Source organism: Fusobacterium sp. IOR10 (genome assembly GCF_010367435.1).
GTDB lineage: Bacteria > Fusobacteriota > Fusobacteriia > Fusobacteriales > Fusobacteriaceae > Fusobacterium_B.
Genome location: NZ_WJWY01000008.1, coordinates 1 through 57,671 on the forward strand (window position 1 = coordinate 1; position 57,671 = coordinate 57,671).

At 27.5% G+C, this 57,671-nt stretch carries 53 protein-coding genes (1 of these 53 running past the window's edge); 9 read left to right on the top strand and 44 right to left on the bottom strand.

Translation table 11 applies throughout. The annotated features are described in order from the left end of the window. The 36 genes from GIL12_RS03225 to GIL12_RS03400 all read right to left on the bottom strand — a co-directional run. A partial coding sequence (locus tag GIL12_RS03225) for a UTP--glucose-1-phosphate uridylyltransferase (protein WP_163468921.1) occupies window positions 1–634 on the bottom strand: 634 nt, incomplete at its 3' end. Window positions 635–651: 17 nt separating this feature from the next. Then, window positions 652–1,677: a dTDP-glucose 4,6-dehydratase gene (rfbB, locus tag GIL12_RS03230; protein ID WP_163468922.1), complete on the bottom strand. Its 1,026-nt coding sequence runs from the start codon at window positions 1,675–1,677 to the stop codon at window positions 652–654. Between the two features lie 13 nt (window positions 1,678–1,690). Continuing rightward, window positions 1,691–2,563 (bottom strand): glucose-1-phosphate thymidylyltransferase RfbA, encoded by an 873-nt coding sequence (gene rfbA, locus GIL12_RS03235; RefSeq protein WP_163468923.1) that lies wholly within the window; start codon window positions 2,561–2,563, stop codon window positions 1,691–1,693. A gap of 60 nt (window positions 2,564–2,623) precedes the next feature. Beyond that, complete coding sequence (locus GIL12_RS03240) at window positions 2,624–3,721, bottom strand: DegT/DnrJ/EryC1/StrS aminotransferase family protein (RefSeq protein ID WP_239056047.1); 1,098 nt, start codon at window positions 3,719–3,721, stop codon at window positions 2,624–2,626. A gap of 25 nt (window positions 3,722–3,746) precedes the next feature. Beyond that, the gene (locus GIL12_RS03245) at window positions 3,747–4,304 is read right to left on the bottom strand and encodes a GNAT family N-acetyltransferase (protein ID WP_203522500.1); all 558 of its coding nucleotides are present in this window, start codon (window positions 4,302–4,304) and stop codon (window positions 3,747–3,749) included. Between the two features lie 16 nt (window positions 4,305–4,320). Continuing rightward, window positions 4,321–5,274 (bottom strand): DegT/DnrJ/EryC1/StrS aminotransferase family protein, encoded by a 954-nt coding sequence (locus GIL12_RS03250; protein ID WP_163468924.1) that lies wholly within the window; start codon window positions 5,272–5,274, stop codon window positions 4,321–4,323. A 9-nt stretch (window positions 5,275–5,283) separates the two neighbouring features. Beyond that, window positions 5,284–6,483 (bottom strand): acetyl-CoA carboxylase biotin carboxylase subunit family protein, encoded by a 1,200-nt coding sequence (locus GIL12_RS03255; protein WP_163468925.1) that lies wholly within the window; start codon window positions 6,481–6,483, stop codon window positions 5,284–5,286. A gap of 44 nt (window positions 6,484–6,527) precedes the next feature. Beyond that, window positions 6,528–7,955 carry a lipopolysaccharide biosynthesis protein gene (locus GIL12_RS03260; protein ID WP_163468926.1) on the bottom strand — a complete coding sequence of 476 codons (1,428 nt, stop codon included), beginning with the start codon at window positions 7,953–7,955 and terminating at the stop codon, window positions 6,528–6,530. Beyond that, window positions 7,945–9,252 carry a glycosyltransferase gene (locus tag GIL12_RS03265; RefSeq protein ID WP_163468927.1) on the bottom strand — a complete coding sequence of 436 codons (1,308 nt, stop codon included), beginning with the start codon at window positions 9,250–9,252 and terminating at the stop codon, window positions 7,945–7,947. Before GIL12_RS03265 ends, GIL12_RS03260 begins: the two co-directional genes overlap by 11 nt. A 62-nt stretch (window positions 9,253–9,314) precedes the next feature. Beyond that, window positions 9,315–10,271 carry an EpsG family protein gene (locus GIL12_RS03270; RefSeq protein ID WP_163468928.1) on the bottom strand — a complete coding sequence of 319 codons (957 nt, stop codon included), beginning with the start codon at window positions 10,269–10,271 and terminating at the stop codon, window positions 9,315–9,317. A gap of 357 nt (window positions 10,272–10,628) precedes the next feature. Continuing rightward, window positions 10,629–11,558 carry an ATP-grasp fold amidoligase family protein gene (locus GIL12_RS03275; RefSeq protein WP_163468929.1) on the bottom strand — a complete coding sequence of 310 codons (930 nt, stop codon included), beginning with the start codon at window positions 11,556–11,558 and terminating at the stop codon, window positions 10,629–10,631. A gap of 414 nt (window positions 11,559–11,972) precedes the next feature. Further along, window positions 11,973–13,094 carry a glycosyltransferase gene (locus GIL12_RS03280; RefSeq protein WP_163468930.1) on the bottom strand — a complete coding sequence of 374 codons (1,122 nt, stop codon included), beginning with the start codon at window positions 13,092–13,094 and terminating at the stop codon, window positions 11,973–11,975. Between the two features lie 13 nt (window positions 13,095–13,107). After that, window positions 13,108–14,112, bottom strand: a complete 1,005-nt coding sequence (locus tag GIL12_RS03285; protein ID WP_163468931.1) for a GDP-mannose 4,6-dehydratase — start codon at window positions 14,110–14,112, stop codon at window positions 13,108–13,110. A gap of 8 nt (window positions 14,113–14,120) precedes the next feature. Next, the gene (locus tag GIL12_RS03290; protein ID WP_163468932.1) at window positions 14,121–15,431 is read right to left on the bottom strand and encodes a UDP-glucose/GDP-mannose dehydrogenase family protein; all 1,311 of its coding nucleotides are present in this window, start codon (window positions 15,429–15,431) and stop codon (window positions 14,121–14,123) included. 19 nt (window positions 15,432–15,450) lie between these two features. After that, a complete protein-coding gene (locus tag GIL12_RS03295) occupies window positions 15,451–16,551 on the bottom strand; it encodes a glycosyltransferase family 4 protein (RefSeq protein ID WP_163468933.1) in 1,101 nt (366 codons plus the stop codon). Next, window positions 16,548–17,435: an NAD-dependent epimerase/dehydratase family protein gene (locus GIL12_RS03300; RefSeq protein ID WP_163468934.1), complete on the bottom strand. Its 888-nt coding sequence runs from the start codon at window positions 17,433–17,435 to the stop codon at window positions 16,548–16,550. Before GIL12_RS03300 ends, GIL12_RS03295 begins: the two co-directional genes overlap by 4 nt. Beyond that, window positions 17,435–18,115 (bottom strand): sugar transferase, encoded by a 681-nt coding sequence (locus tag GIL12_RS03305; protein ID WP_163468935.1) that lies wholly within the window; start codon window positions 18,113–18,115, stop codon window positions 17,435–17,437. Before GIL12_RS03305 ends, GIL12_RS03300 begins: the two co-directional genes overlap by 1 nt. A 10-nt stretch (window positions 18,116–18,125) precedes the next feature. Then, a complete protein-coding gene (locus GIL12_RS03310; RefSeq protein WP_163468936.1) occupies window positions 18,126–19,943 on the bottom strand; it encodes a nucleoside-diphosphate sugar epimerase/dehydratase in 1,818 nt (605 codons plus the stop codon). 103 nt (window positions 19,944–20,046) lie between these two features. Further along, complete coding sequence (locus GIL12_RS03315; RefSeq protein ID WP_163468937.1) at window positions 20,047–20,361, bottom strand: hypothetical protein; 315 nt, start codon at window positions 20,359–20,361, stop codon at window positions 20,047–20,049. Between the two features lie 19 nt (window positions 20,362–20,380). Further along, complete coding sequence (locus GIL12_RS03320; RefSeq protein ID WP_163468938.1) at window positions 20,381–21,160, bottom strand: hypothetical protein; 780 nt, start codon at window positions 21,158–21,160, stop codon at window positions 20,381–20,383. A gap of 1 nt (window position 21,161) precedes the next feature. Further along, window positions 21,162–22,070 (bottom strand): ABC transporter permease, encoded by a 909-nt coding sequence (locus GIL12_RS03325; RefSeq protein ID WP_163468939.1) that lies wholly within the window; start codon window positions 22,068–22,070, stop codon window positions 21,162–21,164. A 170-nt stretch (window positions 22,071–22,240) separates the two neighbouring features. Further along, window positions 22,241–23,524 (bottom strand): efflux RND transporter periplasmic adaptor subunit, encoded by a 1,284-nt coding sequence (locus tag GIL12_RS03330; RefSeq protein WP_163468940.1) that lies wholly within the window; start codon window positions 23,522–23,524, stop codon window positions 22,241–22,243. Window positions 23,525–23,537: 13 nt separating this feature from the next. Then, window positions 23,538–24,800, bottom strand: a complete 1,263-nt coding sequence (locus tag GIL12_RS03335) for a TolC family protein (RefSeq protein WP_163468941.1) — start codon at window positions 24,798–24,800, stop codon at window positions 23,538–23,540. Further along, window positions 24,694–25,512: a tyrosine-protein phosphatase gene (locus tag GIL12_RS03340; RefSeq protein WP_163468942.1), complete on the bottom strand. Its 819-nt coding sequence runs from the start codon at window positions 25,510–25,512 to the stop codon at window positions 24,694–24,696. The genes GIL12_RS03335 and GIL12_RS03340 overlap by 107 nt, the downstream gene beginning before the upstream one ends. Then, a complete protein-coding gene (locus GIL12_RS03345) occupies window positions 25,509–26,336 on the bottom strand; it encodes a CpsD/CapB family tyrosine-protein kinase (protein WP_163468943.1) in 828 nt (275 codons plus the stop codon). Before GIL12_RS03345 ends, GIL12_RS03340 begins: the two co-directional genes overlap by 4 nt. Further along, window positions 26,336–27,151 (bottom strand): YveK family protein, encoded by an 816-nt coding sequence (locus tag GIL12_RS03350; RefSeq protein ID WP_163468944.1) that lies wholly within the window; start codon window positions 27,149–27,151, stop codon window positions 26,336–26,338. Before GIL12_RS03350 ends, GIL12_RS03345 begins: the two co-directional genes overlap by 1 nt. 261 nt (window positions 27,152–27,412) lie before the next feature. Beyond that, window positions 27,413–28,813, bottom strand: coding sequence for a hypothetical protein (locus GIL12_RS03355; RefSeq protein ID WP_163468945.1), 1,401 nt, complete (start codon window positions 28,811–28,813; stop codon window positions 27,413–27,415). Window positions 28,814–29,086: 273 nt separating this feature from the next. After that, entirely contained in the window at window positions 29,087–29,776 is a 690-nt protein-coding gene (locus GIL12_RS03360; protein WP_163468946.1) for a hypothetical protein, read from the bottom strand. 134 nt (window positions 29,777–29,910) lie between these two features. Next, window positions 29,911–30,969, bottom strand: a complete 1,059-nt coding sequence (locus tag GIL12_RS03365; protein WP_163468947.1) for an O-antigen ligase — start codon at window positions 30,967–30,969, stop codon at window positions 29,911–29,913. After that, window positions 30,966–32,054: a glycosyltransferase gene (locus GIL12_RS03370; RefSeq protein ID WP_163468948.1), complete on the bottom strand. Its 1,089-nt coding sequence runs from the start codon at window positions 32,052–32,054 to the stop codon at window positions 30,966–30,968. The genes GIL12_RS03365 and GIL12_RS03370 overlap by 4 nt, the downstream gene beginning before the upstream one ends. Window positions 32,055–32,064: 10 nt before the next feature. Then, window positions 32,065–32,697, bottom strand: a complete 633-nt coding sequence (locus tag GIL12_RS03375) for an acyltransferase (RefSeq protein WP_203522502.1) — start codon at window positions 32,695–32,697, stop codon at window positions 32,065–32,067. A gap of 33 nt (window positions 32,698–32,730) precedes the next feature. Then, on the bottom strand, window positions 32,731–33,912 hold the full coding sequence (locus GIL12_RS03380; protein WP_163468949.1) for a glycosyltransferase family 4 protein: 1,182 nt from the start codon (window positions 33,910–33,912) through the stop codon (window positions 32,731–32,733). Between the two features lie 88 nt (window positions 33,913–34,000). Further along, window positions 34,001–34,867: a glycosyltransferase gene (locus tag GIL12_RS03385; protein WP_163468950.1), complete on the bottom strand. Its 867-nt coding sequence runs from the start codon at window positions 34,865–34,867 to the stop codon at window positions 34,001–34,003. Further along, entirely contained in the window at window positions 34,867–35,949 is a 1,083-nt protein-coding gene (locus tag GIL12_RS03390; protein ID WP_163468951.1) for a glycosyltransferase family 9 protein, read from the bottom strand. Before GIL12_RS03390 ends, GIL12_RS03385 begins: the two co-directional genes overlap by 1 nt. Continuing rightward, a complete protein-coding gene (locus tag GIL12_RS03395) occupies window positions 35,930–36,637 on the bottom strand; it encodes a lipopolysaccharide core heptose(II) kinase RfaY (RefSeq protein ID WP_163468952.1) in 708 nt (235 codons plus the stop codon). The genes GIL12_RS03390 and GIL12_RS03395 overlap by 20 nt, the downstream gene beginning before the upstream one ends. 16 nt (window positions 36,638–36,653) lie before the next feature. Continuing rightward, complete coding sequence (locus GIL12_RS03400; protein ID WP_163468953.1) at window positions 36,654–37,244, bottom strand: hypothetical protein; 591 nt, start codon at window positions 37,242–37,244, stop codon at window positions 36,654–36,656. Between the two features lie 124 nt (window positions 37,245–37,368). Between GIL12_RS03400 and GIL12_RS03405 the strand changes: the two genes are divergently transcribed. From GIL12_RS03405 to GIL12_RS03420, 4 genes are all read left to right on the top strand, one after another. Further along, window positions 37,369–38,397, top strand: coding sequence for a glycosyltransferase family 9 protein (locus tag GIL12_RS03405; RefSeq protein ID WP_163468954.1), 1,029 nt, complete (start codon window positions 37,369–37,371; stop codon window positions 38,395–38,397). A gap of 100 nt (window positions 38,398–38,497) precedes the next feature. Beyond that, window positions 38,498–39,148: an outer membrane beta-barrel protein gene (locus GIL12_RS03410; protein WP_163468955.1), complete on the top strand. Its 651-nt coding sequence runs from the start codon at window positions 38,498–38,500 to the stop codon at window positions 39,146–39,148. Window positions 39,149–39,301: 153 nt separating this feature from the next. Then, window positions 39,302–40,204 (top strand): class I SAM-dependent methyltransferase, encoded by a 903-nt coding sequence (locus GIL12_RS03415; RefSeq protein ID WP_163468956.1) that lies wholly within the window; start codon window positions 39,302–39,304, stop codon window positions 40,202–40,204. Beyond that, window positions 40,194–41,141, top strand: coding sequence for a DUF1848 domain-containing protein (locus tag GIL12_RS03420; RefSeq protein WP_163468957.1), 948 nt, complete (start codon window positions 40,194–40,196; stop codon window positions 41,139–41,141). Before GIL12_RS03415 ends, GIL12_RS03420 begins: the two co-directional genes overlap by 11 nt. Here the strand turns inward: GIL12_RS03420 and GIL12_RS03425 are convergent. Next, the gene (locus GIL12_RS03425; RefSeq protein WP_163468958.1) at window positions 41,133–41,852 is read right to left on the bottom strand and encodes an RIO1 family regulatory kinase/ATPase; all 720 of its coding nucleotides are present in this window, start codon (window positions 41,850–41,852) and stop codon (window positions 41,133–41,135) included. The genes GIL12_RS03420 and GIL12_RS03425 overlap by 9 nt on opposite strands. A 177-nt stretch (window positions 41,853–42,029) precedes the next feature. On the opposite strand from GIL12_RS03425, the gene GIL12_RS03430 reads away from it, so the two are divergent. The 4 genes from GIL12_RS03430 (at window position 42,030) to GIL12_RS03445 (ending at window position 45,944) form a co-directional block, all read left to right on the top strand. Further along, on the top strand, window positions 42,030–42,761 hold the full coding sequence (locus GIL12_RS03430) for a DeoR/GlpR family DNA-binding transcription regulator (protein ID WP_163468959.1): 732 nt from the start codon (window positions 42,030–42,032) through the stop codon (window positions 42,759–42,761). An 11-nt stretch (window positions 42,762–42,772) separates the two neighbouring features. Then, window positions 42,773–43,684, top strand: a complete 912-nt coding sequence (pfkB, locus tag GIL12_RS03435) for a 1-phosphofructokinase (RefSeq protein WP_163468960.1) — start codon at window positions 42,773–42,775, stop codon at window positions 43,682–43,684. Window positions 43,685–43,709: 25 nt separating this feature from the next. Continuing rightward, window positions 43,710–45,551: a fructose-specific PTS transporter subunit EIIC gene (locus GIL12_RS03440; protein ID WP_163468961.1), complete on the top strand. Its 1,842-nt coding sequence runs from the start codon at window positions 43,710–43,712 to the stop codon at window positions 45,549–45,551. Between the two features lie 120 nt (window positions 45,552–45,671). Continuing rightward, window positions 45,672–45,944 (top strand): metal-sensing transcriptional repressor, encoded by a 273-nt coding sequence (locus tag GIL12_RS03445; RefSeq protein ID WP_163468962.1) that lies wholly within the window; start codon window positions 45,672–45,674, stop codon window positions 45,942–45,944. A gap of 37 nt (window positions 45,945–45,981) precedes the next feature. Here GIL12_RS03445 and GIL12_RS03450 read toward each other — a convergent pair whose 3' ends face one another. Together GIL12_RS03450 and GIL12_RS03455 are read right to left on the bottom strand one after the other, a co-directional pair. Continuing rightward, window positions 45,982–47,703 carry an ABC transporter ATP-binding protein gene (locus tag GIL12_RS03450; RefSeq protein WP_163468963.1) on the bottom strand — a complete coding sequence of 574 codons (1,722 nt, stop codon included), beginning with the start codon at window positions 47,701–47,703 and terminating at the stop codon, window positions 45,982–45,984. Then, entirely contained in the window at window positions 47,687–49,444 is a 1,758-nt protein-coding gene (locus GIL12_RS03455) for an ABC transporter ATP-binding protein (protein ID WP_163468964.1), read from the bottom strand. The genes GIL12_RS03450 and GIL12_RS03455 overlap by 17 nt, the downstream gene beginning before the upstream one ends. A gap of 160 nt (window positions 49,445–49,604) precedes the next feature. Between GIL12_RS03455 and GIL12_RS03460 the strand changes: the two genes are divergently transcribed. Then, window positions 49,605–50,567 (top strand): AraC family transcriptional regulator, encoded by a 963-nt coding sequence (locus tag GIL12_RS03460; protein WP_163468965.1) that lies wholly within the window; start codon window positions 49,605–49,607, stop codon window positions 50,565–50,567. Window positions 50,568–50,634: 67 nt separating this feature from the next. Here the strand turns inward: GIL12_RS03460 and GIL12_RS03465 are convergent, their stop codons facing one another. The 5 genes from GIL12_RS03465 to GIL12_RS03485 all read right to left on the bottom strand — a co-directional run. Further along, a complete protein-coding gene (locus tag GIL12_RS03465; RefSeq protein WP_163468966.1) occupies window positions 50,635–51,885 on the bottom strand; it encodes a hypothetical protein in 1,251 nt (416 codons plus the stop codon). Window positions 51,886–51,900: 15 nt separating this feature from the next. Next, window positions 51,901–52,971 carry a YibE/F family protein gene (locus GIL12_RS03470; protein ID WP_163468967.1) on the bottom strand — a complete coding sequence of 357 codons (1,071 nt, stop codon included), beginning with the start codon at window positions 52,969–52,971 and terminating at the stop codon, window positions 51,901–51,903. A gap of 215 nt (window positions 52,972–53,186) precedes the next feature. Then, complete coding sequence (locus tag GIL12_RS03475; protein ID WP_163468968.1) at window positions 53,187–53,843, bottom strand: outer membrane beta-barrel protein; 657 nt, start codon at window positions 53,841–53,843, stop codon at window positions 53,187–53,189. 93 nt (window positions 53,844–53,936) lie between these two features. Next, the gene (locus GIL12_RS03480) at window positions 53,937–55,922 is read right to left on the bottom strand and encodes a glycoside hydrolase family 13 protein (protein WP_163468969.1); all 1,986 of its coding nucleotides are present in this window, start codon (window positions 55,920–55,922) and stop codon (window positions 53,937–53,939) included. 8 nt (window positions 55,923–55,930) lie between these two features. Next, on the bottom strand, window positions 55,931–57,671 hold the 3' portion of the coding sequence (locus tag GIL12_RS03485) for a glycogen/starch/alpha-glucan phosphorylase (RefSeq protein ID WP_163468970.1). It continues 695 nt past the right edge of the window; only the last 1,741 of its 2,436 coding nucleotides appear in the window; its start codon lies off the right edge, out of view; the stop codon is at window positions 55,931–55,933.

Sequence of the window (57,671 nt, forward strand, 5' to 3'; positions counted from 1 at the left end):
TTAGAAGATATCTTCCTAGGCACGCTAGTGTTGATGGAGCTTCTTTTATACTTGGTTTCTCTATGAAATTTTCCACTGCAACTGTTTTTTCATCTAAGGTTACACCTGGTTTTACTATTCCATATTTGCATACATCTTTTTCATTAACATTTTGTACTCCTAGTACACTTGCTCCATATTTTTCATATGTTTCTATTAATTGAGAAGTTGCTGTTTTCCCCTCTGTATGAACTATATCATCACCTAGAGCTATTATAAATGGATCATTTCCTATAAATGGTTTTGCCTTTAATATTGCATGGCCTAACCCAAGAGGATGAGTTTGCCTAACATAAAATATATTAGCTAAATTTGATAAATATCTAACTTTTTCAAGTAATTTATACTTTCCTTGTTCCTTTAAAGTTTCTTCTAATTCAAAGGAATAATCAAAATGATCTTCTATTGAATTTTTATTTCTTCCTGTTATTATTACTATGTCTGTTATTCCTGATTTCACTAACTCTTCAACTATATATTGAAGGGATGGCTTATCAACTATCACAAGCATCTCTTTAGGTTGAGCTTTTGTTGCTGGTAGTACTCTTGTCCCTAGCCCTGCTGCAGGTATAACTGCTTTAGTTACCTTCCTCATTTCTCCCTCCTAAATCATTACTTATTTTTCTTTTCATACATTTTTTTATAATAATTTTTATACTCTCCATTGATAATGTTTTCCCACCAAGAAGTGTTGTCTAAATACCATTTAATTGTCTTTTTTATTCCTTCATTAAATGAAGTTTCAGGTTCCCAGTTTAATTCATTTTTTATCTTTGTAGGATCAATTGCATATCTCATATCGTGACCTGGTCTGTCTGTTACATATTTTATTAAATCTTCTGATTTTCCAAGTTCTTTTAAAATTGTTTTAACAACTTCCAAATTAGTTTTTTCATTGTGTCCACCAATATTATAAACTTCTCCAATTTTTCCATTATGTATTATCTTATCTATTCCTATACAGTGATCTTGAACATAAAGCCAATCCCTTACATTTTCTCCCTTTCCATATACAGGTAAATCTTTATCATTTAATGCATTTGCAATTATCAATGGTATTAATTTTTCTGGAAAATGATAAGGACCATAATTATTAGAACATCTTGAAATTGTTACTGGAACTTTAAATGTTCTATAATATGATTGCACTAATAAATCAGCTGAAGCCTTTGAAGCAGAGTATGGACTTGAAGTATGGATTGGTGTTTCCTCTGTAAAAAATAAATCAGTTCTATCCAAGGGTAAATCCCCATAAACTTCATCTGTCGAAACTTGATGATATCTCTTTATTCCATATTTTTTACAAGCATCTAGTAAAACCCCTGTTCCTAAAACATTAGTTTTTAAAAATATTTCAGGATCTTCTATGGATCTATCCACATGACTTTCTGCAGCGAAATTAACTATAATATCTGGTTTTTCTTCCTGAAAAAGATTATAAATAAAAGATCTATCTGCAATATCTCCTTGTATAAACTTAAAATTATTATTTGACATAACAGACTCTAAAGTAGCTAGATTTCCAGCGTAAGTTAATTTATCTAAGCATATTATTTTATAGTTATTATATTTTTTCAACATATAGTGGACAAAATTCCCACCTATGAATCCAGCTCCACCTGTTACAATTATTTTCATAAATTACTCTCCTTTAAATTTTTCCATTAGCAACTTTTAAAAGATATTGTCCATAATTAGATTTTCCATATATTTTAGCAGCACTTAATAGTCTTTCTTTATTTATCCACCCATTAGCATAGGCTATTTCCTCTAGTGAAGCAATTTGAACATCTTGCCTAGTTTCTATTACCTTTATGAATTCTGATGCCTCAGATAATGAATCAACAGTTCCAGTATCTAACCAAGCATAACCTCTTCCAAGAGTAACTACATTTAAAGACCCATCTTCCAAATACATTTTATTTAAATCTGTAATTTCAAGTTCTCCCCTTTTTGATGGTTTAACTTTTTTAGCAAATTCAACAACTCTATTATCATAAAAATATAGCCCTGTAACACAATAATTAGATTTAGGATTTTCAGGTTTTTCCTCTATGGATATAGCCTTTCCATTTCCATCCATTTCAACTATTCCAAATCTTTCAGGATCAGGTACATAATATCCGAAAATAGTAGCCCCATTTTTATTAGAAACTGCGCTAGCTAACTTTCCTCTTAAATTTGCACCATAGAATATATTGTCACCTAAGATTAAAGCACAAGAATCATTTCCTATAAATTCCTCTCCAATTATAAAAGCTTGAGCAAGACCATCAGGACTAGGTTGTTCTTTGTAACTTAAATTTATCCCGTACTTGCTTCCATCACCAAGTAATCTTCTAAAGTTTGGTAAATCATCTGGTGTTGAAATTATTAATATATCTTTTATTCCTGCAAACATAAGAATTGAAAGTGGATAAAAAATCATTGGTTTATCGTATACAGGTAGAAGCTGTTTAGAAGTTACCATTGTTAATGGATAAAGTCTTGTTCCAGATCCCCCTGCAAGTATTATTCCTTTCATAACTTCCTCCCATATAAAAATAGCCTTTATACTTTTATGCATGTATAAAAGCTATTTTGTTTATTTTAAAATAATATCACATATTTTATCTACTGTTTCCAAATCTAAATCTGCATAAAGAGGTAATGTTAAAACTCTTTCTGATATATGTTTTGCCACTGGTGTGTCATTAGATGAATATTTATCTTGATAACATTTAAAATCATTTATAAGGGGATAGAAATATTTTCTTGGTATTATATTTTTTTCTTGTAATAATTGAAACATTTCATCTCTATTATATTTATAACCATCAAAAACTACAGGAAAATATGCATAATTTGATTTCACACCGTCTTGAATAGGGGATAATTTTATGCCTTTTCTACTTCCTAATCTTTCCCTATATTTTTCTACAACTTTTTTTCTTCTTAATATTTCATCATCCACATGTCTTAAATTACAAATTCCCATTGCAGCTTGAAATTCATTCATCTTGGCATTTCCCCCAATGTATTCAACTGTTTCTGGTCCTGTAATACCAAAATTTTTGATATCATTTAGAATTTTATTTAGTTTTTCATCTTTATATGTTACTGCTCCACCTTCTATAGTGTTAAATACCTTTGTAGCATGGAAACTAAACATTGATGCATCACCAAAGTCTCCAATACCAACACCATTTATTTCCTCTCCAAATGTATGAGCTGCGTCATATATAACTTTTAAATTATGTTTTTTAGCAATTTTTTCTATTTCATATACATTACAAACATTTCCATATACATGAACTGGAACTATTGCACATGTTTTATCAGTTATTAAATTTTCTATTTTAGAGGCATCCATTGTGTAATCATCTTTATTAATATCACAAAACACAGGAGTAAGACCACATCTAGCAATTGCATGAGTAGTTGAAGCAAATGTGAAAGGAGTTGTTATAACTTCCCCTTGTAATTTCATAGCTTTTAATATACATTCAAGGGCTAAGTGACCATTTGTAAATAATTTTATCTCAGAAACTTTTAAATATTCTTTTAATTCTTTTTCTAAAGTTTTATGTTTAATCCCCATATTTGTAAGCCAATGAGAATCCCATATATCTTTTATTTCTCTACAATATTCTTCATAATTAGGCATTGATGAACGAGTAACCAATATTTGTTTATTTTCCACTATAATCCTCCTTAAAAATATTATTCTAATCTTTCCAATAATTGTTTTTTTCTATTAATTTTTTATAATCACTTTTCAAAATTCCACCTATTAATAAATTATGATATTTCCCATTTTTAAAAATACAATTTCTTTTCTTTCCCTCTATTACGACACCTGTTTTAATTGCTAGTTTTTGAGAAACAATATTTTCCTCTAATATAAAAATATCTAATCTATTTAATTGAAGTTCTTCAAAAGCATATTTAGTTAAAGTCATTATCGCATCTGTGCCAAATCCTTTTCCTCTTATTTTTTCTTTTGCCAATTTAATTCCTCTTGTTGCTTTTCTATTTTTCCAATCAATATTAGATAAATTAGCTTGTCCTATAACTTCTCCAAATTTGTCTTCAATTATGAATCTTAAATTATTTTGATTTTGAATATTATTCTCATACCATTTTTCTTGCTGATATTTAGAAACTGGAAAAGCCCACCCAACAACTAAATTTTCCATTTCAGAGTCATTTAGCATTGTTCTCATAAATTCTAAATCTTCTTTTTCTATGGCTCTAAGAGTTACTAATTTCCCTTCTATATTCATTATTTCATCTCCCTTATTATCCTAAATATTTTTTTATATTTTCTATAATAAATTTCATATCTTCAGCTGTATATCTTTGATCACAAGGTATCGGTAAAATATTTTTACTATACTTATATTCTATTGTGCCCTTCTTATTTTCCTCTAATACATTTGGCCAAAGAGTTGGAACATATATTTTATATTTTAATAATCTTTCTCTTATTTCTTCTCCATTTTCTAAATACAGTGGATAAGAAAAAGCCACTTCTGGGATTTTTATATTTAATTTATTTGATTCTTTTAAAAAACTATGCAAATATTTGAAATTTTCATTTCTAATTTCAGCTATTTTTTCATAATCAATTGCTCCTAAAATATTAGAAGTTAATTTTGACATATACTTCATAGGTTCATCTATAAAACTCTTATCATTAGTCTTAAATTCCTTATAATAATCTGATGCTTCCCCCTCGTAACGACCTAACAAATGTTTGAATCTATCCTTTGATAAATCACTTTCTAATTCTATATTTAATTTTTTATCTATTGAGGCGTAAGCTCCATCAGGAACACCAAAAAATTTTCTGCAACTATAAATTGTATCAACATTCTGTACTGGTTTCTGAAAAAAAGCTTGTGTATTATCAATTACAATATTTTTATATTTTATTTTTAATTCTTTTATTTTTTCATTTTTTAATTGTCCAAAACAATTAACAATTAAAATAGCTTCATTTTTTTCTAAAGTTTTACTGAAAATTGGTAAAAAATCTTTTCTAATATTAAAATATTCAAATTCAATATTTTCTCTTTTCAAGACATTAATAACTGAATCACAAATATATTTAGGAATAAAAACTTTTTTTATATTTTTAGCTTTCAATACATAAATTAAAGCATTTCTTCCTGTATTTAAAGAAACCAAATCTTTATGATATTCGTTTTTTATCAAATTTTCAAATTGAAAATATCCACCTATTTCTTTCATAAAACACTCCTACATTAAGTCTATTTTAATTAAATTATTTATATTGTTTAATTTAATTTTCATTTCTTCTAAACTTTCAAATTTAAAAAATACTATTCCTAAAGCTTTATTTGCACTATTAAAGTATTCTATATTATCCTCTTTTTGTTTATAAAGAACTTTTTTTATAATATTTGATTTTAAGGAATCATCAAATATTATTTCATTTAAAATCCCATTTTTGGAGCTATGAATATTATGAGTTGCATTGAAACTATCTTTTGAACTCTTATTTTCTAAATTTATGTTATAATTTCCCATTGCACACTCTATTGTTAATAAAACCATATCTACATCACAAATTATTTTTAGTAAATCTGGAATCATATTCCCACCATTTCTTGGTCCTACTTCTATTAAATATAAATCATCATCTTTGTCAAACATCATTTCTAAATTAAAACCACCAAAATTTATATTTAACAATTTTATAAGTCTATTAATTGTGACTTCTATTTTTTCTTTTTGACTTTCTGATATCATTAAAGGATAGCTTTTTCCTACAGGAACTAACGGGTTAACACTAGTATCCCTATGACAATTTAATAACCCCCAAAATTTAACTTCTCCATCTATCACAAAACAATCTCCACCTATTATAAAATCATGAGATTTTTCTATAAATTCTTCAATTATAACTTTCCTATTTCTAGATACTTTTAAAGAATTATTAAATATTTTTTCAAAATTTTTATCAGAATTTAGTTTCACAACTCCTTTACTTCCTGAAGAATCAACTGGCTTTATCATCACTGGAAATTTAAACTTTTCTAAGCTTTCTTTAGCTTCTTTAAAATTATTGAAATTTTTAGCTAATGGACAATTAAAATTATTCTCTGCTAAAAAATTTCTAAACTTATCTTTGTAGGCTAATATTTCAACAGATTTATATGGATTTGTTGGTAAATTTAATTTTTCTGCTACATATGCTGCTGTTGGAGCTGCTGGATCTGAGGCATAGGCAACTATTCCATTTATTTTTTCTTTTTTAGCTACCTTTAATATTGATTCTTTATCAGTAGTACTAACGCAATAAAATTTATCTGCATGATATTGCCCTGGATTATCTTCTAAATAATCACAAAGTACTGTGAAATAACCTTGCTTTTTAGCACACTCTATTGCTGGAATTTGTTGAGTTGAACCTCCTAATAATAATATCTTTTTCATAAAAACCTCTCTTTATTTTTTATTTAAGACTTCTTTAATTGTATTTAATAAATATTTAATAAATATTTATAACATTCTAATTTAAAAATTATTGATAATAACACATAAGAAATTCCACCAAAAATTACTTGAATTACTATTAATGAGAAATTTCCTTTAACTATATAACTTAAAAAATATATTAATCCTCCCATTATTAAAGAAATCAATAATGATGGTAAAATGTCAAAGATTTGTTCTTTATAAGCATAATTTAAAAGTTTTTTATTGGGATAAGAATTTATAAATGTTGAAATAATTCCACTTAAAAGCATACCTAAAGCAACTGCATATACTCCATATTTAACTGATATTATCAATATTGTAACACCCATTATTTTCTTTATTATTTCTAATTTTAAAAATATATCACTTCTTCCAAGTGCATTAATTGCTTGTAAATTAGCTGTATGTATTGGCCACAGAGAATAAGAAGCACAGAAAACCCATACAAAAGGAACACATGGTAACCACTTCTCAGTTAATAAAAGTATTACCAAAGGTTTTGATATTACTGCAAGTCCTATCATCATAGGAAATATTATAAAGGAACTTGTAACTATTGCTCTTCTCATTATTTGTTTAACTCTAATTTTATCATCTTGTTCTGCTGACATTGCAGGAAGTAATACAGAAGTTATTGATCCATTGATATTAGTTACTATTATTTGTGGAAATTGGTTTCCTCTATTGTAATATCCCAGTGTTGATGGGCTATATATTTTTCCTATGATCAAACTTCTTAAATTTTTATATAAGGTGTCTAGCAAAGCTGAAGCTAATAGTTTCCCACCGTAAGAAAATAACACTCTAATTCGTTTAAAAGAAAAACAACATTTAGGTCTCCACTTAACTGTTCCCCACAATATTATTGTGATCAACAACTGATTTATAAGTTGTTGATAAACTAAAGCCCAAACTCCATAACCTTTATAGGCCATCACAATTCCAATAACTCCAGATATTACCACTGCGCCTAAACTACTTTTAAATAACTTTTTAAATTGCATTTTTCTTGCTACAATAGCATTTTGAATAGAAGTTACTGCTCCTATAAATAAAGTTAAAGAAAGAACTCTAAGAATCAATATCAATTCTTTTATTTCGTAAAAATCAGCAACTACAGGGGCTATAAAAAATAAAACTGTATATAATATTAATGCTACAAACATACTTAAATAAAATACAGATGAATAATCATCTTCAGTTATATCTTTCCCCTGAATCAAAGCTGTATTAAATCCACTTTGAACAAAAACTCTAGCTAATGCTATAAATATAGTTATCAGAGCTATAATTCCATAATCATTTGGAGTTAGTAATCTCGCTAAAAATATTTGTAATATAAATTGAACTCCTTGAGTTCCTCCTCTTTCCATAAATTTCCAAATAAGAGAAGATAATATTTGTGATTTTCCTATTTTATTTTCCATTCACAATTTTTCCTTTTAATTTTTTTAATTTTATATACAAATCAGGACAATAACTTTTAAATAGATAAAGAATATGCAATCTATTTGTTTTATAAATATCTAAAATAAATAGATATTTATTTATGTTATTAAAATTTACAATACTTTTTGAAATATTATTATTCTTAAATATTCTTTCACTTTCATAGATAGGATTTTTAGGAATAAATGAACTATACGATTTTTTAGAATATAAAATATATTCTTTTTCACTTAAATTAAAAGCATATTCTAAATATTTTTCAATGGGTTCCCCTGTAATATTTGATGTAGTTAAAAATTTTGATTCAGGTAAAAACCCATACCCTTCACAATTGTAAGAATAATGTCTTACAGGTATGGAAATAACACCATTTCTAGAAGCATCCCTTATACTCCCTGCCACTCCAACATAAATATATGTATTTCTAAAAAAATTATGTAATTCATCATAGCTAACTTTATTTAATAAAATTATATCTTTTTTAATATTAAAAGGTAACCCCGCTATTTTAGCTTTCAATAATTCTTTCCCACCACCATATCCAATTATTGTTAGTTTTAACTGCTTATATTTTTCTTTTAACAAACAAAAACTATTAATCAAACCAAAAATATATGCTTTATGAGGAAATTCAAAACGAGTTATTGATAATATATTATATTTATTATTTTTATATCTTTGCTTTGCATCTTTTTCAGAAAAAAATAAACCTGTCTCGAATGAGCTACGTTCATCATAAATTTTTCCCTTCATTTGAGAAAAAATATTATAATGATTAGTCAAACCTTCAAAATGAGATTTATTACCATAAAAAATATTGTTATTTTTATCCATATTATAATAAATTTCTTTTGTTTTATCTTTTATTTTTTTTCTTAAAATTTTAGGAAAATTTTCTTCAAAAAATAAATTTTTACCCTTAAAATGAGCTACCCAAAAAAAAGTATTAAATTCTAAATAATTATATTTTTTTTTAATCATTTCTAAATGTAAAAAATCATAAAAAGAAAAAGAAAAAGCTACTATTTTTTCACCAGCAGAAAATTTTAATTTTAAATTTTTTACCCAATTTTTTTTATAACCTTCCATTAAAATAATTTCTACATAACCATCTAACAAATCTTTTTCAAATCCTTTATCTATAATCAATTCTCTATTCTTACATATCCAAATAATTCGTATATTATCTTTTTTTAATAATCTTATTAATTTTATTAAATATTTTTGAATCCCACCTAAATTAAAATCTCCATAAATAAATAAAAATGTTTTCATTTTTTCTCCTATTCTATACAATATTTAACATACTAATCTGTAAATTTTTAAACTGCCCCTTTCTAACTATCAAAATAAAATTTATATGGAACTATATATCCCAAATTTCTATCTAATAATATATAAAAATAATAACTAGTTAATAAACAAACAACTATTATTACTATAAATCTTGAATTTTTTTCTTTAATTTTATAAATAATATTTGGAATAAAAACTATTAATCCTATAGAAAAATAACTTACTACTCTACTAAATAAAGCAAACTTTAAAGATATAATTTGTAAAATTACTGCAATGTTTATCATATGATAAAACATATAATTCTTATCTTTTTTTATTTCCAATTTTTCTAAAAAATATCCTACAAAAAGAACTGTCGCAAGCATAATTAACATTCCTTTCCCATTACCACTTCTTAAATTTTCAGAATATCTTATTTCATATTTATTTGAATAATGAAATAATAAATTTAATAATTTATTAGAAAACAAATAAATTAAACAACTACTTAAAAAACTGTAGAAGATATATATATAATTTATTTTAAAAGGATAAATTATATATATAATTATAAAAAATACAGCTGTCGTATGTATTGAAACCGCAACAAAATAGAAAAGTAAAAATTTTTTTATTTCTCTATCTCTTATATAGCCAAATGTATTTATAAGTATTGATATTGCTATAAGTTGTCTTAATATATTAAAAATGCTAGTGAAATTTCCTAGACTTAAAAATAAAAACAAACTAAGCCAAGGTATATTTGAGTTCTTATAAATAAATTTTATTATTGAAAATAATATTATGAAACTAGTTACAACTAAAAAATATCGTTCGTTGTCACTTATTAACCCAACTATTTTATTAAAAATCGCAAATCCTCTTTCAATCGTTAACTTGTTAGAAAGTAAATCTATAAAACTTGTTTTACTAAATAACTTAAAATAATTTACATACCTTATTGTATCTGCTCCCAAGTAAACAGATCTTAATGATAAAACTAAAAAAAACATCATAAATATAACCCTTTTTTGAATCAATTTATTTTTAATAAAGAAACATAAAAAAATAAATATTAACATTGCAAAATAAATCTCCATATTTTCCCTTTCTTATTAAAATAATTAAATAAATCTCTATTTAATAAATGTCCCCTTACATGAATTTAAAGTTTTCATATTTAGATAATTTATAAAGTCTTGCATGCTTTAAATTGACACCATAATGTTCTGTATAAGACTGGTATAATCTATGCTAATTATAAAGAATCTTCTTTGTTTAATTCTCTTTCCAAAGTTCATTTATTTCTTTCTTTTTTTTCTTTTTCAATTTAATTTTTTCAATACATTTGATTTCACTTTTTCAAAGAATAATTATTTTCTCTTATTTATTATTTTTTTATCTAATTCAAACCAACTTCCTAATAATTCATCATATTTATGAGGTTCAAATTTTTCTAATCCACTAAAATGGCAAAATGTCAACTCTCCAAAATAAACTTTTCCTTTTATATCATAAAAATCTACTCTTACATGAGAAAAATCTTCTGATAATTTTTCAGCTAACTGTTTCATTTTTTCAAAAGAGGAAGGCTTTTCTAATATTATATTAGAATTTGAATAGTGCTGTTTTAAATCAATTTTTTTAAAATCCATATCATAAAAATCAAATTTTGTATTTGTACTTCTATCCAAAGCAACAAACATAATTTTAGCTTTTCCATTGAAACAAAATATTTTATAATCTTTAATATTATCTTCTAAAAATTCCTCTACTACAATTTTTCTAGAAATATTACTATACGAATTTTCTAGAGATAGTATCCCATAATCTAATCTCAATTGATTATTTAATTCTTTTATTATTTCTTTTTTATTTGCTTTTAATTTATCCTTTACTATCTGAACTGGACCGCTATTATGATTAGCTTTAGCTACAAATTGATTTGGCAATTTATCCCACTGCTCTTCTTTTAATTTATCTGTAACTAATAAAAGTGGTATTAAATATTCTTCTCCTATTTTATTCTTTATATATTCTCTTACTCTATATTTATCTGCACATATAGAATATAGTGGATTTTTATCGTATAGCTTTCTAAATTGAATTTTTTCATTAAAAGTTTTTGGTTCTTTATTAAAGTCTATTTCACAACCAACTCTTTCTTTAAACTTTTTTTGAATATATTTTTCTTTAGCTTTATCTGAATTTAAAAGTATTTTAAAACAAACTTCTTGAATCTTTTTAAATAAATAATACAATTTTAAATTTTCACATATAAATTTCTTCAAGCTATTTTTCATTACTTTCTCCTTACATAATGAAGATACAAAATCTTCATATACTTATTTTTGTTATATTATATAATTTACTAAAGTACTTTAGATTATTCCTTTCTCCTATAGCTAGTTTTATTAGTGATAACCTAAATAGCACAAATTTAATACTCTTTATTTTGTTATTTTCTCAAATTTTCAAATAAGTAAAAGTATTGCATAAAGCTTTAATCTACCTGGTTTTATGAAATTAATATATCCAATTATCTTGTAGTAATTCCTTTTTAGGAGTCTCAAGCACTAAGAAAAACTAATAAAATTGATACTAAATTTACAACCACATTACTTTTCAATTCTAAAAAATCCCAAGCGACACCTGCAACTAGAAACCGTTATAGATTAATAGGACAGCACAATAAATTAAAAGTATCTATTTCCAGATTAGAAACAATTTTGATCCCATATTTTAACTATATTTTCTTTAGAATAATATCTTATTCTCTTCAAACTTTTGTCTTTATATTCTTTATATTTTTTTTCATTTTCTAACAATTCTATATTTTTTTCCATTTCTTTTTCTAATATCTTTATGTCTTTATAATTTTCTATTAATATCCCATATTTCCCTTTATCCAACAATTCTGATGGTCCAGACTTACAATTGCTTGATATTACTGGCAAGCCACAAGCCATAGCTTCAGCTAAAGCATTAGGAAATCCTTCATAAAAAGAAGGAAATAAATATACATGTGATTTTGCTAAAAATTTAAATGGATTCTCTTGAAATCCTAATAAAAAAACTTCATTTTCTAGATTTAATCTTTTAATTTGAATCTCTAATTCTTTTCTTAAATTTCCTTCTCCTAAAATTACCAAATTATATTCATTTCTATTTTTAAGTTTTGAAAAAGCATTTATTAAATGCTTTTGTCCTTTTTGATAGATTAATCTTCCTGAATTTATAATGACTTGTTTTTTAAATATCCTTTTATATTTTTCTTCTAAAGATTCACTTGACAATTCTTTTATTTTTTCTAAATCATAAAAATTTGGAATAGATATTGTTTTTTCTTTATTTGAACTATAATTTTCAATTAAGTCTTTTTTACATTCTTTTGATACCGCTATAATCTTATCTGCTTTTTTATAAAAATTAACTATTATAAATTTATAAATTCTTCCTTTAAATCCTTTATACGCATCTGAAATATAATTTCTAACTGATAAAAAACATTTCTCATTTTTTTTAGTTAATAAATTATAGAAATTTGGAATATCCAAAAAACTAATTACAATATCAAAATTATTTTCTTTTTTTATTTTCATTAATTTAAAAAATGCCAAAATTAAATTTATTATTTTAAAAATTCCATTATTTTTTTTAAAGCTATTTAATTTTAATAATTCCCCTTCAAAAGGATAACTTATTTTTTCTCCATCAAAAAGAATTAGATATTTTTTATATTTTTTATTTTCTAAATTTAGCAATAAATTAGAAACAACTCTTTCTGCTCCACCGCCTGATAAAGTTATTATTAAAAAAGCTATTTTCTTTCTTTTCATATTTCCTCTTTCTTTACAATTTTCTATAGTATTTAACATACCAATCTGTAAATTTTTGTAGGCCTTCTTCTATACTTGTTTTAGGCTTGAATCCTATTTCAAGTTGTAATTTATCTGTTGATGCATAAGTTTTAGGTACATCTCCTGCCTTTATAGGCTCATATATTTTCTTGAATTCTATATCTTTATTTAATGATTTACTCAAGCATTTTTCTAAAGTTAATATGAATGTCATTAGTTTCTCTGGGTTATTATTTCCTATATTAAATACTCTATGCAGATTATCTTTATTTGGTCCTTTATCTATTAACTTTTCTATTCCTTCTACTATATCATCTACATATGTAAAATCCCTATAAAGATCGTTTTCAAAGTCACCATTATTATATATATGAATTTCTTCATTATTAAAGTATTTATCTGTAAAACCAAAGTAAGCCATATCAGGTCTTCCCATTGGACCATATACTGTAAAGAATCTAAGACCTGTTGCTGGTATCTTATATAGATGACTATAAGTATATGCCATTAATTCATTTGATTTCTTAGTAGCTGCATATAGTGATACTGGGTTATCCACAGAGTCACTTTCTTCAAAGGGAACTTTCTTGTTATTCCCATATACTGAACTAGATGAGGCATAAATTAAATGTTCAACTGGATAATATCTACAAGCTTCTAATACATTAAAAAATCCTTCCACATTACTTTTAATATATACATCTGGATTTTCTATTGAATATCTCACCCCTGCTTGAGCTGCAAGATTCACAACAATATTTGGTTTTTCAACTTTAAATATTTCAAGTATCTTTTCTTTATTTGAAATATCTTCTCGCGTAAATTTAAAGTTTTCATATTTTTTTAAAATACCCAGTCTTGCATGCTTTAAATTAACATCATAATAATCATTAATATTATCTATTCCTATTACAGTTTCACCCTTTTCTAATAATTTTTTTGATAGATAATATCCTATAAATCCAGCTGCACCTGTTATTAAATATTTTTTATTCATACCTACACCTATCTTCCTATTGAATAATATTCTATATTATTTTCTTTCATTTCTTCCACACTATATATATTTCTTCCATCATATACTAAAGGAGTTCTCATTAATTTAAAATCCTTTGCTTTTAAGTCTCTAATATCTTTCCATTCTGTAAATACAAAACATACATTTGCACCTTCTAGAGCTTTCTGTATACTATCAACGTATGTGATATTTCCATTTGATATTTTACCTTGTGGATATTTTTTATTAAAATTATCCTTTCCAACTGGATCATAAGCATAAATATCTGCTCCTGCTTCTAGTAATAAAGGTATATTTTCTAGGGATGGAGCTTCTCTTAAATCATCAGTTCCTGGTTTAAATGTAAGACCTAGTACTGCTACCTTTAGGTCGTTAAAAGTTATTAATCTCTTTGATGCCTTTTCAAATAGTTTTATTTTTTGTTTTTTATTTATAGCAACTGCAGCTTCAACTGTTTTTAATTCATAATTGTTTTGTTTTGCAAGATAAGCTAGAGCCTTTGTATCCTTTGGAAAACAAGATCCTCCAAAACCTATACCTGCATTTAAAAATCTTGCTCCTATTCGCTCATCATAACTCATTCCCTTAGCTACATCTTGAATATTAGCTCCAACAAGCTCGCATAAATTAGCAATGTCATTCATATATGATATTTTCAAAGCTAGGAAATCATTTGATGCATATTTTATCATTTCTGCTGATCTTCTATTTACAGAAACTATAGGAAGATTAAATGGTTTGTATATTCCCATTAACATATCCTCTGCCCATTTACTTTCTGTTCCTATTATTATTCTAGCTGCATACAAAGTATCTTTAACTGCACTACCTTGAGCTAGGAATTCAGGATTAGACGCAACTTCTACCCGTACATCATTAACTAGAAAATCATGTATAAATTGTTCAACCTTATCATTTGTTCCAATAGGCACTGTTGATTTTACAACAACTAAACAATCCTTTGTTATATTTTCAGCGATTTCCCTTGCAACTTCAGCAATATATGTAAGATTAGCTGCTCCATTTGGAAGTTCTGGTGTTCCTACACCTATGAATATTGCATCAGCTTCTGAATATGCTTTCGCAGCATTAGTAGTATAGTGTAATCTTCCTTCACTATAGTTCTTTTGCATAAGTTCCTCTAAGCCAGATTCATAAATTGGAGAAACTCCACTTTCCATTAATTTAACTTTTTCTTCATCAATATCTACACAAGTAACCATATGTCCTCTTTCAGCAAAACAAACCCCTGCCACAAGACCAACATATCCAGTTCCTGCCACTGCTATTTTGTACATAACTAACTCCTTGTATTTTTTATTTTATAGCTTCTAAATATTTATCAACTACTATATTTACATCAAATTCTTTTTCTACTTTCTTTCTTCCATTTTTTCCCAATTGCTTCCTTTCTTCAGTTGAAAGTTTTAAGAATTTCTCTATGTTTTCAACCATTCCCTGTACATCTTTAGGTTCTGATAAAAAACCATTATATTTATCTTGAACTATATCCTTACATCCTACATTATTTGTTGTAATTATAGGTTTCCCCATAGCTGCACTTTCTATTAAGGAACAAGGGACTCCCTCTCTATAATAGGAAGGAAAGATTATACAATCTGCATTTTTTATTTGTTCTGTTACATCCTTTGAAGTTCCAATATATTTTATATTACTTTCTTTTTCCCAATTTCCTAACTCATTTTTTGAAATATGTCCTGGTTCATCTTCATATACTTTTCCAAGTAATCTAAATTCAACATTTTCATATTTTTTAAAAACTTCCTTTGATATTTCATTTAATATTCTAACACCTTTATTTTCAGAAATTCTGCCAAGATACAAAAATACTATTTTATCATTTTTTTCTGTATTTTCCATAGGTTTAAATCTATTTAAATCAACACCTGATCCTGGTAATCTTCCACAAATATTTCTTTGAATTAAATTATTTTCTAGAAATAAATTCATGTCATCATCATTTTGAAAAAAAACTTTTTTAGGAAATTTAAATGCTATTTTATACAAGAATTTAACCATAGTGTTTACTAAACTTTTCCTACTAAATACATCTCCTAAACCTGTAACATTATTTATTGTAGGAATTCCTAATATTTTAGCTGCAATAGTTCCATAAATATTTGGCTTTATTGTATAATGAAATATATAATCTGGTTTTTCTTCTTTATATACTTTTATATAATTTAATAAAAGTTTCATATCATTAATTGGATTAGTCCCCCTTCTATCAATACTAGATTCTATAAATTTCCATCCATTTTTCTCTATATCCTTACTTGAGCTATCTTTTCCTGCTAAGCAAACTATATTGTATTTATTATCTGATAATGTTTTCATTAATTCATATCTGAAATTATATAAAACAAAAGAATTATTTGCATTTAATAAGATTTTCATCTTTTACCACCAATCATCCTTCTTATTCCCTCTTCATATCTTATTTTAGGAATATAATTTAATTTCTTTCTTGTTAGTTTATTTTCAAATTGCAAACTTCCATATAGTCTTACCATTATATTTGGTTTGATTTTTGTAAGTAGCCAGAAAAATGGTTGTATTAATTTTATGTTAATTCTTTTTTTGTTTATTCCCTTTTCTATACCTTCATATATTTCCTTTAATGAAATATTTTTTTCATCTAATGGTAAGAAAACACCTTCTTTTTCAGTATCTATTACAAGGGATGTTAAATACATTAAATTTTCTATATTAACTAAGCTTCTTCTATTTTTATCATAGTTAAATGGTAACATTGGTAATTTTTCTATTAGCTTTATAAGGCTTTGCATATTACCTTTAACACCCTGCCCGTATACCATAGGAGGCCTTATTACAGAAACTTTAAAATTAGTATCTTCTAAAATTCTAAGTATTTTCTCTGCTTCCCATTTACTTTCCCCATATGGATCATTTTTAGGATTACACTGGCTTTCTTCATTTAATACCATACTATGATTATGTAAATCTCCATCATAGCCATATACCTTTACAGTACTATAAAAAACAAAATGTTTAACTTTATTTTTCTTTGCATTTTCTGCAACTCTTTTAGTAAGATCTGTATTAACCTCAAAATATTTTTCCCTAGGAGCTCCATTCATTTGATGAACCAAAGCTGCCAAATGAAGAATTGTATCAACTCTCTCATAATTTAATTCCTCTGGAGAAGTTTTTAATAAATCTACCTGTATTATATTGTATTTATCTTCATATCTTTTTATAAAGTTACTTCCTATAAATCCTGAAGCTCCAGTTATCATAAGAGTTTTCTTTTTATCCATTAATATTCAACTCCTATCTTACCTACTATTTCATCCTTCTTTTTTAATAAATCTGTGTCCTTTACCACTTGTTCATTTTTTATTTTATTTAATATTTTTAAAAATGTTCCTATTATTAAGAATATATCATTCCAAAAATTTCTTGTTTGTACATAATAAAGATTTAAATCTATTTTATATGGCATTATCTGCTCTATATAAAATTTTTCCCTATCTTTTACTTGATCCATTAGATATTCCTCATCTGAAAATACTATACTAGCTGGGCTAGATATTCCACTTCTCACCTTAAATATCCCCTTATCCCTATCTGAATAATATTTAAGTCTTCTAGGTAACTCTGGTCTTGGACCTATAAAGGACATATCCCCCTTTAGTATATTAAAAAGTTGAGGTAGTTCGTCTATCTTTGTTTTTCTTACAAATCTTCCAATGGGAGTTATAGCCAAGCTGTTTCCACCTACTTGTATTCCCACACCATCTTTGTCAAAATCTGTTCTCATACTTCTAAATTTATATATTGTAAATTCTCTCAATCCCATAGTTAGTCTTTTTTGACTAAAAAGTATTGGTCCCTTTGATGTTAATTTAATAATAATTCCAACTACAACCATTAAAGGTAGGAAAAATATTATTCCTAAAAAAGAAACTATCACATCAAATATTCTTTTTAATAACATAATCTCCCCCTTAGTTATACTCAACTTCCCTGTATGTTGTTATCATCTCATGCATTACTTCTTTTACTTTATCTTTACTTTCTAATTTTATTACATCTCTAAATTTATCCAAATAATAGTCTATATCTATGCTATCATCTGTCATCTTTGTTATAAATATCTTATTATTTTCTGTTTTTATAGCAGCCTTTGTATCATAAAGTAGTTCCTCATATAGTTTTTCTCCTGGACGAAGACCTACTATTTCTATTCCAACCTTTGCATTTGATAGCTTTATCATATTCCTTGCTAGATCCATAATCTTTACAGATTTTCCCATGTCAAGGATGAATAACTCTCCCCCTGTACCAAGTCTTCCAGCTTCTATAACTAATCTACTTGCCTCTGGTATTGTCATAAAGTATCTTGTTATATCCCTATGTGTTACCCTTAGGTTCTTACCCTCTGCTATTAGAGATTTAAATATTGGAATAACTGATCCATTACTACCAAGTACATTTCCAAATCTTACTGCCATAAACTTTGTCTTACTTTCCTTATTCTTATTTTCAACTATTAGCTCACAGGCTCTTTTAGTAGCTCCCATAACATTAGTTGGATTAACTGCCTTATCTGTGGATATCATTACAAATTTATCAACACCACATTCATCAACAACATCAACTAAGTTTTTAGTTCCAAATACATTATTCTTTACAGCTTCCTCAGGGTTATGCTCCATTAAAGGCACATGTTTGTGAGCTGCTGCGTGAAATACAATATCTGGCATATATTTTTTAAATACTTCTCTTAATTTCTTTTTATCCCTAATACTACAAATCTCACTTGTTAAATCAATATTAGGATAATGCCTTTGTATTTCAAGTTCTAGTAAATACAATGAATTTTCATTAATATCTATGTTTATTAATTTTTTAGGATTATATTTTGCAATCTGTCTTGAAAGCTCTGAACCTATGCTTCCTCCACCACCTGTTATAATGATTGTTTTCCCACCTAAAAAATTATGTAATCCACTGTCATCAAAGGTCTGTTCTTCCCTTCCAAGCAAATCATATATATCAATATTTCTAACTTGATCTGTTAGAGATTCTCCATTTAATATATCTGAAACATATGGAAGTATCTTTATTTCAAGTCCTTCTACATTTTTTATTCTATTATATATGGAATTTATTTTCTCTGCATTCATTGAAGGGATAGCTAGTATAAAGGTTTTTATTTTTAATTCTGATATTATATCTATAGCTTCTTTTCTACTTCCAAAAACACGAACTCCATTTATTGACACTGATATTTTTTTAGGATCATCATCTAAAAATCCACATATTTTATATGGGAAATTTTGATTTAATCTACTTTCATGAAGTAGTGCAAGACCAGCTTCCCCAGCTCCGTATATTAAAGCCTTTCTTTTATTAGTGTTCTTTTTTGTCTTATTTGAATATCTTTCTTTTTTCTGAACTCTAAAGAAAAATCTTGCTAACAGTTGCATACTTGTTGAAAAAACAAAGAGCAAAAACACAAACTTGAAAATTAAATTATTTCCACATAATAAAAGAACCCCAGTAATAAAGGCTGAAATTATATTAATAAATACTAGGGTAAGCACATCCCTAGTATCTGTATAACTCCAGCTTACTGCGATTCCATTTTCTATTGATGATATAAAGAAGCAAATTACCAAATACATAAAAACTATTATTTTATTTTCACTATTAACATTATCATAAAGCACTAAACTTGTAAGTATCCCTGCAAAAATAATAATAAATACATCTAACAAAACTTTTATTATTGTTCTTTTATTTTTAAGTATTCTTCCCATAATACACTCCCCTTGTGTAAAATTACATTAGTTTTCTAATAGCTTTTACATTCTACTCCCTTGACATTCAGTTGTCAAGTATTTGGTAAGCTAAAGTATCTTTTTATTTTGCTCCGTAAGCTGTTGTAACTGTTCCGTCTACAACATCCATTGGAGGTTGCACTGTTGGATGTTCTTCTCCAACTACTGGTGCACTCTTATCTGGCATTAAAGCATCCACAAAGGAATCACCTAATCCTTGAGCTGCTGCTATACCAAGTTGTGAAACATCACTTTTTTTCAAAAAAAGTATTTGATGATCAGCTACCCTTTCAACTTTAACTTCATTTCCTACCATTCCTAAAATTATGTATTCTACCTTTTCTGCTCCAAAGGAAACACTTGCTAAAACTGCAAATATCATTATTATTTTTTTCATAAACTGCCTCCCATATTAATTACAATTTAAAACATACACAAACAGAACCTATAAAAGATATTTTATCTTCTTCTCTTTCCTTTGTTAAATCATAAACCCCTGCAGTTACTGAAAGCGGAAAATGAGGAAAAGGTACAAGTCCTACCCCTGCACTTACAATATCAGAAGAATAATCTGCTATTAAACTAACTTGTGGCATTATATATATTGCCCCTGAAACAAAGGGATATATTTTATCCTTTTTATCTCCTGTTTCATTTACCTTTGCAAAATTATTGTTTCCTGCTCCCACTGTAAATACCATTGGAGCTGTGTCATTTGGAAGTAATTTAGTTACTGCTAGATACATGCTAGGACTTGTATCATGATCTCCTCCATTGTCGTGCCATATATTAATATTATCCATCCCAACAGCAACACCTATTAACTGTTCTCTAAAATTATGACCTGCTGAAATATTTAAAGATCCTCTGTTAAAAGCTCCACCATCAACAGGATTAATACTTCCTATTCCAAGGGAAATAGTTCCCCCTATTTTATCACTGTCTCCATATCCCATCCCAACACTTAGTCCACCATCTGTATCATCCTTGTCTGTTATCCCAGAAAGCCCTATATAACCTCCACCAGCTCCTCCTGCCATACCAGAAGGTACATTTAAACTAAAACTTGGTATAGAGCATTCCTCTGCGAAATTACCACATTTACAAATTTCAAATTTTTTAGTTTCATCTCCAACACCTAGTGCCATTGTACTTAAAGCTGCTAAACCTATGATAATCTTTTGGTATCTTTTCATATTACTCCCCCTTCAAGATTTTAACTACACTTTCTTTATTTATTTGTCTAGTGGGATACACACCCATTATTATACCTATTCCTAAGGATAAGATTAAACTAACAGATATTTGAAAGAACCTAAATACAGGATGTATACCTATTAGTTTTCCAATTATCATGCTTCCTGTAATCCCTAGAACTATTCCTGCAAAACTGCCTATTATGGATATTGTTAAAGCTTCCAATATAAATACCATTATAATATTATTTATCTTCATTCCCATGGCCCTAAGTATTCCAATATGCTTGCTTCTTCCCCTTACATTGTTTCCTATTAGATTAAGTATTCCAAAGGCTCCAAGGGCAAGGGATACAAAGGCTATTAAACTTAGTGTTCTATTTACCATTACTTTTATTTTTTCAATTCTCTTGTATACTGCAGGGGTTTCAAGTAATTTTAAATTACTGTTTCCCCCTCTATATTTATTTAATTTTTTAATAAAGAAATTTGCATAATCATTTGGATTTTCCCCCTTGTAAAAGGAGATAATCATAGAATTATATTTGTAAATACCAAATAATTCTTGAAATTCCCTTTGGGACATTATTATTCTATTTCCCTTTTTCATTAGTTCAAAGGGATTTTTTTCTTCGTACATATCTTCAATTAAAAATCTTCTTTCATAGGAATTTACATTTAGCTTTATTATTTCACCTATATTTTTATCCTTGAACTGATTTTTATCAATTATAACTTCATTTTCATTTAAGTCCCTTAGACCTAAGGTTCTCAAAGCTTTTTTAGAATAGGCAATAAAGATAGTATTATCCTGTTCCACCCTTCCCTTTGGAAATACTGTATATTCCACAACAGGATAATTTTCAACCATATCCATGTCCCATTTAGATAGAGTATCTCCCCCTATCATTATTCTATTTCCCCCAAGGGATGATAGATTTTGTTCTATTACAATTTTTCCCCCTAGGGAAATTGATAAAGTTATAATTAAGGATGTAATCCCAAGTGTAACTGCTAAAAATGGAAATACTGCCTTTTTTTATTTCCCAGTATGAATTTTAAAGCTAACCAAAGTTCCATTTACTTCACAACCTTTACCTTTTCTCCCACTCTAACCTTAAAAGGATTTACTATAACTTCTGTTCCTATTGGCAAGTTTAAAACTTCATAGTTGTTTAAACTTCTAGCACCAATTTCAACTTCTGTTTTTTCTGCTAGTCCATCTTTAATTATATACACAAAGTATTTCCCATTTTCTTCTAAAACTGAGAAATTACTTATAACTGGTACATTGGATTTTTCCTTTTTAGATATTTCAACATCTGCTATAAAGCCAGGTTTTAAATCATTTTCCCCTGTTATTCCTATTTCAACTGACACTATTTTATTATTTCCCCTTTGGCTTTCCATAGCTGAAGATGAAACCTTATTTACATAACCTTCATAGGTATTTTTTTTCTTAGAATCTCTAGTTGTTATAACTGCCTTTTGTCCCTTTTCCAAAGTTTCTGCTTCATATGAAGGAACCTCTAACACAACTCTATTTTCTCCCTTAGTTGCAATTGCAAGAAGTCTTTCCCCTGGGGAAATAACACTACCTTCAACTACATCTATCTTTACTATAACACCTGAAATTGTTGATTTAAGAGGTTCCTTTAACTGTTCTTCCCTTAGGGTTAAAGTGTCCCTTTGTAATTTTAATTTTGATAGTTCTGATTTTATTTTAGCCTCGTCAATATTAAGCTGTCTTCTAAGACTCTCATAACTTACTGTCATTAAGTTATATTTTTGTTTGTTTAATTGTAATTTAGTTTTTAATTCATCATATTCCATCATTTTCCCACTTGCTTCTATTGAAGATACACCATCTTCAGCTAAAAGTTTTTCATAGGTTTTTGCTTGTTTTTCAATAACTGGCAATTTTTTGCTGTCATTTTTTATTAATTCCTCTAGGGATTTTATTTCTAATATTTTATTATCTAGCTCTAATTTCAATGTTCCTGAATTTAAATCAGCTATTCTAAGTTCTGCATTTTCAATGTCAAGGGCATTTATCTTCATTTGCTTTTCATTTTCAAATAAACTTTTCTTTGAGAAGAATAGTAGTTCAGTTCCCTCTTCTACCTCTTCTCCTTCCCTTGCAACTATTCTTTCCACAACTGCTGGAGCTTCTATATACAATGGAACTAACTCCCCTGGAATAACAGTTCCACTATATGTCCCTGCATCTGAAAGGGCTCCTATCTCAATTTTTTCAACCTTTACTTCCTTGGTGTTTATTGGGTCAACCCTTAAAAAAAGATATCCTGTAACTAAAACAATAACAGCAATCACTTCTATTTTTCTTCTATTTAAATTAAACATTTACATACCTGCCTTATTTATATATATTTTCAAATTCCATTGTAGCAATTACTAAATTTCTAACCATTTCATAATAATCTGCCTCTGCAGTTCTATAACTATTTACAGAATTTAAATAATCAAATGTAGTGATTAGCCCGTTTTCATATCTCATATTATCTATTTTTACATTTTCCTTTAAATAGGCGACTTCTTCCTTAGAAGCTAAAGTTCTTCCATAAAGAGCTTGAACCTTTCTCTCTCTACTTTCTGTTTCTAGTTCTATACCTTTCATATTGTCTTCATACTCTAGCTTTGCCTTTTCATATGCCCATCTTTTTTGGCTCACACTATCTAGTGTTGCACCCCATGCAAATGTCCAACTAAATCCAACTTGTAAATAGAATCTATCATCTGAGTCTCTTTTTTCAAGGTAGGCATCTCCACTTGAATCGTATAATTTATCTTGATACTGGAATGTAGGTTCAATATAGAATACAGGGTACATATCTGCCTTAGCTATTTTTAGATCGTACTGTGCAATTTCCACCTTTAGTTTTTCCTTTTCCCCTAAAGTTGTCATTTCTATTTCTTTTCCATATTTTTCTTGTATGTTAGTATTTCCTTCCATGAACTCTTTTAAATTAAAGTCCATATTTGAATACTCAGTGTCAAGGGGATAGTTTAGAATTTTACTAAGTTCTCCCATGGCAAGCTTTTCTTTTCTTATATTTTCTAGCTTTAAACTTTCATTTCTCTTTATATTAGCTTCAACTTTTAAAAGCTCTGATTTAGGAATAAGTTTTCCCCCTGTGAACAAAACCTCTAATCTTCTTCTTTGACTTTCCAAGGCCTGTATTGTTAAATCAGATATTTCAACTTGTCTTTTGTAGTTTAAAGCTTCAAAATATTTAGAAACTGCCATTTCTTCCACAGCATTTTTAACTAACACTTGATCATGTTCTGCCATGCTATAGTTAGCCTTTGCCTTTTTGTATGTATTTACATTTTTTCCCCCAACAAAAATTGGAATGTACGCTGTTACTTCATTTGCTCCAAAACCATAATCTTTAACAACTTCCCAGTCCTCTTCAGCTGAAAACTTTATTGGAGGTAGCATTAAGTTCTTTAAAGCCTTGTCCTTTGATTTCCTTTGAATATTTTTTTCCAAATCTTGGATCTTAATTTCATTATTTGCTGTTCTTGCCCTTTGAATTACATCTTCCACACTTAATTCCATTGGATAACTTTTTAAAAATAAAGCAAAGAACCCCATTAAAAGACAATATTTTTTCATTCTTACTAATCTCCCCCCTGGTTTTAAAATTAATATCTTCATTCATTATTATTTTTCTTGGATTTTCCTTAGTTAATTGAATAAATCTTTCTTCTCCAACTATTTTTTTTAATTTCTTCAAATATGTTGATACTTCATAGTCTCTGCTTCCAACCCTATGGGCATCTGTTGCAACAACATTAATATATCCATTTTTCAAAAGGAATCTAACCTTTTTACTCATGTGGCTAACTGTATTAAGGTTCATTTGAAACACAACTTTTTTATCTATTAGTTCCATAAACTCTTGAAATTTTATATATGGATATCTTTCCACATGGGCAAGTACTGGTATGTACCCCTTATATAATAATGAATCTATTATTTTTATGTAAGCTTTAAACACAAGGGGAAAGGAAAATTCAACTAATATGTATCTGCTGCTATTTATAGTGTTCACATTATTTAGTGCTCTGAAAATATCCCCTTTTAGATCTAACTCGTTTCCCTTGTATAAAGTAATTGGAAGTTTTCTTTTTAGAACTTCCCCTTGTAATATTTCAAAATTTTTATTATAATTTTCATTCTCAAATTTATGAATTTTATAGTGAGTTGAACATACTATTCCACTGTATCCTAAACCTATAGCCTTTTCAATGTGTTCTATGGATTCTTCTAAGTTTCTAGCTCCATCGTCCACAGCAAACAATATATGAGAATGAATATCTATCATTTTCTTCTTCCTTTCAAATCCCCTGTAATTTGTTTTTTATATTCTTTTTTAAATCTATGCACAAGTTTTTCAAATTTAGTCATTTTCTTATGCCTATGCTCTTGGCTAGTTCTTACAGTACCATCTTCATAATACTCCTTGTAGTATGAATAATAGTTATTGTAGTATCCATAATTTCCATAGGATAAACCTGACTTATCAACTTTATTTACAACAAATCCATAAATATTTGCATGGGCATTACCTAACATTTCCCTTGCAAATTCAAGCTCTTTTTTAGCAACTTGATCGTATCCTACTACAACTACAACTCCGTCAACAAATTTAGAAAGTAAAACTGAATCTGATGCCACTGCTATTGGTGGATTATCAAGAACTATTGTATTGTAGTGTGGGCTTAAAGAATCTAGAATTTCATCTATTTTATCACTTGAAAATAGTTCTGTAACCCCATCTGTTATATGTTTAGACGGTAGTATGTCCAAATTAGGAATTACATCCTTTAATATTACATCTTCAACTGATACTTTTCCCAAAATAACTGACTCTAAACCATTTTTAAATTTTACCCCAAAGCTTTCATGGGCTCTAGGTCTTCTTATATCGCAATCAATAAGTAGTGCTTTTTTCCCTGTGGAAGCAACACTTGCTGCATAGTTAGATGATAAAAAAGATTTTCCCTCATTTGGAATAACACTGGTAAATAGAATTTTTCTTCCTACTTCCTTTTCATTTAAGAAACTTAAATTTGTTCTTAAGGTTCTAAGGGCTTCTATTATTTCTAAATCCCCTTCTCCGTTAAATAGATTCTTTCTTTTTACCATTAGTTTTCACCATCCATTTTTTCATCTTCATCTTCATCTTTTTCTTTAGCTTTCTTTTTTTCTTTCTTTTTTTCTTTCTCATCCTTTAAAACAGGAATCATACCAATCATTGGAGCTCCCAATATTTTTTCTATATCTGTTGGTTTTCTAAGCTTTTTATGTACACTTTCAACTATAAATGCAAGGGCTAGTCCAACCATTCCCCCTAGAATAACAAAGGCTGCAAGTATAATTACTCTTTTTTTAGGTAGTGGATGAGTTGGCACTTCTGCTGGCTCTACAACTTTTACATTTCTAATGTTCATAACCTCAACAACCTTGTTCATAAATTCCTTTGCAAACTCATTTGTAACTGCTGCTGCAAGTTGTGGATCACTATTTTTATAGCTTAGTTTAATTATTTCTGTGTCTGAAACTGGAGATATTGATATTGCACTTGCTAAATTTTCTGAAGTAGTTTCCAAGTCGTACTTACTAATAACTCTTTTTAATATACTTCTACTTTTTGCAACTTCTGAGTAAGTTATAACTAACTTCTGGTTAAGAGAAATGTCACTGTTGTCTAGTCCTATATTTGACATGCCACTTGAAACCATAAGTGTAGTGTCCGCCTTGTAAATTGAAGGACGTGTTGCTGAAAATACAACACCTAATATAATTATAGGTATCATTGTTAAACCAATTAACTTCCACCTTCTAATCATTATGAAAATTAAATCCATTAAATCAATTTCATCCTCATTGAAAATTTCATGATTGTATCCTTGATTATACGAATAATCATTTCCCTGTTCATTACCATATGCTTTTTTCATAAAATTCTAGCTCCCCTTTGTGTTTTATATTAATAAATTATTAATACTATATGTCCCTTTTGTCCTGATTAAAAGTCTTTCGATTCTTTCAATTATTTTATTTTATCACAATTGGCTCAATTTTAATAGCTATCTTTTAAAATGAAATATATATATTATCAATATACTCGCAATATTCATAAACATATTCAACTATAATAAAAAAAGGTAAATTAACTGCCCCTTGAAGGAGCCATTATTTACCTTTTTTTATTTATATTTTTATATTGTTATTTTAACTGAATTTATATTATTTTTATTTTGTATGTTGTTTTTATTTTTTGCATCACTTTTATTTTCATAATACTGATCTTTCAATTCAGCTAGAAAAGCACTTCCTAAACCTAACATTGCTCCAAGAATTATACTAGCTAGAATTATAATTTTAGCTTTAGAATTACTAGTCACACTAGTTGGAGATATTACTCTTACACTATTTGCAAAGTATCTATTATAGTATTCTTGATTCATTACATTGATTTTTTCTGCTATTTTATTGTATTTATATATAACATTTTCTATATCCTTTGTTATTTTTTCCTTTACCACTATATTTTCATTGCTTAACTCAGATTTTTTTAATTCTTGTTCTTGTATTTCTATTTCCAATACCTTTGTATTTATAGCTGATTTTTCATAATTTTTTAATAATTTAGTGTAATACTCGTCCTCTGTGGAAATTTTCATCCCTGTTTCACTAAGGGAAGGTATTATCATTTTTTGATTATTTGGCTTATAATTTTCTAGCATATCTTTAAGAACTTTTGTTCTTACTATAGCTTTATTTTTTTCAAGTTTTAATTCTTTAATTTTATTATCTAATACTAATTTTCTTTCATTGATATTATTTGTAATATTACTCACATTTATACTAGAACTAATATTTTTCAAATCAACTTCTTCTATACTTTTTAACATTGCAGTTATATCCTCATATGCTAATCCTACATTTTTTGATACAAAATCTTTATCAGATAATCTTTTTACCATTTTTTTTGCCACATTTATATTTGTCCCAATAATCTTTACCCTATCTGAATAATCATAGGTAGTATAGTCTTCTATTTTTATACTAGGAGCTGTTTCATTTCCCTTGTATTTATAGTTGAAATATTTTATGCACTCACTAACTAAAGAAGTTAAAATTTCTGAATCAAGATCAGTATTATTTGTAAGTTTTAGAGTAATCTTATAATCCACTGGATTATAAACAAACTTTTGCCCTTTTTTTAAAGTATTCTCAGCTAAATTTGAAATATCATTTGGAACTATCCCATTTATTTTTATAGCTGACATAAATTCTGTTAAACTTATACCCTTTTCCTTTAAAATTGGATATTCATTATATACTTTCCTAACTACAACAGTGTTCTTAATATCCCTTGTTGTAAATTGACTTCCATCTATATTCAATCCCTTTGATATTCCATCATAATTATATCCTATTATGGAATTGACACTTTTCCCATTGTAATAGTTTATGCCCCCAACTATTATACCTATAAGAGATACAATAACTGTAATACTTATTACAAGTACCTTCCTTTTAAAAATTATTCCCATTATTTCTAGAAGATCTATTTCATCATCCATATTATCTCCTAATGATTCATATTGTTGCATAATCTTGTTTCCCCCTTAAATTTTGCTCTCGTATTTTTTCACATAAGTTTAACATCATTCTAACATAATTTGCACATATTGTCGACTAAAAAATAGGGTAATATTTTAAAGGAAACTTATTTAAATCATTTAATTTTCTCATTATTGTTGACTAAAAAACAAGGTAATTTCAAAAAAATATTTGTTCCATTTCATTTTATTTTATTCATTACTTTTCTATAGCTTTTAATAAAGAAATTCCTCCAGATAAACTGAAGGAATAAATGTTTTGTATTAATACTTATAAAGACTTAAATCTCCTGTTTTTATATCTTCCCATCCTAATTCTTTTTTTACTCTTTCCACTTGGCCTTTAAAAAACTGGAAAAATTCATCTTCGTGTTCTCCTTTTAAATAATCTTTTTCTAAGGATTCTAACATTTTAATTTTTAATCTTTTGCTTAATTTTTTACCTACTTTATAGGCATCTAAATCAATTAAAGTAACATCATCTCCGTTAATTAAGCACCCACCTAAATTATAGTCTGTTGAATATATATTATTTTTACACATTAAAATAAAATAATCAAAAAACTTCACAAAATATTTTTTATATTTTTTAAATTCTTTTTCATATTCTGCTAAACTTTTTCCGGCATAAGGTGTTACCACTATATATTTTCTATGAAAAAAAGTCTCTCTTTTTTCCATAGTTAAAATATCTTTTACAACATTTATATTTATTCTTTCTAAATTTTTAGCTATTTTTTTATAATGTGTACATGGATCATCTCTTAATCCTAAAATAATTAACTTTTTAGGCTTTCTATAGGGAATATATTTTTTTATATATAAAGTCGCCTCTTCCCCATTTATATTTACTTTTTCTCTAAATATTACTTTCCTATTTTTATAATTCTTAACAAGGTCATAATCTTCTTTTATTTCATCTTCAAAATATTTACTAACAACATCCTTTAACAAAATGTTCCTCCTTTTTCAATATTAAATTTTCTATTTATTATCTAGTAGACCTATTGTGAGTATTGTAAACAATAATTCATAAACTTTCTCAAAATAAAATACAGGTTCTGCTAGTCCATATAATAACATATATATTAATATCCCCATAGTAATAATATTTTTTTATCTCTATCTTTAAAATATTTTTTTAATAATTTAATAAATATAAATGCTATAAAAATTATGTATGCTAATAAATTTAATATTCCTTGGGTAGCAAAAGTTTCAATATATATATTGTGAAAACTAGATACCTTTTCAACCTTTGTTTCGATCAAATTTTTTCTATTATATTCTTTAAATCCTACCCCTGTCAATGGATTTTTTAAACCTAACTGTATTCCCTCTTTAAAAATTTCATATCTTGCATCTTTTTTTATTTTCTCAACACTTGAAATTGTTGAAAGCCTCTTAAATCCACTAATATGACTACTATATTTTACTAATCCAAAAGCTAAAGCCAAAACTAAAGAAAAATACAGCAATCCTTTTTTACCATATTTAATAATTAAAAGTACCCCTATAGTAAGAGGAATCATAAGCATTGCATTTCTAGATTTGGTAAAATAAACTAATACTAAAGTTATAACAGTGTATAAAGTATAACCTAATTTTAAATACCACTTTTTGTAAATAAATATAGAGATTAACCCTATAAAAAAATATATCCCTATTTCCCCAGCGTATATTGTTGTATAAGTTTTCCCTGAAATTCTATAATATGATAATTTTGAAGAATGTAAATATATATCCTGAAGTCCCCTATACAGACTTCCTAAGGAAAAAAAACTAATTAATGGAATAATATACTTAAAATATTTTTCTTTAATTTCCAAGTTTATTCCTAATAGTAAAAAGATCACTGAATATAACCCCATTCCCAAATACGATGTTATTCTATCTAAAGTTATCTCATTTAAGGAAAAACTCCACGTTAACAAAGAAAAATATAATAGTCCTGAAATATATAGTCCTTTATTTTCAATAATTTTTCTTCCCTTATCCTTATAAATAAAAAAAAGAGAGATTACCATCAAAGCTAGTGCAAAAATAAATTTAGTATCTCCCCCTCTTCTCATTAGAAAAAATATATACAAAAATCCACTTATCAATGTTAGTTTTTCTAAACTAATTTTTTCTTTTATTTTTATCATCTTATTGTCCTCTCTATTTCTTTTATTATTATTTTTCCCTCAAACCTTTCTAAAGATTTTTTTATTTTTTCATTGTCATAATTTTTTTTAGTAATTAAATATAATTTTTCCAATAATTTTTCCTTATTTCCCACTGGAAAAAGTTCTCCAACATCTCCATTTAATAATATTTCCCTAGGACCATATTCACAGTTAGATGAAATTACTTTTGTCCCAGCATAAAGAGCTTCAACTAGCACAAGACCAAAGCCTTCTCCTTTGCTAGATAAAATAAAAGCTTTAGCATTTTTCATATATTTAAAGGGATTCTTCTTTTCTCCTAAAAATATAACCCTTTGGGAAAGTTCCAATTTCATTACTAATTCTTCTAAACTTTTTTTATCCTTCCCATCCCCTATTATGTATAATTTTTCATCACCTTTATATTCACTATAACTTTTTATTAAAGTAGTTACATCCTTTTGACTTTCATCTAGTCTACAAACTGTTAGAAAATATTTCTCTTTTTTAAATTGTTCTTCAACTTCTTCTTTTAAAAATCTATCTAGTTTATTAAAATCAAACATATTATAGATCATAAATAATTCTTTGTTTTCCATCTCTTTCTTTACGGAAATTTCCTCATACATTGAATTTGTTATAACTATTACTTTATTATAATGGTTAATTTTTTTATCAATTTTTTTTCTCAAAACTAAATCCTTATAATTTGAATGAAGCCATACAATTTTTGATTTGTTTTTTTCTGTCTTTATATATTTGTAAAAATCTCCATCTAAAAAATCAATAACTGTATCCACTTCCTTTGAAAAAAGCTTATATCTTTTTCTTTTTAAAAGGGAAGATTTAAAAGTATTTATTAAATTTTTATTTAACTTGAAATTATCCTTTTCCTCTTTAGTTAATAGATAATGATAGGTTACCATATCTTTAATCTCATTAAAAAAATAACTGTCACTTTTTAATGTAGTTAATAAATATATCTTGTATTTTTTAGTTTTGTGTAAAGATTTAATTATATCAACAAATAATTTTTCTGCTCCGCCCATTTCTAAAGAATCTATACAAAATCCTATATTTTTCATATACTCTCCTTTATTTTTCAATTACAGAATCTCTGTTCCAATATATGCCTTTCCTTATCACTTTTGCTGGGCTACCAACTCCTATAGAATTTTCTTCTATTTCACCACTTACAATACTACTTGTTCCAATTACTGAATTTTTTCTTATTATGCTTCCTTTTAAAACCATTGTTCTTGAAGCTATCCAAACATGATCTTCTATTAAAATTTCATTTCCAAAATTTATTCTTTTACTTGTCTTTCTATCAAATATTTTATGAGAATCTGTATTTCTTATTTCCACATCATAAGAAATCATACAATCTTTCCCTATAATTATATCATATGGTTCCAAAGATACAATTTGTGTTTTAGCACATCCTGTTTTATCTCCTATATCTATAATGCTATTGTTATTATCCATAATAATTGTTAAATTATTTAAATTACAATTTTCTCCTATTATAACCTTATTATTTTTCCCATTAATCCAAATATTACTTTTATTTATTCTTGCTCCTTTTTTTAAAATTAATTGGTTATTTTCCCCTGAAATTTTGGCTTTTGTTCTTTTTATAACTCCCCTATCATCTATAATGTTTTTACCTTTTATTTTTACAAAGCTACTATTTAATAAATATTTCCATTGAATCTTATATTTCATTTTGAGACTCCTTTGATTCTCTTATTTTAATTTCTATATTTTATTTAATCTTTTTATTAGCTTAGAATATTTAAAATTTTCTTTATAATCATTTATATTATATTCATAATAATTTAACTGAATTTTATTATTAATTATATTTATTAATTTTTCTTCTAAGCTTTTTTCAGAACAGGCATCAAAAATTTCTCCAATACTTTCATTGTCTGTTATATCATTAGCAGCACAAGTATTTGATGTTAATATATAGCAATTAAAAGCCATAGCCTCAACCATAACTATTCCAAAGCTTTCCCATCTAGAGGGTAAAACAAATACTTTAGCTCTATTGTAATATTCATATAGTTTTTTCTTATCTAAAATAGCCCCAGTAAATATAACATTATCCTTTTTCTGAGGATTTTTTTTATAAAATTCTTCTATTTTCCCCTTAAAAGCATCTTCAATTGGTCCAACCAAATAAAATTTCCAATCTTTTAACTCTATATTTTCCAATACATTTAATAATAATTCAGTATTCTTCTCATTTGTTCCTAATCTTCCAACAGTTAAAAATATATTTTCCTTTTCTTTATAAGGTTTTACATTAAATTCTTTTTCTATATATACATCATCATACCCATTTGGAAGATACATGGTTTTTCCCTTTGTGGAAACTCCTGCATAGGAATCCTTCATATATTCAAATGCTTCTTTACTTTCATAACTGATTAAATTAGTTAATTCAACTAATTTTTTTCTTTTATTATATTCTGTTATTTGTCTCTTTTTCCTAAAATAAGATTTTAAACTACTAACCTTCATTTTTGTTTCATATACTTCATTTATATATATATCCAAATTAAAATCTCCTTTAACATAAATTTTTCCATTTGGATTAAATTTTTTGTAAAAAAAAGCATTCCAATAACTACATTTAGTTACATGAAATAGCATTAATACATCTATTTTTTTAGCATTTTTGAAAATATAAAAATAAAGAGGTGCTCTTTTAAAAAATATTACCCAAGGAGCAAAATTTTTTATTTTCTTAAACCATCTTTTTACTTTTACTATTTTTACTCCTCTAATTTCATCTGGAAGATCATTTTTTAAATTACAAGTTACAATTTCAGATTCCCAATTTAAAATTTCCTTTGCATAAATAGGAATCATTCCGTTATCTTTACCTATCCAGGAATATTCAAATTCTTCACATATATGCACAAACTTCATAAATGTTCCCCCTTCCCTAAACACTTCTTCTAAAAATCTTTCTAATGAGTATTTTTCTATAAAACTTCCTAACTATCTATGTTATACCTTAACGAACTCTTTTTAATATGTTAATTATTATATTGTCCTTATCTATACTATTAGTATAACCATATTTACAATAAAAATCTTTGTATTTAAAAATTTCTTTTTTCCTTTTATAATAGTACTCTTCATTTAAACTTTTTTTCTTTGTACTGTCCATATTATGATATAAATGTAATTGTATTAATTTAGTTTTAAATTCTCTTCCTATAACATTGACCATAGTTAACCTATTTCCAAAATCATCATCCTCATAACCCCAACCTTGATATTGTTCATCATATCCATTAACTTTTATATAATCTTCTTTATATATACAATAACTCATTCCTGCAAGTCTTATACCTCTTTTAGACAAATAAAATCTTTTTAAACGTCTGCTTTGTCTATCTTTTTTATACATCCATTCCATATCTGAAAGATATTTTCTATCTACAATATTTTCTATAGCTTTATATTTTATTTTTAAATCTATAGTTTCTAATATTTTCTCTTTTTCCTCTCTTGTTGTATTATGAGCACGCCCCAATAAAAATTCCCCATGTTTAGCTTCGTTTATCATTTTTTCAACATAATCCTCTGGGAATATTAAATCTTGATCACAAAATATTAATAAATCTCCTTTTGAATTTTTTACAGCATTATTTAAAGCTCTTGTTTTTCTAAAACCTTTATCTACTTGTATGATATGTTTAATTTCAAATTTAGCATACTTTATTAAATCTCCTATATAATCTGTTACTTTTTCACTAGAACCATCATCTGTTATAATTAGCTCTGTTGGAGTTACTGTTTGATTTAATAAACAAATAAATCCAGCTCTTAAGTGTTCTAGTCTATTATAAACTGGTATTATTACACTTACTTTCACTATTTCACCCCTTTAACAATTTCATCTATATTAACTTTATTTATGTCTATTTCTTGACCAGGTTTTATATCTTCTTCCACAAATATGATCTTCGCTTTTTTAGAATTAGGACCCCAAAGAATGGAGTTTTTATCTTCCTTATTTTTCCTGTAAATCCCTAGTATATCTTTATCATAGGTTACAGCTATATGAACTATAGAAGTATCTGGAGTTACAACTAATTTTGAATTTTTTATGACACTTGCTACTTCTAATATCCCATTTAATTTAGGAACTAGCACTCTTTTTCCAAGTGTTTCTTTTATTTTTTCTAATTCTGCCCTGTGATCAATTGTCCCAATTAAAACTAGCTTTTCTTTCCTTTTTTCTAGTAAAACTTTACTAATTTCAAGGGATTTTTCAACATTGAAACTCCTATGTTTACTAGCTGCATAGGGATTAAAAACAATATAGTCTTCTTGTATATTATTTACCGCTTTTCTTTCTTCCTCTGTTAAAAAAATATCATAGGATAAATTTACAGTTTCTATTCCTAGTTTTTTTAATATATCATCATACAATTTTGTAATATGATAATTGTAATCAATTTTATCTATGGATATATTAAATAAATTCCAATCTTTTTTGTTAATTCCCATATTAAATTTAGCTTCACATAAATTTACAAACATCATTTGATTAATTTTTAATATCTCAGAAAAATCTATTAGTAAATCATATTTTTCTTTGGAAATTCTAGCTCCTAATTTTTTAATATCTTTTCTTTTTTTAGAATATATATATAGTTTATCTATATTTTTATTATATCTTATTATGTCAGTTGCTCCTCCTCTAGAAACAACTCCTATTTTAACATGAGGATACTTTTTCTTTATTTCTCTAAATAATAGTGTATTTATAACCATATCTCCTATTTTCCCGTCGTACCTTAAAAATAGAATTGATTGTATATTTTCTTTCTCTATTATATTATTTTCTAATTTTCTTTTATTAGTTTTCTTTTTGTCCCAAATACGTTTTCCCAAAGCAAGTCTTTTTGGTCTCATATAGTCTTGAAATTTTCTATTTAATTCCCTGAACATTTTTTTCTCCACCATTCCTTATACTTTTTATATATCTCGCTAATTTATACCAAATATCCCTTTTATACCAGTTCTCTCTTCCTAAGGTTCCATAGGTGCTATACTCTAAGGTTAATTTGTCGTAGTTACTTCTATATTCACCAAAATAATAATGCTTACACTGACTATCAATTAATTTAACTCCATTATCTGTATTTATAATATTAGCTGGATTAAAATCTCCATGATAAACTTTTTTATTGTGTAATCTCTTTCCTAATTTAATCCATTCTTCAATTTCTTCTCTTCTGTATCCTTTTCTTTTCTTTTCTTGAAAATATTCAGTTACAAAATATGATTCAACTATCATTCCACACTTTCTTCTTACAACTGCTAAATATGGAGCTGCAAAGAAATCTAATCCTTCACCAATCAATCTATTTGTATTTACAAGTGTTGACAGGGCTTCACCTTTTTTAAACAAAGTCATGATTTTTCTTTGAATTTTTATATGTTCATTTCTCGGAGATTTTAAAATATAATAATTTCCATTATATTTTATTTTGGCAACATAGTTTCTATCAGTTACCTTTATTTCCTCAATTATTTCTATATTATTGTCAATTATGTTTTCCCCTAATTTTTTAAAATTTTCATTATAAAAGAATAAATTATATTCTTTATATTTGTCTTCTAGCAATTTTTCCATTTTTTCTCCTAGTTATCTAATTATCAAGTATCTCCTTTAATATATCATTGTGAGTAATATTTATTTTTTCTAAACACTCTTTTGGTATTGTTTTTATTTTAGACTGCATTTTTTTCAACATTTTCTTCTTTCTAAAGTTAAATAAACAATCCTTTCTATAATCTTCCAAATCCAAAGCATAGATTTCCCCATCAAACATAAAAAAATTATTGCAAGTATAGTCTGCAAAATAGATTCTATTATCAATTAATTTTTTTATTAAATTAATATATTTCCCCAAACACATTTTTGCTTTTTTAGTATTTGATTCTTTTAAAACTTCTGCTAAAGGTTTCCCTGGAAGAGCTTGAGTAGTTACTTCATATTTGTTAAAATCAGTTATATTTACTGTTTTAATACCTACAGTATTCAAAACATCTGAAATATATTTGAAATTATGCCCTGGATACCTTCCCATTTTAAAAAACCACTTTATTCGTTTGGAAAATTTAGGGTAAAAACATTTCTTATATTTTTTATTTTTTGGATTATAAATAACTTTAGATCTTTTATCATTTTTTACAACTTCATAATCTTTTTCATTATCTATCTTTAAATCTTTTTCCATCTAAACCCTCCACTTTGTTAAATATAATTATACATTACAATTATATCATAATTTGTACACAAATATAATTTTTTATGCTAAAATTATATGAGATTTATTAAAAGAATATTCTTAGGAGAACAATATGAAAATTTTAGTAATTAGGTTTAAGCAAATAGGAGACTCTATCTTAGCATCAGCACTGTGTAACTCACTCAAGGAAACATTTCCAGATTCTAAAATAGACTATGTTTTATATGAACATGTATCCCCTGTATTTGAGAATCATAAAAGCATTGATAAAGTTATAACCATTAGTAAAAAAGAACAAAAAAATCCCTTCCTATATTTAATGAAGGTTTTCAAAGTAACAAGAAAAAAATATGATATTGTAATTGATATTATGTCTACTCCAAAAAGTGAATTTTTCACTCTCTTTTCCCTTGGGGCAAAATATAGAATAGGAAGGGCAAAAAAATATAGAGGTTATACTTACACTGATAAAATAGAAGAACCAAATAATTCAAAGGATAAGGTGGATAAATTTTTGAAAATGTTAAAACCCCTTGAAAGAGAATACAAGGTTAAATACAATTACAACTATACAATTAATATAAAAAATGAAGAAAAAGTATATATGAAGAAAAAAATGATAACTGCTGGTATTGACTTTTCCAAACCTATTTTTGCCTGTGCAATTAACTCAAGAGTTCCTAGAAAAGTCTACCCCATAGAAAATATGATGCAAGTAATAAAAACCTTACTTGACAAACTAAATATCCAAATCATATTTTATTATTCCCCTGATGAAAAGGATTTTGCCAAAAAAGTCCATGAACAATTAGGTAATGACACAAGAATCTTTTCAAACATTGAAACTTCTTCCATAAGAGAACTTGCAATGTTACTTTCAAATTGTAATATGTTTTTTGGAAATGAAGGGGGCCCTAGACATTTGGCACAGGCTCTAGATATTCCTAGTTTTGCTGTTTTTTCCCCAGAATCAGATAAAAAAGAATGGTTGGCAAATGAAAATCCTAGACATCAAGGAGTTGAGCCTAAGGAATTTAACATAACTAAAGGTATGACAAGAGATGAAATATATCATCTAATCACCCCTGAATTCATTCTTTCCAAAGTGATTGAAATATATAATAAATATGTGAAAATTTAATAATAAAAATTTATTCATTTACCACTTGTTTTTTGGTCAAAAAAGATGTATAACGTTAGTAAGAGGTTTTATTTAAATATTCTATTAAGGAGGTATATTTATGAAAAAAACAATACTCTTATTAGCAGCATTAACAGTAGCTTCAGCGTCATATGCTAAGGAAATTATGCCCGTGGCAGAAATGCCTACAGAAACAATGGCAGTTGCCCAAAGCGATATGTATTTAAATGTTAGAGTTGGCGGAGATATAATGGCCAAATATGATAAAGTTTATCAAGGTTATTTTGATGACAGTACAGATGGATTTGGTGGAGAAGTAGCACTGGAAGGATACAAAATGTTAAATGATAACGTTGATGTAGGTTTAGGTTTAGCCTATCAATTCCATGCAGATAGAGATAGTAAAAATGGAGTGGATGGTGTAGAATATGATTCAGTACCTTTATATTTAACAGCTAAATATAACTTTATCACTGATTCTAATATCAAACCATATTTAAAAGCTAACTTAGGTTATTCTTTTAACTTTAACGCTTCAGATGCTAAATCATCTTCTATAGGTAGCACAGGTACAAGTGTAGACGACGGTTTATACTGGGCTGCAGGTGCAGGAATGGAATATAACAACTTTACAGTTGATTTAATGTACGCTGTAAATAAAGCTGAATCATCAGCAGATAGTTACTCAGTTAAATCAGATAATGATTATGACAGAGTAGTACTTTCAGTAGGTTATTTATTTGATCTTTAATCTGTAGTTTAAATTCAAGGGGAAGTGTCAAGGCACTTCTCTTTTTTATATTCTATTAACTACATTTACACTAACTATATAAAAAATAAAATTTCTTAACTTTTAATTTTCGTGGTATAATGAAAATGGACACTTTTTATTTATGGAGGATATATGATTGTATTTGCAATGGAAAAATTGAAAGAAATTTTCTTTGATTTTTTAGATAATTTAGAAGAAAAAGAATATTTATGCGAATTGAAGAATTTTGGGTTCAAGGGAGAAGTGTTGCCTGATTACCAAAATAAATTTATTCAACAATATTATCTTTTAAAATATTTTCCAGCTTACTTAACTGAATACTATTTCCTCTACAATGAAATTATTAAAAGAAATTTTCTCAAAGATAATTACAATATACTTTCAATTGGTTGCGGATGTGGAATAGATTTTTGGGGAATGAAGTTGGCTAATGAAAAATCAAGTAAAAATTTAAATATAAAATACACAGGGGTAGATATAATTAACTGGTCTTACTGGGATAATTATAACCATGATGCTAAAGTTATTACAAAGGATATACTATCCTTTGATTTAAATAACAATGACTATAATATTATTATTTTCCCAAAATCAATTGGGGAATTTAATGATGAGGAATTTGAAAGGCTAAAGGATTCCTTTAGAAAAAGTACTTTTAAAAGTGATAAATTAACAATTGTGCTTTCCCTTAGAAAGGCTAGAAACACAAGGGATGCTAGAAGGGGAATAGAAATTTTTAATATTATACAAAATGAACTAGGATATATAGCTAAAGATCCCCTTAAGGAATGCTATTCCTTTGAGAAGAAAAGAAATGGTTTTCCCTATAGAATAGAGGATATATTACCTGAATTTGGTTATCCTAGTAGTTTATCTGATTTTTTAAGTGATTACTATTTGGATTTTTTAGAGGACAATCCTTGTCCCTTTAAAAAGTTTTGTGAAGAAAATGTATTCTCTAGAAAACCTGTTAAAACAATGTCTCAAGTATGTTTTAATATTGTTAACTTTGAAAGGAGACAACATGATTGTTAGTGTTAGTAGAAGAACAGATATACCTGCATTTTATAGTGACTGGTTTTTTAATAGATTACATGAGGGTTTTGTTGATGTTCCTAATCCATTTAACAACAAACAAATTAGTAGGATACACTTATCTCCTAATACTGTTGATTGTTTTGTGTTTTGGACTAAGGATGCATCTCCCATGTTAAATAGATTAGATGAACTAAAGGGGTATAACTATTATTTTCAGTATACTATCACCCCTTATGGGAAGGATGTTGAACCTGGAATCTTAAATAAAAAGAAAGTGCTTGATACCTTTAAAGAATTATCTAAAGCAATTGGAAAAAACAAGGTTATCTTAAGATACGATCCTATATTTTTTAATAAAAAATACACTTTTAACTATCATGTTAGGGCCTTTGAAAATCTTTGTAAAAAACTACAAGGTTACACTGAAAAATGTGTAATTAGTTTCATTGATCTCTACAAAAAAACTGAAAGAAACACTAGAAATTTACATATAACAAAGTTAGAAGATAAGGATGTTGAAAATATTTCCCTGGAATTTTCTAAAATAGGCGAAAGGTATGGAATAGTTATTGAAACTTGTTCTGAAAAATATAGTTTAGAAAAATATGGAATTAATCATGGGAAATGTATTGATGACAAGCTAATTTCTCAAATTTTAGGATTTGAAATAGATATAGAAAAGGATCCTAATCAAAGGGAAGAATGTGGATGTGTTAAAAGTATTGACATTGGAGAATACAACACATGCAATCATCACTGTCTCTACTGTTATGCTAATTTTAATTATGAACAAGTTCAAAAGAAATCTAAACTTCATAATCCTCTCTCTTCCCTTTTAACTGGTGAGCTAGAAGATGATATGAAGATAACTGTGAGGGAAATGCCTAAATTAAAGCAGTTAATAGAAAAGATAAAACAGCACTCTCTATTTTAAGAGAGTACTGTTTTTTATTTTTCTCATAAGTTTTTGTAAAGGGTAGCCCTTTAATATCCATAATTTTCTTATTTTATTAAATTTTTCTAGGAATTTTCTTCTTCCCTCATCTAATTCTTCCCTGCATTTCTTGTCCCAAGCCTTACATACACCTGATAGATCTGAATCTAACAATATTTTTCTTAAAGATTTAGGTAGGGATTTTACACTAATTGCTGACTGGAAATCTATTATATATGGGTAACCATCCTTTCCCATAATAATATTCCCTAAATTTCTCAAATCCAAATGTACTATATTTTTATCTTGCATTCTTTTTACATTTTTTTCTAAGGTTATAAAAAATTCCTTGTCTAACACCTTTCCATGTATTCCCTTAAGTGGCTTTCCTTCTATGTAGTTAAAGGCAAAGGCATAGGGAGATATTCTTTTTACTCCCCCTGGAACTGATTTATTATCCCTTAGTTTAAGCATTTTACTAACTTCATTTTTTATAAATAATTTCCCAAAAGTATTTTTTATTAACCATGGGGACTCTGAAAAATCCTTTATAGTTAAATCCTTTTGAAAATCTCTATATCTAAACACTGTGGCATTTCCTATTCTTCCACAATTTAAAATTTCAATTTTATTTTCTGAAACTCTACCATACTTTTCTTCTAACACTTTTAATACATTTAACTTCTCTCTTTTTAAATCCTTTTCTAACATAATTATCCTCTCCAAATAAATTCTCTGACCCGACGGTCATAATATCCCCTAGAATATTATAACATATTTTTACAGAAAAAGGAGATTCTTTTTATTTTTTGAAGGAAAATGATTATTTTTGATTGATTTTTATTTTTTATTATGCTATTATTAAATTATAATAAGGAGGGATAATACATGTTAGCAGTTGAAAGGTATAATCTTATTTTGAAACTTATAGAGGAAAAACAAAACATAAAAGTTGGCGAAATAGTCACTAAGCTTAAAATATCTGAAGCTACTGCTAGAAGAGACCTAAGTTTTCTAGAAGACAAGGGGAAAATCAAAAGAATCCATGGGGGAGCAGTTTTAGTTGAAACTAAAGAGGAAGATATTGCATATAAAAAATTAGTCTTTAATAAAGAAAAAGATATAATTGCTAAAAAATCAGTCAAATTCCTTCAAGAAGGGGATACAATCTTTTTAGATGCAGGTACAACTACCTTTTCTTTAATTAAATATTTGAAAAACATTAAGAATATTAAAATAGTTACAAATGGATATTCCCATATAAATGAACTTGCTTCTATTAATAAGGAAGTTTATCTTCTTGGGGGAAAGCTTAAGAAAAAAACAGGTGCTCTAGTTGGAGCCTCTGCAATGAACGCCCTTAAATATTATAACTTTGATGTTGTATTCATAGGGGCAAATGGTGTTAATAGTGAAGGTTATTCAACTCCTGACGAAGAGGAAGTACTAGTTAAATCAGAGGCTATTAGAAGGGGAAAAAAAGTATTCTTCCTCTGTGATCACACTAAATTTAAAAAGAAAAGTTTTTTCAATTTTGCCTCTTTAAATGATGGAACACTAATTTCTGATTGTGAAATACCAAAAAACATAAAAAATGCATTGGATAATTTGAAAAAATAATGGAGGTAATTATGATTTATACAGTTACATTGAATCCAGCTATAGATTATTATATAGAAATGGAAAATTTCATACAAGGGGACCTAAATCATTTGAAAAATGGTTACACTCTTCCTGGGGGAAAGGGAATAAATGTATCAAAGGTTTTAAAAAACTTTAAAGTTCCTAGCACTGCCCTTGGTTTTGTTGGAGGGTTTACTGGGGAATACATTAAAAAAAATGTATTTGAATATGGAATAGATGAAAAATTTATAAATATACAAGGTAATACTAGAATAAATATTAAAATGAAAACAAAGGACAAGGAAAGTGAAATTGCTGGAGTGTCACCTAACATATCAAAAATTGAATACGGGGATTTTTTAAAGACAATTAAATTTATAGGGGAAAATGATGTGCTAGTTTTATCTGGTAGTGTTCCCTCTTCCCTTAACAAAGATATTTACAAGAAAATAATTGATATTTTACCTGAAAATGTACAAGTTATACTAGACACTAGGGGAGAACCTCTACACTTAGCAATTGGTAAAAAAGTTTTCCTTGTTAAACCTAATAGGGATGAAATTGAAGAATTCTTCCAAGAAAAATATAACACTGAAGAAGAATTAATTGAAGCTGGTAAAAAACTAAGAGAACTTGGAGCTGCAAATGTAATAATTTCCCTTGGGAAAAATGGTTCCATATTAATTTCACAGGAAGGGGTATTTAGGGGAAATGTACCTGCTGGCTCATTAATTAGCTCTGTTGGAGCTGGGGATTCTATGGTTTCTGGATTCTTATATGGTCTTCATTTAAATAAAAGCATAGTTGAAACATATAAATATGCAATTGCATCTGGAAGTTCCACAGCCTTTTCCAAAGGACTTACTACCTTTGAAAATATGAATAATTTATTAAATGATATAGAAGTTACAAAAATTTAATGTAAATACAACTAGGAGGTATAAAATGTTAAAATCTATGATTACAAAGGAATGTATCAGCTTAAATCTTACTGCTAAAAGCAAAAATGATGTTATTGATGAACTAGTTAATATGCTTTTTGAAAATGGAAAATTGAACGACCCTAAAGAATACAAAGCACAAATACTTAAAAGAGAAGAGGAAAGTTCAACTGGTTTAGAAGAGGGAATAGCTATTCCCCATGCTAAAACTGCTGCAGTTAAAGTTCCCACAGTTGCAATTGGTATTTCAAAGGATGGTGTTGACTTTAATTCCCTTGATGGTGAGCCTTCAAAATTATTCTTTATGATAGCAGCCCCTGCCAATGCTAAGGATTCTCATATAGAAGTTCTTTCACAACTTTCAACTTCATTGCTAGATGATGATATTAGAGAAGGGGTATTAAATGCCAAATCAAAGGAAGAAATTATTAATATTCTTCTTAAAAGTGAAGATAATAAAGAAGTAATAGATGAGGGAAATAATTTTGATGTTTTAGCAGTTACTGCTTGCCCTACAGGTATTGCCCATACTTACATGGCTGCTGATGCTTTGAGAAAAAAAGCTAGTGAACTTGGAGTTAAGATAAAGGTTGAAACAAATGGTTCAACTGGTGTTAAAAATAAACTTACTGATGAAGATATTAAAAATGCCAAGGGAATAGTTGTTGCAGCTGATACAAATATTGAAATGGCTAGATTTAATGGAAAACATGTGGTTATTGTACCTGTTACAGAGGGTATCAAAAATCCTGAAAAATTAATTACTGAGGCTACAAATAACGTGGCTCCAATATACACAGCTGATGATAAAGAAATAGCTGCAGCTGGAAAAAAAGAAAAAACAGGATTCTATAAACATTTAATGTCAGGTGTTTCTAATATGTTACCCTTTGTTGTTGGTGGAGGTATATTAATTGCCATTTCATTTATGTTTGGAATAAAGGCCTTTGATCCTAATGATGCTACTTTTAATCCAATTGCTAAATTACTTATGGATATTGGTGGAGGAAATGCCTTCTTCCTAATGATTCCTGTTCTAGCTGGATTTATTGGATTTAGTATTGCAGATAGACCTGGTTTTGCCCCTGCAATGGTTGCTGGACTTATTTCTGCTAACAATGGTGCTGGTTTCCTAGGTGCATTAATTGGTGGTTTCATTGGTGGTTATTCTATAATTTTACTAAAAAAAGTTTTTGGTAAATTACCTGAAAGTTTAGAAGGAATAAAACCAGTTTTACTTTATCCTCTATTTGGTATATTTATCACAGGAACTATTATGTATACAGTAATCCTTGGCCCTGTAGCTGCTCTTAACAATGGAATGACTTCAATGCTTCAAAATATGGGAACTGGAAACTTAGTTCTACTAGGTGTTGTTCTTGCTGGAATGATGGCTGTTGACATGGGTGGACCTGTTAACAAGGCTGCCTTTACATTTGGTATTGCTATGATCTCTGCTGGTAACTACTATCCTCATGCTGCTGTTATGGCTGGTGGAATGGTCCCTCCTTTGGGAATTGCAATTGCCACTACTGTATTTAAAAATAAATTTACCAAGGAAGAAAAAGACGCTGGTAAAACTTGTTATATTATGGGAGCTTCATTTATAACAGAAGGTGCTATACCTTTTGCTGCATCTGACCCTGCTAGAGTTATTCCTTCTTGTATCATTGGTTCTGCAATTGCAGGGGGAATATCAATGTTTGGAAAGGTTCAACTTCCTGCACCTCATGGGGGAATCTTTGTTATACCAGTTATGACTAATCCTATTATGTACATTGTTGCTGTACTTGTTGGATCATTTATAACAGCTGCTTTAATTGGATTCTTAAAACCTGTTAAATAAAATATACTCACATAGAAAAGCTCCTGGAATCAGGAGCTTTTCTTTTATTTCCCTTGACAATTTATTTTATAATTGGTATGATTTTTATATACCTATACAGGTATATAAGGGGGTAGAACTATGAATAAATGTATGGATCACGACAAGTTACATAATAGACTTAAAAAAATTATTGGGCAAATTAATGCTATAGACAGAATGGTTGAGGAAGATATACCTTGTGAAAACATTCTGATGCAAATTAACGCTGCTAAAAGTGCTCTGCACAAAGCAGGACAAGTTATTTTAGAAGGACATTTAAAACACTGTGTTAGAGAAGGTATTGAAAATGGAGACGCTGATAAAACAATTGAAAACTTTGCAAAATCAATAGAATATTTCTCAAGATTTTAAAAAAAATGGTACAGCTATTAACTGTACCATTTCTTATTTAATATTTAAAATTTTCAGCTAATTTAGCTTTTTTTATTAAATTATTATAGGTTTTGGATATTTCAATTAATTTTTCATGCTTCCCAGAAGCCTCAACTTTTCCATCTTTAATTACAACAATTTTATGCACATTTTCAATGGATTTTAATCTATGCGAAATAATTATTACTGTTTTATTTTCAGTTAACTTATTTAAACTTTCTTGTATTTTTTTCTCATTTTCCACATCTAAGGAAGCTGAAATTTCATCTAAAATAACAATAGGTGCATCCTTTAAAAATGCCCTAGCAATAGAAAGTCTCTGCCTTTCTCCTCCAGATAAAGTTGCTCCATTTTCCCCAATAATTGTATCATATCCATTTGGCAGTTTCACAATAAATTCTTCACAGTTTGCTAATTTTGCTGCTCTTTTTATTTCCTCGTATGTTGCATTTTTATTTCCTATTTTTATATTTTCCATAATTGAAGAATTAAATAATATTACATCTTGAAAAACAATTGATGTTTTCTCAAATAAGGATTTTGTTGATATTTTTTTTATATCCATTCCTCCTATTTTTATACTTCCATTGTCATAATCATACAGTCTTGAAATTAAACGAAGAATACTTGTTTTCCCACACCCTGACATACCAACAAGAGCAGTAACTTCATTTTCATTAGCAGTAAAACTGATATTCTTAAGAACTTTTCCCCCTTCGTCATAGGCAAAGGAAACATTTTCTAATTCTATATTATATTTTTTTATTACCCTATCCTTTCCCTCTTGAATCTCAGCATTTCTTATTTTTTTAATTCCATTGATCATAGAATCAATATGATAGAGTTCTTCCATATTTAAACTAACACTGTCAACTGCCTCTTTGATTTTTATTGATATTAAAAGATATGATATAAGATACAAAATATTTATTTCTCCCAACAAATAAAGTCTTGTACCAACTAATATTACAATTGGAAAAATTAATTGGATAACTAACCCTGAAAAAAGTAAGGATATAGATGCTACAAACTCACCTTTTAAGTGAATTTTCTCACTTTCTTCCATATTTTTATATAGTTTTTTTTGCATTTCCTTTGTTAAATTAAAACTCTTTATTTCTTGCTGCAATTCAATTACTTCTTGAAAGGCATCAGAATTTTCCCTAAGCTTTATATAATGTTTAACATTTTCCTGTATCTGAATTCTTTTAGATAAAATAATTAGTACAAAGCCTAAAACAATTGGTAATATTACAGATAATCCTAGTTTAATATTTCCCTTTAATAAAAGAATACATATAACTGGAAAGAATATGAAAAAACCTATTGTTTTCCCCATTGCATGGCTCATTGCATGTTCAATAGCTGAAACGTCCCCCATAATAGTCTGGGATAAATCAGTTAAATTATGTTTAGAAAAATAAGAAAGGGGCAACTTCCTTAAAATATCTGCAATATCAAGTCTCAAATTTGCACTTTCCTTATAAGTTGCACTATAGAGAGTATTGTATTCTACTTTCAAAAGAAAATACATTAAAAGAATCATTAAAATAGAAAAGAAAATATATACAGCACTATTTTTCATATTTCCCAAAACAAGCTCATCAAATAATATCATAAGCAATATAGCAGGAAATATACTAACCATGAACACAAAAAATGATGCAAAACTTGACTTCACTAAATCCCTTGCACCATTATCTGTTAATGCAAAATATCTTTTAAATAAATTTTTCATAACCAACCCTCCAATTATTTGCCTTTGCATAAAGTTCTTGGAAATATCTATATTTAGTGTTTTTATTCATTAATTGAATATCTGTACCTCTTTCTATAATTTTTCCCTTTTCCATAACTATTATTTCATCAACAGACTTAATACTACTTAGCCTATGAGCTATCATAATTACAGTTTTTCCTTTAATGAGATTTTTAAATGCCCTTTGAAGTTCATATTCATTTTCAGGGTCAATTGATGCACTAGCTTCATCCATAATAATTATATTACTATTTTTAAGAATTCCCCTAGCTATTGCAATTCTTTGCCTTTCTCCCCCTGATAAAAATACTCCATTAGAGCCTATTTGTGTATTTTCTTTCATTGGAAATTTCTCAATTAATTCATCACATCCTGCAAGATTAAGGGCTTTAAATACTTGTTCCCTTGTTGCATTTGGGTTTCCAATTTGAACATTTTCAAATATACTCATTTTAAAGAGTTTACTATCTTGGAATATAAAAGCTATATTTTTAGTTATAGCCTCTTCACTATAGTTTAAAATACTTTCCCCTCCAATTTTTATATTTCCACTATTAATTTGATAAAATCCAGATATTAATTTTGCAATTGTTGATTTCCCACTTCCTGAAACTCCAACTAAAGCATAGCTTCTATTTTCTTTTAATTTAAAACTAAGATTATCTAAAACCTTATCTTCCTTATATTTAAAAGAAACATTTTCAAATTCTATATGAAAATTTTTAAATTTTTCCAACGTTCCAAACTTTAATCTATCCCTTTGCATACTTTCAAATATTTCTTCTAATTTTTCAACAGCAGTGACTCCTTGAAAAGCATACATTGAAATATGCATAATTTTCATAAAGCTATTGAATAAAACACCACTAAGAAATAAGAACATAATTAAATTAATAGCTAGAAATTCAGGATTCTTATGAATATCTGAAAATAAAACTACAAATGGTACTACAATACCTAAAGCACTTAAAAACATAACTTGAAATCTCAAATATGGTTTTCTAAAACTTAAAGAATAATTAAGAGCATAATCAGAATAATCTATTATTGCTCTATTTAGAGACTTAAATGAATTAATACTGGCTCCAAATATTTTTATAACTTGCATTCCCCGAACATACTCAACTGTTTCACTATTCATCTTTTCTAAAGCATTTTGATAAAGTTCCATAAATCTTTTATTTCCTGTCATTAGAATAATTTGTATAGCCCCTGCAATTGTAAATAAAAGCAAGACTATACCTAACTTCATGTTAATTATAAATCCTAAAATAACAATCAATATTGGAGTAAGAACTGCCCCTGTATTGTCTGGTATTAAATGAGCTATAATACCATGTGTTAAAGTTGCATTATCATCAATTAACTGCCTTGTTCTCCCTGAAGAATTCAAATCAAAAAATTTAAAACTTGCATTTATAAGCCCATCTATACCTTTTTTTCTAAGATTGGTTTCTAGTCTAAAACCAAGAATATGGGTTAATGTCACTGAAAGCATATAGGTGATAGATCCAACAATTAAAAATCCTGTAATAAATATTGCTGAATAAAAAGCCCCTTGAACCTCCTTTAAAATAATGATTTTTTTTAAAAATTCATACATATAGTAATATGCAAAAACTGTTACTATAGCTGAAATTCCTGAAAATAAAATTCCCAAATAGGCTAGGTATTTTTTCTTTGGTACATAATAAAGCAATTTTTTATAAGAATTAAACATCTATCTCCTCCTTCATATTATCTCATTTAGACAAATTTATAATGTTATTAGATAATATTTATTTTAAGTATTGTATCATTGAAAGAAATAAGATACAATAGAGTGAACACAACTATGTCTAATCATAGCATTGTCCAATCAAGATATTAGGAGGTAGTACATGGACACATTTGAATCTTATTTAAAGGAAACAGGATGGAAAAATTATCCAAAATGCAAGAAATACTGTGAAATAGGAAAAACATTTTTTATAGATAATGAGTACTTAGAAGGAATATATTGGTATTATGAAACTGATCAATTTATCATTGATATTCATGATCTTTTTATAAAAAAGGAAAGAACTGAAGATTCTTTCCCTAACATGGACTCTCTTATATTTTTTTGTTCCTCTTATATTAAAACAGCTAATGGAGAATGTTTTAACCCTTACCAAACATTAACTGCAAATACTGTTTTTGTGGCAAATATGAATAAAACAAATTTTAGGTTTTTCCTTCATGGCAATTTTCCATATTTAAGTGTAGGAGTTAAATTTAAGCAAGAAATGATAAATAAATATATCCCTTGTCATTTAAGTAATCAATCTGAAACTGTTGCTCACATGTTTTTTGATACTAGGAATCTTGTTACTAAACCAATGGAAAAACTTGCAAATTCAATTTTAAATTGTCATATGGACTCCCCTGCTGGAGAAATATTTTTTGAAGCAAAGGCCAAGGAATGGTTAAGTATCACATTAAATGCTTACTTAAACAAATCAAAAAGAAAAAAAATATCAAAATCTGATGAGCAGTCAATTGAAAATGTAGCAAATTATATTAATGACCATTTTGCATTGGATATTTCTCAAAAACTTTTAGAAAAAATTGCTATGATGAGTGGTACCAAACTTAAAAATATATTTAGGGAAAAGTATCAAATGAGTATCACAGAATATCTACAAAGAAAAAGAATGAATATAGCAGAGAATTTACTTTCAACAACTGAACTTGAAATAAAAAATATTGCAAAATCTGTTGGATATACCTCACATAGTAGATTTTCAACTCTTTTTAAAAAATATAAAGGCATTCATCCTAAAGAAGTTAGAAAATTAACCTCTTCAAATAAAGAAAATTAAATATTTCTTAATATATAAAAATGGCACAGCTATTAACTGTACCATTTCTTATTTTTTGCAAATATATTTATTTAAACAATCCATTTAATGCATCATTTATTTTTTCCTTTGCCTTAGTTATTTCTTTTCCATATTTATCTTGAATATTATTTTTTAAAGTATTGTAATAGTCAGCATCTCCACCTAAATAAATAGTAATTTTTTCTGCTAAATTAGAATCAACTACAACTTTATTTGATTTAGGGCTGTATTTATATGTAATTGTAAAATCTTGTAGATTTTCGTTAGTTCCACCTGTTATCATTTTTATAGCTTCTTTATCTTCTAAGAAGTATTCAGCTAATTTTTCTTCCTTTAACACTACATCTTTAATGTTAATATCCCCATCTATGAACACTTTACTTCCTTGTAGTAAAAATAATTTTTGGTTCATATATAGTTTTCCACCTACGTAATCACTAACACTTGGTATAGTCCCAACATCCACTCCCTTTAAAGAAGTGTCTATTTCCCCTTGTAAAGTGTATAAATTTAATTTCCCTTCTATAATACTATTTTCATCATCATTTGAAGCTGTTAAAACTATTGGTATCATTTTATTCATTCTTGTAATGTCAGTTGATATTCCCTCTATTGTACCTGTAAAATATCTTCCAAACAACATTGTTTTAACATTGAAATTATTAATATTTACTACCCAGTCATCCTTTTTAGGAGCCTCTAAAGTTGTTTTTATATTAGCCTTTGCAGCTACATATTTTTTTAATATTTCTTGAATATATTCTGTTGAATAAGCTGATAATTTATAGTCAATATATTTATCTAGGAAGGGAGTTGTTGTTCCTAGGAATATTGATCTTGCTTTGTTACTTTGAGCTTCATTTGAAAAATTAATTTTTTCAAATATTAATTTATAGTTTTTAATAATAGAAGCTGCTAGTTCCTTTGTTTCATCTTCATTTTTTATTGTGTTTAAACCTGTTTTCCCTGTACTAGGAATTAAATATATATCACTTACATCAACATTTTCCAAGGTTATTTCCTTATCAAATATTTTTTTGTAATTGATCTTTGTTGATATATTACCTATTACAACAATGTCTGTGGAACTATTTTCTTTACTTTCAACCTTAAGACCGTTAATACTAAGTTTCTTTCCAAGTAAGCTATAAGTTGCAGTATCTATTCTCACAGGAGTTTCCAAAGAAGCTGTTAAATTTTCTTCTAAAGTTCTTTTTATAATTGCATTTTTCCCTAACAATGCCCCCATAATAATAAGTAAAACAACAATTAATATACCAGTTCTTGCTTTTTTCATACATTACCTCCAATTTTATTTTCCCTTTGTGTAAGCATACAAATAAGAAGTTATTGGGATTACTGCAAGTATACCTATACTTCCAATTAATCCTCTTAAAATTTCTGTCCCTATAAATTCATAATTTAATATTCTGATAAATGTTAAGTCTTGTAAATTTATATAAATTATTAAAACGTCAAAAAAACTAGCTCCAATATAGGCAAGTATCAATGTATTAACCATTGTTCCCACAATATCTTTTCCTATTACTATACCTGAGGCAAATAATTCATGGGGACTTATGTCATTGAACTTTCTTTTTATTTCTGAAAGAGCTGATGATATTGACATGGCCACATCCATAACTGCTCCCATACTTCCTATTATCACCCCTGCTGAAACAAGTTCCTTTACCTTGATTCCCTTTAATAAATCTATATAACCTATTGCTTCAACTGTTGTATAACCTGAAAATTTCATCCTATGTACAAAGTATATTGATAATATTCCTGCTACTAAAGTTCCTAAAATACTACTGGTAATTGCAACTTTCCCCTTTTTATCAAAACCTGTAGTTAGGGATATTGTAATTCCAGATGCAAATATTGAAATTACAACTGCTAACATTATTGGAGAATATCCCTTTGCCACCATTGGTATAAATCCATAAAGTATTCCTAGTATTACAACTAACAAACTAAGTATTGCTTTTACACCCTTTAATTTAGCAAGCAATATTGTAAAGGCTACAAATAAAAATAATAGAACTCCATAATCAAATCTCTTGTCAATATCTGTTATGCAATAATCCATGTTCCCATTGTCATCTGGTTCATAGGCTAAAACCACTCTTGTGCCATTTTCCAGATCTAAGTTATATTCCTTTTGCCCGTACACAGGGGACTCCACCTTAATAATTTTATTATTAACCTTTATATTATAAAAAACCACATCTGTTATTTCTTCTCCATCAACATCAGTTTTACTAGAAATGTTGTTTTCCAAGGCTGTTCCTATTTTTCCAATAATTTTTCCACTTACATATTCTTCCCCAAAGGAAAAAGTACACATAACTATAAAAAGACCTAATAAATATTTTTTCATATCTCTCTCCTTTTTAAATTTTATACTACTATTATACCACCAATTCAATAATTTTAAAAAAATATCCTCAAAACTTATAATAAAAATTCCTCCAGCATAAAACTGGAGAAATTTTCATTATTATTTAGTTTTTTTATTTTTCTCCACCAACACTAGTTGACAAAAAATAAAAACTGAAGGAATAAATTTATCTATTTTTTATTACAAAGTATATTCTATAAATCAAAACTATAACCAACTGATAATGTTACTTTTTCATAATCAATTGCATAATCCCCTTTAAAAACTTTAGGTGATTTTGCATCAGATTTAGTTACACCATACATTAACTCCACTAAGAAATTATTGTATTCCACTCCTCCACCAATTGCCCAATATAAACCATCATCAATATTAATTGAAGACTTCCCAAGTGAATTTGTTAAATCTTTTTCGTTAAAATTAAATGAATAACCTAAATTAACTTTAACATAAGGTACATATAAACTATCCACATTAAATTTATATTTTGCTGTTACATAAATTGGCATTGAATCATAAGAAGCACCTTTTATTCCACTATTAATATTTTTTCTATCTGCATTATTTTGGTAAGCTATACCTACTCCTGTTTCAAAATTAGGACTCCTTTTTTTTAATAATTCTACTGATAATTCGTATCCTATCCCATCAGTTTCGTCCCCAAGTAATTTTTTACTTGTTTTTGAATCTTTAACTAAAGTATAATTTGAATAAAGTTCTCCACCAACTTTAACATCTATACTATAACCTAATTCCTCTGCTTGTATTGTAACAGCCTCTGCAGTTGGCATAACTTCTTTAGCATATCCTAGGGATGATATAACAAATAATCCTATTAATATTTTTTTCATTTTTCCTCCATAATCATTTTTTTATTTACTATTAAACGTATTATATCAAAAAAATATTAATTATTTGTTAATCATTTCTTAATATTTTCTTATTTATATATATTCTTTATTTGTTAATATGGTACTTGAAAGAGGTCTAAGATGAAGTTTTAATTTTCCATTATTTAGCACAATCTTTTCCTTTGTTTTATAATTATATAGTTCTTCACATTCTAAACTATCTAGGGATACATCAAAATAATTAATTGGATGTCTATTTATAACAACAAGGGCGTAGTCATCTTCATATTTACGAATAACTCCATATGCATCTTCCCCTAGTTCCAGTTGTTTAAATTCACCTATTGAAAACATCTTACTTGATTTTCTAAGGTTAATTAGATTTTTGTACATGCTTTCAATTTCTTTATCCTCATGTCCCCAAGGGTAAGTTCTTCTATTATCTGGATCCTTTCCCCCTGGAACTCCAACTTCATCCCCATAATAAATTAAAGGAACTCCTGGAAAAACCATTTGCATTGTTACCATAAGGTTTAATATTCTATCCCCTATAATTTCAGATAAATGATCTTGAGTCAATATTTTTTCCCTATGCAATTCCTTTCTATAAATCTCATCTTGAATGTATGTAGCTACCTTTTCACATACAGTTATTATTCTTTCAATGTCGTGGGAACCTAACATATTTGTAAGTGCGTAAAAGTTTTCCTTAGGATAATTTTCCCTCATATTTTCAAATAGCATCACTAATTTCTTAGTATCAAACTTATTTGAAAAATAATCTATGAATATTTTCTTAAAGGAATAGTTAGTTACAGAATCTAACTGTCTTCCCTTCATATACCCTCTTCTTTTATCATAACTTATTTTATTTGTTGCATCTTCCCAAACCTCACCTAGAATAACAGAATCCTTATCCAGTTCATGGCATTTTTCCCTTAGTTTCACTAAAAATTCAGATGGAAGTTCATCTGCAACATCTAGTCTCCAACCTTTAACTCCTAATTTCATCCAGTGGGCAATCACACTGTCCTCTGCTTCTATTATATAGTCAACAAAGGATGGAGTCTTTTCATTTACACAGGGCAAATCCTTAACTCCCCACCAACATTCATATTCATCAGGATATTTTTCAAATTTATACCAATCATAATAGTAAGATCCCACAGAATTATAGGCTCCAATTGAATCATAATTGGAATATCTGTTGAAATATTTACTATCCCTTCCAGTGTGATTGAACACACCATCTAGCATAATATTCATTCCCTTATCCTTAGCCTTTATAACTAAACTTTTAAAATCCTCTTCAGTTCCCAGTACTTCATCAATTTTCTTATAGTCCCCAGTGTCATATCTATGGTTACTAGTTGCTTTGAATATTGGATTTAAATAGATTAAATTAGCTCCTAAATCCTTAATATAGTCTAGTTTTTTCTCAATACCCTTTAAATTTCCCCCGTAAAAATCCCAACGTATAATTTCCATTTTTTCATTTCTAATATAAAATGGAGTATCTCCCCATTTCCCATATATAAATGAATTTTTCTTGGGACTGTTTATATGTCTATCTCCATTTCCATTGAAAAATCTATCTGGAAATATTTGATATATAATTGATTCCTTATACCAATCAGGGGTTTTATTATCCTCATAGTATGTTGTTATTTGATACTTTTTAGGATTATTCTTATATACTTGTCCAATACCACCAAGTTCACTTTGGTTATTTCCATAAAATTTAGTAGTTCCATCTTGTAAAATAATTTCAAATGTATAAAATAATAATTCTGCCTTGTTACAAGCTCTAAATTTACAAACATAGGCGCTGTAACTTTCATCCTTATTATCCCCTTGTAATTTCATTTCAATAGCTTTAATTATTTGATTATATGGATCTTCATCAATGTCCTTTCCCAGTTTTAAAAAGACATTTTTAACAGGTGCATTTTTATTTATCTTTATTCTAATTTCAATATCACAGTTACAAGACACTGCACCATAGGGAGATTTAAAATTTATATCTTGAGAATTGTATTTAATATAACTATCATTCCATTTAAAACTTAAATATTCCATAGCTCCACCTACATTTCAACTTTTCTAGGTTTTATATTCCAAATTTCATCTGCGTATTTCTTAATTGTGTTGTCTGAGGAAAATATACCTGAATTTCCAATATTTATCAAACACATTTTAACCCATTTATCCTGATCTTTATATAGTTCATTTATTCTTTCTTGAGCCTTTACATAGGAATCAAAATCTTTAAATACAAAGAACTCATCATTTGTATTGAATAAATTGTCAACTATAATGTCAAATTCATGTTTGTCAGCATTATAATAACCATCTTTCATTTGATCTATTATTTTTTGCAATCTAGGATCATTATCAAATACTTCCTTAGCACTATATCCACCATTTTCATAGTAGTTCATTACTTCCTCTGCTGTAAGTCCAAATACAACAATATTATCCCTTCCAACAGCCTTATCTATTTCAACATTTGCCCCATCTAAAGTTGCTAGGGTAATTGCTCCATTCATCATAAACTTCATGTTTCCTGTTCCTGAAGCTTCCTTTGAAGCTGTTGAAATTTGTTCACTAACATCCCCTGCAGGAATTATTTTTTCAGCTAGGGTAACACCATAGTTTGATAAAAATACTACTTTTATCTTTCCATTTATGCTCTTGTCATTATTTATTTTATCTGCAACTGTATTTATAAGTTTTATTATTTTCTTAGCTAAATAATAAGCTGGTGCTGCCTTTGCTCCAAAGAAGAAAGTTCTAGGAACAATATCCATATTTGGATTTTCCTTTAATTGGTTGTATAAATTCATTATATTAAATAAATTTAATAATTGACGTTTATAAGCATGTAGTCTTTTTACTTGAATATCATAAATTGAGTTTGGATCAATTTCAATATCACAAGTTTCCTTAACAAATTTTGCTAGTTCAACTTTTTTATTGTATTTAATATCAGCAATTTTTTTTAGATATTTTTTATCATTTACATGGGGAAGTAATTTACACATTTTCATAGTATCAGTTACCCAAGATTTATCCCCAACAACTTCAACCATTAGATCAGCTAGTTCTGGATTTGCTTGAATCAACCATCTTCTGTGAGTTATTCCATTTGTCTTATTGTTAAATCTTTCAGGGTACATTTCATAAAAATCCTTTAGCTCCCTGTGTTTTAATATTTCAGTATGTAACCAAGCAACTCCATTTATAGAGTGGGAACCTACTATGGCTAAATTAGCCATTTTTATTTTATTATCTTTGATAATTGCCATATTTGCAATTTTATTCCAGTCTCCATAGTATTTTTTAGCCACTTCTAGGGAGAATCTTCTATTGATTTCTTCTATTATCATGTAAATTCTAGGAAGTAAATTTTTAAATATATCCACTGACCATTTTTCCAAAGCCTCTGCCATTATAGTGTGATTTGTGTAAGCTAGGGTTTTTGTTGTTATTCTCCAAGCTTCATCCCAGTCTAAATTATACTGATCTAATAATATTCTCATAAGCTCTGCAACTGCAACTGCTGGATGAGTATCATTAATATGAATTCCTATGTAATTGTGAAACTCATTAATAGGTTCTCCTATTTTATCAAATCTTCTAACAATAGCTTGAATTCCAGCACTTACTAGAAAATACTCTTGTTTTAATCTAAGTCTTCTTCCAACTTCTCCAGAATCATCAGGATATAATACTTGGGAAATTTCTTCCACAGCATATTTTTTTTCCAAATGCTCTATATATTCTCCCCTTCTAAGAGTTGATAAATCTATATCACCATCTACCATT

What these genes read in the sequence shown, in the direction of transcription:
- GIL12_RS03410 (WP_163468955.1), top strand. Translation starts at nt 38,498, where the DNA reads ATGAAAAAAACAATACTCTTATTAGCAGCATTAACAGTAGCTTCAGCG.
- GIL12_RS03290 (WP_163468932.1), bottom strand. Translation starts at nt 15,431, where the DNA reads ATGTACAAAATAGCAGTGGCAGGAACTGGATATGTTGGTCTTGTGGCA.
- GIL12_RS03245 (WP_203522500.1), bottom strand. Translation starts at nt 4,304, where the DNA reads ATGAATATAGAAGGGAAATTAGTAACTCTTAGAGCCATAGAAAAAGAA.
- GIL12_RS03270 (WP_163468928.1), bottom strand. Translation starts at nt 10,271, where the DNA reads ATGATGTTTTTTTTAGTTTTATCATTAAGATCTGTTTACTTGGGAGCA.
- GIL12_RS03355 (WP_163468945.1), bottom strand. Translation starts at nt 28,813, where the DNA reads ATGCAACAATATGAATCATTAGGAGATAATATGGATGATGAAATAGAT.
- GIL12_RS03445 (WP_163468962.1), top strand. Translation starts at nt 45,672, where the DNA reads ATGAATAAATGTATGGATCACGACAAGTTACATAATAGACTTAAAAAA.
- GIL12_RS03455 (WP_163468964.1), bottom strand. Translation starts at nt 49,444, where the DNA reads ATGTTTAATTCTTATAAAAAATTGCTTTATTATGTACCAAAGAAAAAA.
- GIL12_RS03250 (WP_163468924.1), bottom strand. Translation starts at nt 5,274, where the DNA reads ATGAAAGAAATAGGTGGATATTTTCAATTTGAAAATTTGATAAAAAAC.
- GIL12_RS03430 (WP_163468959.1), top strand. Translation starts at nt 42,030, where the DNA reads ATGTTAGCAGTTGAAAGGTATAATCTTATTTTGAAACTTATAGAGGAA.
- GIL12_RS03465 (WP_163468966.1), bottom strand. Translation starts at nt 51,885, where the DNA reads ATGAAAAAAGCAAGAACTGGTATATTAATTGTTGTTTTACTTATTATT.
- GIL12_RS03405 (WP_163468954.1), top strand. Translation starts at nt 37,369, where the DNA reads ATGAAAATTTTAGTAATTAGGTTTAAGCAAATAGGAGACTCTATCTTA.
- GIL12_RS03460 (WP_163468965.1), top strand. Translation starts at nt 49,605, where the DNA reads ATGGACACATTTGAATCTTATTTAAAGGAAACAGGATGGAAAAATTAT.
- GIL12_RS03285 (WP_163468931.1), bottom strand. Translation starts at nt 14,112, where the DNA reads ATGAATAAAAAATATTTAATAACAGGTGCAGCTGGATTTATAGGATAT.
- GIL12_RS03440 (WP_163468961.1), top strand. Translation starts at nt 43,710, where the DNA reads ATGTTAAAATCTATGATTACAAAGGAATGTATCAGCTTAAATCTTACT.
- GIL12_RS03400 (WP_163468953.1), bottom strand. Translation starts at nt 37,244, where the DNA reads ATGGAAAAAGATTTAAAGATAGATAATGAAAAAGATTATGAAGTTGTA.
- GIL12_RS03380 (WP_163468949.1), bottom strand. Translation starts at nt 33,912, where the DNA reads ATGAAGTTTGTGCATATATGTGAAGAATTTGAATATTCCTGGATAGGT.
- GIL12_RS03345 (WP_163468943.1), bottom strand. Translation starts at nt 26,336, where the DNA reads ATGGTAAAAAGAAAGAATCTATTTAACGGAGAAGGGGATTTAGAAATA.
- GIL12_RS03295 (WP_163468933.1), bottom strand. Translation starts at nt 16,551, where the DNA reads ATGAAAATCTTATTAAATGCAAATAATTCTTTTGTTTTATATAATTTC.
- GIL12_RS03305 (WP_163468935.1), bottom strand. Translation starts at nt 18,115, where the DNA reads ATGTTATTAAAAAGAATATTTGATGTGATAGTTTCTTTTTTAGGAATA.
- GIL12_RS03320 (WP_163468938.1), bottom strand. Translation starts at nt 21,160, where the DNA reads ATGAAAAGATACCAAAAGATTATCATAGGTTTAGCAGCTTTAAGTACA.
- pfkB (WP_163468960.1), top strand. Translation starts at nt 42,773, where the DNA reads ATGATTTATACAGTTACATTGAATCCAGCTATAGATTATTATATAGAA.
- rfbB (WP_163468922.1), bottom strand. Translation starts at nt 1,677, where the DNA reads ATGAAAATAATTGTAACAGGTGGAGCTGGATTCATAGGTGGGAATTTT.
- GIL12_RS03310 (WP_163468936.1), bottom strand. Translation starts at nt 19,943, where the DNA reads ATGGGAAGAATACTTAAAAATAAAAGAACAATAATAAAAGTTTTGTTA.
- GIL12_RS03265 (WP_163468927.1), bottom strand. Translation starts at nt 9,252, where the DNA reads ATGAAAACATTTTTATTTATTTATGGAGATTTTAATTTAGGTGGGATT.
- GIL12_RS03340 (WP_163468942.1), bottom strand. Translation starts at nt 25,512, where the DNA reads ATGATAGATATTCATTCTCATATATTGTTTGCTGTGGACGATGGAGCT.
- GIL12_RS03300 (WP_163468934.1), bottom strand. Translation starts at nt 17,435, where the DNA reads ATGGATAAAAAGAAAACTCTTATGATAACTGGAGCTTCAGGATTTATA.
- GIL12_RS03315 (WP_163468937.1), bottom strand. Translation starts at nt 20,361, where the DNA reads ATGAAAAAAATAATAATGATATTTGCAGTTTTAGCAAGTGTTTCCTTT.
- GIL12_RS03255 (WP_163468925.1), bottom strand. Translation starts at nt 6,483, where the DNA reads ATGAAAAAGATATTATTATTAGGAGGTTCAACTCAACAAATTCCAGCA.
- GIL12_RS03425 (WP_163468958.1), bottom strand. Translation starts at nt 41,852, where the DNA reads ATGTTAGAAAAGGATTTAAAAAGAGAGAAGTTAAATGTATTAAAAGTG.
- GIL12_RS03275 (WP_163468929.1), bottom strand. Translation starts at nt 11,558, where the DNA reads ATGAAAAATAGCTTGAAGAAATTTATATGTGAAAATTTAAAATTGTAT.
- GIL12_RS03260 (WP_163468926.1), bottom strand. Translation starts at nt 7,955, where the DNA reads ATGGAAAATAAAATAGGAAAATCACAAATATTATCTTCTCTTATTTGG.
- GIL12_RS03280 (WP_163468930.1), bottom strand. Translation starts at nt 13,094, where the DNA reads ATGAAAAGAAAGAAAATAGCTTTTTTAATAATAACTTTATCAGGCGGT.
- GIL12_RS03395 (WP_163468952.1), bottom strand. Translation starts at nt 36,637, where the DNA reads ATGGAAAAATTGCTAGAAGACAAATATAAAGAATATAATTTATTCTTT.
- GIL12_RS03450 (WP_163468963.1), bottom strand. Translation starts at nt 47,703, where the DNA reads ATGAAAAATTTATTTAAAAGATATTTTGCATTAACAGATAATGGTGCA.
- rfbA (WP_163468923.1), bottom strand. Translation starts at nt 2,563, where the DNA reads ATGAAAGGAATAATACTTGCAGGGGGATCTGGAACAAGACTTTATCCA.
- GIL12_RS03480 (WP_163468969.1), bottom strand. Translation starts at nt 55,922, where the DNA reads ATGGAATATTTAAGTTTTAAATGGAATGATAGTTATATTAAATACAAT.
- GIL12_RS03415 (WP_163468956.1), top strand. Translation starts at nt 39,302, where the DNA reads ATGATTGTATTTGCAATGGAAAAATTGAAAGAAATTTTCTTTGATTTT.
- GIL12_RS03365 (WP_163468947.1), bottom strand. Translation starts at nt 30,969, where the DNA reads ATGATAAAAATAAAAGAAAAAATTAGTTTAGAAAAACTAACATTGATA.
- GIL12_RS03375 (WP_203522502.1), bottom strand. Translation starts at nt 32,697, where the DNA reads ATGAAATATAAGATTCAATGGAAATATTTATTAAATAGTAGCTTTGTA.
- GIL12_RS03330 (WP_163468940.1), bottom strand. Translation starts at nt 23,524, where the DNA reads ATGTTTAATTTAAATAGAAGAAAAATAGAAGTGATTGCTGTTATTGTT.
- GIL12_RS03335 (WP_163468941.1), bottom strand. Translation starts at nt 24,800, where the DNA reads ATGAAAAAATATTGTCTTTTAATGGGGTTCTTTGCTTTATTTTTAAAA.
- GIL12_RS03420 (WP_163468957.1), top strand. Translation starts at nt 40,194, where the DNA reads ATGATTGTTAGTGTTAGTAGAAGAACAGATATACCTGCATTTTATAGT.
- GIL12_RS03470 (WP_163468967.1), bottom strand. Translation starts at nt 52,971, where the DNA reads ATGAAAAAATATTTATTAGGTCTTTTTATAGTTATGTGTACTTTTTCC.
- GIL12_RS03350 (WP_163468944.1), bottom strand. Translation starts at nt 27,151, where the DNA reads ATGAAAAAAGCATATGGTAATGAACAGGGAAATGATTATTCGTATAAT.
- GIL12_RS03325 (WP_163468939.1), bottom strand. Translation starts at nt 22,070, where the DNA reads ATGATAGGGGGAGATACTCTATCTAAATGGGACATGGATATGGTTGAA.
- GIL12_RS03390 (WP_163468951.1), bottom strand. Translation starts at nt 35,949, where the DNA reads ATGTTCAGGGAATTAAATAGAAAATTTCAAGACTATATGAGACCAAAA.
- GIL12_RS03370 (WP_163468948.1), bottom strand. Translation starts at nt 32,054, where the DNA reads ATGAAAAATATAGGATTTTGTATAGATTCTTTAGAAATGGGCGGAGCA.
- GIL12_RS03475 (WP_163468968.1), bottom strand. Translation starts at nt 53,843, where the DNA reads ATGAAAAAAATATTAATAGGATTATTTGTTATATCATCCCTAGGATAT.